This window comes from Aminobacter sp. MDW-2 (assembly GCF_014250155.1).
GTDB lineage: Bacteria > Pseudomonadota > Alphaproteobacteria > Rhizobiales > Rhizobiaceae > Aminobacter > Aminobacter ciceronei.
In genome coordinates this window covers 2,015,452-2,073,122 of sequence record NZ_CP060197.1, presented here as the reverse complement: position 1 = coordinate 2,073,122, position 57,671 = coordinate 2,015,452, and the positions used below count along the sequence as shown (strand labels likewise).

General features: G+C 63.8%; 46 protein-coding genes, 1 tRNA gene, 2 rRNA genes and 1 riboswitch (2 of these 50 only partly in view). Of the genes, 18 read left to right on the top strand and 31 right to left on the bottom strand.

Features of this window, described 5'->3' with window-relative positions; all coding sequences use genetic code 11:
• Positions 1–954 carry the 5' portion of an aldehyde dehydrogenase family protein gene (locus H5P29_RS10155; RefSeq protein WP_154386394.1) on the bottom strand. It extends 495 nt beyond the left edge of the window, so only the first 954 of its 1,449 coding nucleotides appear in the window; it begins with the start codon at positions 952–954; its stop codon lies beyond the left edge, outside the window.
• A gap of 293 nt (positions 955–1,247) precedes the next feature.
• Between H5P29_RS10155 and H5P29_RS10150 the strand changes: the two genes are divergently transcribed.
• On the top strand, positions 1,248–2,492 hold the full coding sequence (locus H5P29_RS10150) for a TCR/Tet family MFS transporter (protein ID WP_067957965.1): 1,245 nt from the start codon (positions 1,248–1,250) through the stop codon (positions 2,490–2,492).
• A gap of 7 nt (positions 2,493–2,499) precedes the next feature.
• Here the strand turns inward: H5P29_RS10150 and H5P29_RS10145 are convergent, their stop codons facing one another.
• From H5P29_RS10145 to H5P29_RS10105, 9 genes are all read right to left on the bottom strand, one after another.
• On the bottom strand, positions 2,500–3,495 hold the full coding sequence (locus H5P29_RS10145) for an LLM class flavin-dependent oxidoreductase (protein WP_154386393.1): 996 nt from the start codon (positions 3,493–3,495) through the stop codon (positions 2,500–2,502).
• On the bottom strand, positions 3,495–4,268 hold the full coding sequence (locus tag H5P29_RS10140) for an ABC transporter ATP-binding protein (protein WP_067957960.1): 774 nt from the start codon (positions 4,266–4,268) through the stop codon (positions 3,495–3,497). Before H5P29_RS10140 ends, H5P29_RS10145 begins: the two co-directional genes overlap by 1 nt.
• Positions 4,265–5,368, bottom strand: coding sequence for an iron ABC transporter permease (locus H5P29_RS10135; protein ID WP_154386392.1), 1,104 nt, complete (start codon positions 5,366–5,368; stop codon positions 4,265–4,267). The genes H5P29_RS10140 and H5P29_RS10135 overlap by 4 nt, the downstream gene beginning before the upstream one ends.
• A 61-nt stretch (positions 5,369–5,429) precedes the next feature.
• Positions 5,430–6,479, bottom strand: coding sequence for an ABC transporter substrate-binding protein (locus H5P29_RS10130; protein ID WP_067957954.1), 1,050 nt, complete (start codon positions 6,477–6,479; stop codon positions 5,430–5,432).
• Positions 6,480–6,745: 266 nt separating this feature from the next.
• Positions 6,746–6,937: riboswitch (cobalamin riboswitch) on the bottom strand.
• 120 nt (positions 6,938–7,057) lie between these two features.
• A complete protein-coding gene (locus H5P29_RS10125; RefSeq protein WP_154386391.1) occupies positions 7,058–8,539 on the bottom strand; it encodes a nucleotidyltransferase family protein in 1,482 nt (493 codons plus the stop codon).
• Positions 8,539–9,213: a glycosyltransferase family A protein gene (locus tag H5P29_RS10120; RefSeq protein ID WP_154386390.1), complete on the bottom strand. Its 675-nt coding sequence runs from the start codon at positions 9,211–9,213 to the stop codon at positions 8,539–8,541. The genes H5P29_RS10125 and H5P29_RS10120 overlap by 1 nt, the downstream gene beginning before the upstream one ends.
• Positions 9,210–9,971 (bottom strand): glycosyltransferase, encoded by a 762-nt coding sequence (locus H5P29_RS10115; protein ID WP_067957945.1) that lies wholly within the window; start codon positions 9,969–9,971, stop codon positions 9,210–9,212. The genes H5P29_RS10120 and H5P29_RS10115 overlap by 4 nt, the downstream gene beginning before the upstream one ends.
• Positions 9,968–11,020, bottom strand: a complete 1,053-nt coding sequence (locus H5P29_RS10110; protein ID WP_154386389.1) for a serine kinase — start codon at positions 11,018–11,020, stop codon at positions 9,968–9,970. The genes H5P29_RS10115 and H5P29_RS10110 overlap by 4 nt, the downstream gene beginning before the upstream one ends.
• 48 nt (positions 11,021–11,068) lie before the next feature.
• Entirely contained in the window at positions 11,069–11,494 is a 426-nt protein-coding gene (locus tag H5P29_RS10105; protein WP_182575229.1) for a PqqD family protein, read from the bottom strand.
• Positions 11,495–11,919: 425 nt separating this feature from the next.
• Between H5P29_RS10105 and H5P29_RS10100 the strand changes: the two genes are divergently transcribed.
• On the top strand, positions 11,920–12,807 hold the full coding sequence (locus tag H5P29_RS10100) for a glycosyltransferase (RefSeq protein WP_154386388.1): 888 nt from the start codon (positions 11,920–11,922) through the stop codon (positions 12,805–12,807).
• 69 nt (positions 12,808–12,876) lie between these two features.
• Here the strand turns inward: H5P29_RS10100 and H5P29_RS10095 are convergent, their stop codons facing one another.
• The 9 genes from H5P29_RS10095 to H5P29_RS10055 form a co-directional block, all read right to left on the bottom strand.
• A complete protein-coding gene (locus H5P29_RS10095; protein WP_154386387.1) occupies positions 12,877–13,605 on the bottom strand; it encodes an alpha/beta hydrolase in 729 nt (242 codons plus the stop codon).
• Positions 13,606–13,660: 55 nt separating this feature from the next.
• On the bottom strand, positions 13,661–13,963 hold the full coding sequence (locus tag H5P29_RS10090) for a hypothetical protein (protein WP_067957933.1): 303 nt from the start codon (positions 13,961–13,963) through the stop codon (positions 13,661–13,663).
• A gap of 97 nt (positions 13,964–14,060) precedes the next feature.
• Positions 14,061–14,948 (bottom strand): DUF1684 domain-containing protein, encoded by an 888-nt coding sequence (locus H5P29_RS10085; RefSeq protein ID WP_246670840.1) that lies wholly within the window; start codon positions 14,946–14,948, stop codon positions 14,061–14,063.
• A 22-nt stretch (positions 14,949–14,970) separates the two neighbouring features.
• A complete protein-coding gene (locus H5P29_RS10080) occupies positions 14,971–16,311 on the bottom strand; it encodes an acyl-CoA thioesterase/BAAT N-terminal domain-containing protein (protein ID WP_154386385.1) in 1,341 nt (446 codons plus the stop codon).
• Positions 16,312–16,348: 37 nt separating this feature from the next.
• Positions 16,349–17,263: an Ldh family oxidoreductase gene (locus H5P29_RS10075; protein ID WP_154386384.1), complete on the bottom strand. Its 915-nt coding sequence runs from the start codon at positions 17,261–17,263 to the stop codon at positions 16,349–16,351.
• A complete protein-coding gene (locus tag H5P29_RS10070; protein ID WP_154386383.1) occupies positions 17,260–17,973 on the bottom strand; it encodes a GntR family transcriptional regulator in 714 nt (237 codons plus the stop codon). The genes H5P29_RS10075 and H5P29_RS10070 overlap by 4 nt, the downstream gene beginning before the upstream one ends.
• Before the next feature lie 21 nt (positions 17,974–17,994).
• Complete coding sequence (locus H5P29_RS10065) at positions 17,995–18,810, bottom strand: ABC transporter permease (RefSeq protein ID WP_067957915.1); 816 nt, start codon at positions 18,808–18,810, stop codon at positions 17,995–17,997.
• A complete protein-coding gene (locus H5P29_RS10060; RefSeq protein WP_067957912.1) occupies positions 18,807–19,577 on the bottom strand; it encodes an ABC transporter ATP-binding protein in 771 nt (256 codons plus the stop codon). The genes H5P29_RS10065 and H5P29_RS10060 overlap by 4 nt, the downstream gene beginning before the upstream one ends.
• Before the next feature lie 32 nt (positions 19,578–19,609).
• The gene (locus H5P29_RS10055; RefSeq protein WP_083948747.1) at positions 19,610–20,626 is read right to left on the bottom strand and encodes an ABC transporter substrate-binding protein; all 1,017 of its coding nucleotides are present in this window, start codon (positions 20,624–20,626) and stop codon (positions 19,610–19,612) included.
• A 385-nt stretch (positions 20,627–21,011) separates the two neighbouring features.
• Between H5P29_RS10055 and H5P29_RS10050 the strand changes: the two genes are divergently transcribed.
• The 12 genes from H5P29_RS10050 (at position 21,012) to H5P29_RS09995 (ending at position 36,640) form a co-directional block, all read left to right on the top strand.
• Positions 21,012–22,043 (top strand): substrate-binding domain-containing protein, encoded by a 1,032-nt coding sequence (locus tag H5P29_RS10050; protein ID WP_067966154.1) that lies wholly within the window; start codon positions 21,012–21,014, stop codon positions 22,041–22,043.
• Positions 22,044–22,131: 88 nt separating this feature from the next.
• Positions 22,132–23,667: a sugar ABC transporter ATP-binding protein gene (locus H5P29_RS10045; RefSeq protein WP_246787035.1), complete on the top strand. Its 1,536-nt coding sequence runs from the start codon at positions 22,132–22,134 to the stop codon at positions 23,665–23,667.
• Between the two features lie 19 nt (positions 23,668–23,686).
• Positions 23,687–24,673, top strand: a complete 987-nt coding sequence (locus H5P29_RS10040) for an ABC transporter permease (protein ID WP_154386425.1) — start codon at positions 23,687–23,689, stop codon at positions 24,671–24,673.
• A 22-nt stretch (positions 24,674–24,695) separates the two neighbouring features.
• Entirely contained in the window at positions 24,696–25,676 is a 981-nt protein-coding gene (locus H5P29_RS10035; RefSeq protein WP_067957907.1) for a sugar-binding transcriptional regulator, read from the top strand.
• Entirely contained in the window at positions 25,673–26,668 is a 996-nt protein-coding gene (locus H5P29_RS10030; protein WP_154386381.1) for an aldo/keto reductase, read from the top strand. Before H5P29_RS10035 ends, H5P29_RS10030 begins: the two co-directional genes overlap by 4 nt.
• Before the next feature lie 19 nt (positions 26,669–26,687).
• Positions 26,688–28,394: a glycerol-3-phosphate dehydrogenase/oxidase gene (locus tag H5P29_RS10025; RefSeq protein WP_154386380.1), complete on the top strand. Its 1,707-nt coding sequence runs from the start codon at positions 26,688–26,690 to the stop codon at positions 28,392–28,394.
• The gene (locus H5P29_RS10020; protein ID WP_154386379.1) at positions 28,385–29,227 is read left to right on the top strand and encodes a class I fructose-bisphosphate aldolase; all 843 of its coding nucleotides are present in this window, start codon (positions 28,385–28,387) and stop codon (positions 29,225–29,227) included. The genes H5P29_RS10025 and H5P29_RS10020 overlap by 10 nt, the downstream gene beginning before the upstream one ends.
• A gap of 23 nt (positions 29,228–29,250) precedes the next feature.
• A complete protein-coding gene (locus tag H5P29_RS10015) occupies positions 29,251–30,774 on the top strand; it encodes an FGGY-family carbohydrate kinase (RefSeq protein ID WP_154386378.1) in 1,524 nt (507 codons plus the stop codon).
• Positions 30,771–32,387 (top strand): GMC family oxidoreductase, encoded by a 1,617-nt coding sequence (locus H5P29_RS10010; RefSeq protein ID WP_182575234.1) that lies wholly within the window; start codon positions 30,771–30,773, stop codon positions 32,385–32,387. Before H5P29_RS10015 ends, H5P29_RS10010 begins: the two co-directional genes overlap by 4 nt.
• Before the next feature lie 437 nt (positions 32,388–32,824).
• Entirely contained in the window at positions 32,825–33,832 is a 1,008-nt protein-coding gene (locus H5P29_RS10005) for an iron ABC transporter substrate-binding protein (protein WP_246787034.1), read from the top strand.
• Positions 33,833–34,031: 199 nt separating this feature from the next.
• A complete protein-coding gene (locus H5P29_RS10000) occupies positions 34,032–35,549 on the top strand; it encodes an iron ABC transporter permease (protein WP_154386424.1) in 1,518 nt (505 codons plus the stop codon).
• Positions 35,546–36,640, top strand: coding sequence for an ABC transporter ATP-binding protein (locus H5P29_RS09995; protein ID WP_154386376.1), 1,095 nt, complete (start codon positions 35,546–35,548; stop codon positions 36,638–36,640). Before H5P29_RS10000 ends, H5P29_RS09995 begins: the two co-directional genes overlap by 4 nt.
• Before the next feature lie 164 nt (positions 36,641–36,804).
• Here H5P29_RS09995 and H5P29_RS09990 read toward each other — a convergent pair whose 3' ends face one another.
• The 3 genes from H5P29_RS09990 to torT form a co-directional block, all read right to left on the bottom strand.
• The gene (locus H5P29_RS09990) at positions 36,805–38,175 is read right to left on the bottom strand and encodes an IS1182 family transposase (RefSeq protein WP_185910322.1); all 1,371 of its coding nucleotides are present in this window, start codon (positions 38,173–38,175) and stop codon (positions 36,805–36,807) included.
• 111 nt (positions 38,176–38,286) lie between these two features.
• Positions 38,287–40,659, bottom strand: coding sequence for a DUF1989 domain-containing protein (locus tag H5P29_RS09985; protein WP_185910321.1), 2,373 nt, complete (start codon positions 40,657–40,659; stop codon positions 38,287–38,289).
• Positions 40,660–40,772: 113 nt separating this feature from the next.
• Positions 40,773–41,849 (bottom strand): TMAO reductase system periplasmic protein TorT, encoded by a 1,077-nt coding sequence (gene torT / locus H5P29_RS09980; protein WP_154387550.1) that lies wholly within the window; start codon positions 41,847–41,849, stop codon positions 40,773–40,775.
• A 111-nt stretch (positions 41,850–41,960) separates the two neighbouring features.
• Here torT and torS point away from each other — a divergent pair, with 111 nt between their 5' ends.
• Complete coding sequence (gene torS / locus H5P29_RS09975; RefSeq protein WP_154387549.1) at positions 41,961–44,885, top strand: TMAO reductase system sensor histidine kinase/response regulator TorS; 2,925 nt, start codon at positions 41,961–41,963, stop codon at positions 44,883–44,885.
• A 9-nt stretch (positions 44,886–44,894) separates the two neighbouring features.
• Here the strand turns inward: torS and torR are convergent, their stop codons facing one another.
• The 4 genes from torR to H5P29_RS09955 all read right to left on the bottom strand — a co-directional run bounded on the left by torR (position 44,895) and on the right by H5P29_RS09955 (position 49,197).
• Positions 44,895–45,629, bottom strand: coding sequence for a two-component system response regulator TorR (torR, locus tag H5P29_RS09970; RefSeq protein WP_067957866.1), 735 nt, complete (start codon positions 45,627–45,629; stop codon positions 44,895–44,897).
• A 128-nt stretch (positions 45,630–45,757) separates the two neighbouring features.
• Positions 45,758–46,825: a hypothetical protein gene (locus H5P29_RS09965; RefSeq protein WP_154387548.1), complete on the bottom strand. Its 1,068-nt coding sequence runs from the start codon at positions 46,823–46,825 to the stop codon at positions 45,758–45,760.
• A gap of 147 nt (positions 46,826–46,972) precedes the next feature.
• The gene (locus H5P29_RS09960; protein ID WP_154387547.1) at positions 46,973–48,475 is read right to left on the bottom strand and encodes a histidine kinase dimerization/phospho-acceptor domain-containing protein; all 1,503 of its coding nucleotides are present in this window, start codon (positions 48,473–48,475) and stop codon (positions 46,973–46,975) included.
• Positions 48,476–48,504: 29 nt separating this feature from the next.
• The gene (locus tag H5P29_RS09955; RefSeq protein ID WP_154387546.1) at positions 48,505–49,197 is read right to left on the bottom strand and encodes a response regulator transcription factor; all 693 of its coding nucleotides are present in this window, start codon (positions 49,195–49,197) and stop codon (positions 48,505–48,507) included.
• A gap of 364 nt (positions 49,198–49,561) precedes the next feature.
• Here H5P29_RS09955 and H5P29_RS09950 point away from each other — a divergent pair, with 364 nt between their 5' ends.
• From H5P29_RS09950 to H5P29_RS09940, 3 genes are all read left to right on the top strand, one after another.
• Positions 49,562–50,515, top strand: coding sequence for an ABC transporter substrate-binding protein (locus tag H5P29_RS09950; RefSeq protein WP_246670943.1), 954 nt, complete (start codon positions 49,562–49,564; stop codon positions 50,513–50,515).
• A gap of 104 nt (positions 50,516–50,619) precedes the next feature.
• Positions 50,620–51,648, top strand: a complete 1,029-nt coding sequence (locus H5P29_RS09945; protein WP_154387545.1) for a glycine betaine/L-proline ABC transporter ATP-binding protein — start codon at positions 50,620–50,622, stop codon at positions 51,646–51,648.
• Positions 51,645–53,636, top strand: a complete 1,992-nt coding sequence (locus H5P29_RS09940; protein ID WP_210252554.1) for a proline/glycine betaine ABC transporter permease — start codon at positions 51,645–51,647, stop codon at positions 53,634–53,636. The genes H5P29_RS09945 and H5P29_RS09940 overlap by 4 nt, the downstream gene beginning before the upstream one ends.
• Before the next feature lie 148 nt (positions 53,637–53,784).
• Here H5P29_RS09940 and H5P29_RS09935 read toward each other — a convergent pair whose 3' ends face one another.
• The 5 genes from H5P29_RS09935 to H5P29_RS09915 all read right to left on the bottom strand — a co-directional run.
• Positions 53,785–54,300, bottom strand: a complete 516-nt coding sequence (locus H5P29_RS09935; RefSeq protein WP_154387544.1) for an outer membrane protein — start codon at positions 54,298–54,300, stop codon at positions 53,785–53,787.
• A 1,089-nt stretch (positions 54,301–55,389) separates the two neighbouring features.
• On the bottom strand, positions 55,390–55,791 hold the full coding sequence (locus H5P29_RS09930; RefSeq protein WP_154387543.1) for a hypothetical protein: 402 nt from the start codon (positions 55,789–55,791) through the stop codon (positions 55,390–55,392).
• A gap of 319 nt (positions 55,792–56,110) precedes the next feature.
• Positions 56,111–56,187: transfer RNA gene (locus H5P29_RS09925), tRNA-Met, on the bottom strand.
• A 171-nt stretch (positions 56,188–56,358) separates the two neighbouring features.
• Positions 56,359–56,473: ribosomal RNA gene (rrf, locus tag H5P29_RS09920) — 5S ribosomal RNA — on the bottom strand.
• A gap of 100 nt (positions 56,474–56,573) precedes the next feature.
• Positions 56,574–57,671 (bottom strand): 23S ribosomal RNA (locus H5P29_RS09915) (it continues 1,714 nt past the right edge of the window).

The following is a 57,671-nucleotide window of genomic DNA, read 5'->3' as shown; positions in this document are numbered from 1 at the left end:
ATCCTCGGCCGGGTTGCCGACCTTGACGGTAGCGGCATATTTCGCCGCGATGTCGACCGCCTTGGCATAGACCGGGCGCTGCACCAGCATACGTGTCGGGGCGTTGCAGGACTGGCCGGTATTCTCGAAGCAATGCGCCAGCCCACGCGTCACCGCGTCGGTGAGGTCAGCGTCGTCGAAGACGATGTTGGGCGACTTGCCGCCCAGTTCCAGCGCCACGCGCTTGACCGTCTCGGCGGAAGCCTTGGTCACGGCCACGCCCGCGCGGGTCGAACCGGTGAAGGACATCATGTCGATGCCGGGATGGCGCGACATCGCCTCGCCGACTGTCGGCCCGTCGCCATTGACCATGTTGAAGACACCGGCCGGGAAGCCTGCTTCCTCCATCATCTCGGCAAACACGATCGACGACATCGGCGCGATCTCAGACGGCTTCAGCACCACCGTGCAGCCGGCTGCCAGCGCCGGCACGACCTTCAACGCCACCTGGTTCATCGGCCAGTTCCACGGCGTGATCAGCCCGCAGACACCGATCGGCTCGCGCACGATGCGCTCCTGCGGGTTCTTGTCGTTGAGCGGCTCCTCGAATTCGAAGCTTTTCAGCACCTCGATGAAGCTCTTGATGTGGCCCGAGCCGCTGGCTGCCTGCTGTTCCAGCGCCAGCTTGATCGGCGCGCCCATCTCCCAGGAAATCGCCTGGGCCATGTCTCGCACTCGCCTGTTGTAGGCGGCGAGCAGCTTTTCCAAGAGCGCGATACGTTGTTCGCGGCTTGTGGCGCTCCACGCCGGGAAGGCGCGCTGCGCTGCGGCAACCGCCTTGTCGACGTCGGCGGCGGATCCCAGCGAGATCACCGCGAAGGGCTGCTCGTCGGCCGGGTTGATGACGTCGAGCTCTTTGGCGACCGTCGGCGCGACCCACTTTCCGTCGATGAAGAAATCCGTCTTGCGCAGCATGGCAGGCTCCTTGGTGCATGGGGATCATGCACGGTTTCACAATGCTACAGCGTCCTTTGCGCACCCAATTCGACGCGCGGCGCAGTAGTGTCGGCAGTCTTGTAGAACGGCGCGCGGCGCGCCCGTGTCTCGAATCCGACCGCATTTGTAGGTCGGCTTTTTCAAGGCGTGAAGACTTGGTTCAGCGCTTCGGTGCTCTTGCCCCAATGTCAGTAGGTTTGGACAATATACGCCGCCACGGCTGGATCGCGCGTCAGGTTGTTTTATAAGGCACGTCCATCGAGGCCACCATCATGTCCATCACAGCGTCGCGGCGCCAGGCGGCAATCGCCTTCATCTTCGTCACCGCCGTTCTCGACATCGTCGCCATGGGCATCATCATTCCGGTGCTGCCTTCGCTGATCGAGGAGTTCGCCGGGTCCAACGCCGATGCTGGCTGGATCAACGGTGTCTTCATCGCGCTGTGGGCTTTCATGCAGTTCGTCTGCTCGCCGATCATCGGCTCGCTGTCCGACCGCTATGGTCGCCGTCCCGTCATCCTCTTGTCGACGGCGGGCCTTGCCGCCGATTACGTGCTGATGGCGCTGGCGCCGAACCTGTGGTGGCTGGCGCTTGGCCGCATCGTCGCCGGCATCACCTCGTCGAGCTTCACAACCGTCTTCGCCTATATGGCCGACATTACCCCGCCCGAGGGCCGCGCCCGCGCCTACGGCCTGATCGGTGCTGCCTTCAGCGCCGGTTTCGTCGCCGGTCCGCTGATGGGCGGCTTCCTCGGCGAGATCTCGCCACGCGCGCCGTTCTGGGTGGCGGCGGCAATGAGTGGGCTCGCGTTCCTCTATGGTGCCTTCGTGCTGCCGGAATCTCTGCCGCGCGAAAAGCGCATGTCGTTTTCCTGGCGCCGCGCCAATCCGTTCGGCGCGATGATGCTGCTGCGTTCGCACCCTGAGCTCACCGGGCTCGCCGCAGTGACCTTCCTGCTGCATTTCGCCCATCACGTCTTTTCGGCGGTGTTCGTGCTCTATGCCGCCTATCGCTACAACTGGCATGCCTGGGAGGTCGGCACGCTGCTGGCAATGGTCGGGGTGCTCGACATGATCGTCCAGGGTCTGATCGTCGGCCCGGCCGTCAAGCGCTTCGGCGATCGCGCTACGATGGTGTTCGGCCTGTTTGCCGGCGCCTTCGGCATCGCCTGCATGGGCCTTGCGCCTACGGGATTCTGGTTCTCGCTGGCGATCATTCCGAACGCGCTCTGGGGCCTCGCCATGCCGACGACGCAGTCGCTGATGACCCAGCGCGTTTCCGAATTCGAGCAGGGCCAGTTGCAAGGCGCCAACATGAGCGTGGCGAGCATCGCCGGCGTCGCCTCGCCGCTGTTCTTCGGCGCGGTCTATGCCTGGACCGTGCGCGACGGCACGCCGCTGCCCTATCCCGGCCTCGCCTTCTACCTCGCGGCGGTCGTGCTTTTCGGCGCGGCCCTGCTGGGCTGGGTGGTGGCGCGCAAGGCAGACCGTGCCGATGCGGCCGACAAGGCCGCCTGAGACGCGCTCAGGCGGGCCGCAAGGCTGGCAGCACCTCGCGTCCGAAAAACTCCATGTCGGCGAGCGCCGCCGCCATGTCGACGATGCCGTTGCCGTTGAAGACCAGGCGCATGGCATCGATACCCGTAACTGCCGCCAGCGCCTTGAGCTGCGCCACACAATCGTCCGGCGAGCCTGCAATCACCTGCCGCGCCATGGCCGTCTGCCGGTCGGGCATCACGATCTGGTCAGTAGACCGCCCTGCGGCCTTTGCCGACGCAACCCGACGTTCGAACAGCCGCGGCACGAGCTCGTCGAGCTTGCCCATCGCCTGCACCTTCGTCGGAGCGATGCAGACATAGCGAGACAGTTGCGACGCCCGCAGACGGCAGGCATGGCCCTCCTCCTCGAGGATTGCCTGGTAGGTGGCAAGCTGCCCGACTTCAGGCGGATCGAGACTGAGCAGCAACGGCAATCCCTCGCGGGCGGCGAAGCCAAGCGTGTCGCGCGAAGTGCCGGCGACATAGACCGGCACCATCTCGCCTGGAAGAAGCGGTCCAACCGAAACCTCCGAAGCCGGCCAGCACGCGCCCTCTTCGATCCTTGCGCCTGATGTCCAGGCATCGCGCATGATCCGGTAGGAGTCCTCGAAACGAGCCCTGGTGCTCTCGGCGGCGATGCCCAGCGCGGCAAGCGTCGCCGGATGTGTGCCACGGCCGATGCCCAGGTCGATGCGGCCGCCGCTCTGCCAGTGCAACTGTGCCACCTCCTCAGCCAAGAGGAATGGATGGTAGAGCGGCGTCACCACGATGGAGGTGCCGACCCGCAGGCGCTGCGTCCGGGCAAGGATGGCGGAGGCGAGGATCAAGGTCGACGGATAAGCCTGCGGCGGGTTCTGGAAATGAAACTCGTTGAACCAGATGCCGTCGAAGCCCATGCGCTCGACGTCTTCGCAGAGCCGCAACACCGAAGCGTGGCTCTGGGCCCTTCCCCCTCGCGCAAAGCCTGAAATGTCGAGCCGCATCAGGTCAGCTCGTGCGGGGCAAAAACGGGAATGTCGCGCAGCAGCCCGATCTCTACATTGACGCCATAGACGTCGCGCACCGTCTGTTCGGTCAACGTGCTCCGCCAGTTGCCATGGCCGACAACGGCGCCCTTGTCGAGCAGGAGCAGGCTGTCGGAAAAGCGGGCGGCGAGCGACAGGTCATGAATGGCGACCAGTGCCGTCACACCTCGTTCGCGCGCGATCTCGGCCACCACGCGCAGGGTGAATAGCTGGTTGCCGATGTCGAGCGCGCTCGTCGGCTCGTCGAGCACCAGCACCTCGGTCTCCTGCGCCAGGGCACGCGCAAGCATCACACGCTGGCGTTCGCCGCCGCTGAGCTCCGACATCGGACGGAAGGCGAAATCCTCGAGTCGCAGCCGCCTGAGCATGTCCTCGACGACGGCGAGATCACCACGGCTCGGGCTCGCCCCCATATGCGGTGTGCGACCGAGCAGGCAGGTCTCGAACACCGTCGCTGGAAAGCTGAGCGGCGAGGATTGCGGCACATAGGCGATCCGGCGGGCGCGGACTTTGGGCGACATTGCGCGGATGTCGTGGCCGTCGAGCAGGATCCGCCCCGACGACGGCGTGGCAAGGCCGAGCACGGTCCGCACCAGGGTCGACTTGCCGGCACCATTGGGGCCGATGAGGCCGAGTATGTCGCCCTTCGTCAGCCCGACCGAGACCTCGCGCAGCACGGGGCGGCTGCCATAACCGAAGCTGACCTTGTCGACGGAAAGATAGTCGCTCATGAAAAATACTCCGAGCGCCTGGACAGGATCAGGTGCAGGAACAGCGGCACGCCGACGAAGGCGACGACGATGCCGACCGGAATGACTGTCGGGCTGAACGCCATGCGCCCGACAGTGTCGGCCAGAAGCAGCAGCATGGCGCCGCAGATCGCCGAAAACGGGATGAGATGGCGATGGTCGCTGCCGATCAACAGCCGGGCGACATGCGGCCCGATCAACCCGACAAAGCCGATCACGCCGGTGAAGCTGATGACCACCGCCGAGACCACCACCGACAGCACGACGGCGATGCCGCGCAGCAGCGCGACATTGATGCCGAGCGAACGCGAAACGTCGTCGCCGGCGCTCGTCAACGCGTTGAATTGCCAGGCCCGCGACTGCGCCAGCGGCAGGGCGACCAGCAGTGCCGCACCAGAGACGGCAACCGCATCCCAGCCGATGCCGTTCAGGCTGCCGAACGTCCAGTGCACGACCCGGGCCAGTTGCTCCTGGGTGGCGACGAACTGCACGGCTGCGGTCATGGCGCTGAACAGGTACATCAGGGCAATGCCGGTCAACACCATCGTCTGTGCCCCCATGCCGCGCAGCCAGGCCATGGAGAACACCAGCACGGCGCAGCCGAGCGCGAACAGAAATGCCGTCAGCGGCACGAAATAGAGCCCGGCGGCGCTGAAGCCTATGCCGAACATGATGGCGATCGAGGCACCGAAGGCCGCCGCCGAGGACACGCCGATCGTGTAGGGGCTAACCAGCGGATTGCGGGTGATCGCCTGCATCAAAACACCGGCGAATGCCAGTGACCCACCGGCTACCATGGCCATGACGACGCGCGGCAGGCGCAGATGAACGAGCACCCGCGCCTGCTGCGGATCGACCTCGGCGACGAAATGACCGAACGAGACCTTTTGCAGGATGACCATGAGCAGCGTCACCAGCCCCGTCTCGGCGATGCCGACGATGGCAACGCCGCCGGCGACGAGCAGCAGCACAAGCAGCGACCACAAGATGACAGCCGCCTTGCGATAGCCGGCTCGGTGGTAGAGGCTGGAAATGCCGTCGGATTGGCCACGCGCCAAACCGGCACTGCTTGCGATGTCCATGGTCTAGGCTCCGGATTGAGAGGGTACGCCGCCGCCTGACGGGCGGCGGCGTGCTGGTCGATCAGTTGGAGGCTGTGCCCTGGTAGGTCATGCCGCCCTGGAACGGCAGCCCCTGGTAGATCTCGATCCATTCCTTCATCGCAGCCTCGGGATCGACGTCGGTGAAGAGGTCGGGATAGAGCCACTTGGCGACCTGCAGCGCGCCGGTGACCTTGGACGAGCCGCCGGCGAGGTAGTAGTTGATCAGGCGGACATCGCCCGCCTGCCCTGCCGGCGTGCCTGATATTTCCTCGCGCGCGACGATCGCCCTCCAGCTCTCGGCGAATTTTGCCTCCGGGATGGTCTGGTAGGAGCCGGGCTGCAGCTTGATCACCAGGTCGGGCTTGCGCGCGATGATCTCCTCGGGATCGACGGTGAAGCTGTTTTCGTTGCCGCGCGACGACGGCTCCTTCTTGATGTCGATGTCGCCGAAGACATTGGTGCCGCCGCCGGCCTCGATCATGTCGTGCCAGCCTGAGCCGGGCGTGACGGTCACGAGATCACGGACCTCTTCAAGATAAACCTTCTTACGCTCGACGCCCTTCAGACGCTCGGCCAGCAGGTCCATGTACTTGGTGTAGTAGGCGTTCAGCGCATCGGCCTTTTCCTTCTCGTCGAACAGCTTGCCGAACAATGTGACGTTTTCGACATGCTGCAGCGTGTCCCAGGCGGTGACGACCAGCACCGGAATGTCGAAGGCTTCGAGCTGCTTGGCTGCCTCCTCATAGACGCCGTTGCGAGGGATGATGACCAAGTCCGGCTTGAGCGCAACGATCGCCTCGTAATTGGGCTGCGTCTGGCCTTGGCCGACAATGTCGGCTTCCTTGAACTGCGGCCAGTAGGTCGGATCCCGCATCGTGCTGGCATCGACGCCAACGACCTTGTCGATGGCGCCAATGGCGCGGGCGAACTCGACCGCGTAGCGGTTGAAGATCACCGCCCGCTTGATCGGCAGTTCCAGCTCGACCGTTCGGCCGGCATCGTCCGTGAAGCTATCCGCGGCCGCCGGCGCAAGGCCAATGGCGGATGCCGCGGCGAGCCCGAGCCAAAGGATCCAATGTCTGATGTTCATGATCTCTCCTTGCTTGAAAGGGGTGCGCAACGCCTGGCGTTGCCATGCCCGGAAGGCGTCCGGGACAATAGGTAGAGGCGCGATGCCACGGCAGCAGGCGACAAATGCGTCTGCCCAAACTTTCGATATTCTGGGGAAACCGTTCTTCCCGACATCGCCGCGCCAACCTCTGACTGCCCTGGCGGGGATGCGGAAATGCAGACCTGGCGAAAGCCGCAAACGGGCTTCCGGACGGGAACCGGCATTCCTGTGGCACACCCCGACCACGGAATCTCACTCTGTCAGGCAGGTCTCCTGGCTCGCGGGTCCTAGCCTTGTCGCCCGTCTTCCCGGCACGAATGCCAGTGACACAGGGGCAATAGGCTCACCGCTTACAGTTGCGGGACAGCTCCGGTTTCGCACCGGATTCCCTCTTAGCTTCCACCTCGCGGCGGAAGACCATGACGGCGCCAACCTATCGACGGCCAAGGTAAAGTCAAGTTGCCATCCGGGACTATACAGGGCGGCATTTGCCTGAGCCGCGACGATGCTGAGACCAGGTTGCGCGGAACTGCAGGCAGCGCAAACTGTTCTCCGGCTCAGCGAGCCGGCGAAACGGTCACCGAGACGATCTGGAACGGCACCGCACCATAGGTGGCGACCGTCTGCTCATGCTCCCACGCGCGGAACTGTCGCGACGGCCGCGCCGACAGCACCAACGCGCCATCCGCCTGGTCTGGCCGGATGGTACCGCGAAACCGCAAGGTCAGCCGGCCGCCTGATTTACCCAGCTTGCGATAGCGCAGCCGCGCGAAATGGCATTCGCCGCCATTCAGCTCCATCTCGATGCGACGGCGCACCGGCGGCACGTCCAGCCGCACGACAATGTCGATCTCGGCAGGCGCACCGCCAACTGCCGCCGGCGGCAACGGCACCTGCTGCGCCAGTGCCGGGGTGACCTGCCCCGCACCATCGCCCGCCTGTGTGCGCCGACCATGCCAGACGACGCCGGGCAGCTCGCGCTCACGGACAGCGCGTTTCTTGCGCATGCGCAACTGCTTGGCGACACCGCGTGACAGCCAGGTCAGACCCTTGAAGTCGGTCCGCGGCTTGGCCTGCAGCAAGGCAGCGATACGGGCGGCGCCGGCGCGATCGGCCATGTCGACCACCTGCTCCAGCACATCGTCGGGAACCGGCACCGACATCTCTGCTTTCAGATAGCTCAGCGCCACCGCCGTCGGCACGGCAAGGTGCCTGCGGGCGACGACGTCGCAAAGCACGGCCCAGTCGACGCCGCCGGCGCGGATCGCCGAGGCTGTGTCGACCAGCCAGTCGCTGTGGGTATGAGCGTCGAGGCCGCCATGGCCGATCGCCAGCGTCACCCGGTCGGCGGTCGAAGGGACCAGCACGTCGAGACTGGTGAAGGAGGCCGGCGTGGCGCGCTGCCAAACCGCAGCGTCGTCCGCCTCATCTGCCTGCGACCAGTCATAAGCGACCTGGTGCAGATCGATGTCGCCATAGCTGCCCTTGAAGAAATTCATCGACCGCACCGCAGCTAACCGCGGCTTGAGATATTGGGGACTGACCCCTGTCGACACCTGCCAGTCGCCATGACGCAGCATGTCGAAGGCGGCCACCATGTGCTCGGGGTGCACAAGGATGTCGATGTCGTGCGCCACCCGGCCGCGCTGTGCCGCCGGCTCCACCGCGATGCGGCTCGCGCCCTTGAGCAGCATGATCGGCACGCCGGCCGCGACGATGGCCCTCAGTGCGGGCTCGGCCTCGCGCATGGCAAGCCGCGACTTGGTCCACAGCATCTTCTGCAGGCCAGCGAGACGCGGATAGGCGGGATGCATCGCCAGCGCCTTGCCGAACCGGTCGGCGATCGCGGCAAGCAGCCTGTGCTCGCGGAACTCGACGGCATCGATGTCGTTGGCATCGAGCCACCGCAAGGCCTGCGTCTGCGCGACCGCATGGTCCGGCAACAGCACCGCCTTGAGCAACTGGTCGAGACCGTTGGTTGGCCATGCCCAGCCATAGTCGGGGAAGCGCCGGCCGATGCGGCGTGACGTGGATGCCATCAGCCCTGTCCGGCGTTCTTGAGCTTGCGCCGCAGCATGGCCATTCTTGCGACCTCGAGATAGCCACGGTCGCGCTCGGGATCGCGGCCGTAGGACATGCTTCCCGGCAGGATCCGGCGCAGGGCCAGGACCTCATCGATCATGCCGAGCTGGTGGCCGTCTTCGCGGGCCCGGCCAAGCCAGTCGACCATTTCACCGCGGTTGCCTGGCGGGTCGATCACCGAGCCGACGGAAAGCGCCACCTCGCTACGGACCAACATCGTCGTGCGCGACCAGCCGGGCGTCACCTTGCCGGTGCCATCGTCTGGTTCGCCATGCCGAAAGGTTCGCCACTGCGTGAACACGGCAGCCAGCTGCGGCGCCTCTTCCAGCCTGCGAAACTGACGCTCGATCTTGTCGCCAAGCCACAGATCGTCGGCGTCGACAGTTGCAATGAAGGGCGCCCTGGCCAGCGCGAAGCCGCGCGTCGTGGCACTGCCCGGTCCGGAGTTGTCCTGCCTGACATATCGGACCGGAACGCCCGATTGCCGCGTCACCGCCTCGGTCTCGTCGGTCGAGCCGTCATCGACGACGATGATCTCGGCAGGCGGCACTGTCTGCGCGGCAACCGAGCGCAGCGTCTCGGCGATCGTGCGGGCCGCGTTCCAGGCGGGAATGACGACGCTGTATCTCATGACCGCAGCGGCGCCCCATCGCCCGACGGATGCGCCACCTGGATGAAACCTCTGAGGTCGCCGAGCGTCGGGTCGGCCTTGCGGCGGCGCATCGATTTCTGCATCGCCTTGAGGAACTCCCGCCGCGACTCGGCGACGTTCCGGGTCAGATTGTGTTCATGGCGGCGGTAGTAGAGCGCGATCGTGTCGGGAAAGACAAATCGCGCCCTCTGCTCGAAGATGCGAAACAGGAAGTCGGTGTCCTCTGCCTGCGCCAGCTCCTCGTCGAAATCGCCGATCCGCGCGATCAGGCTGCGCCGATAGATGCCGGCCGACAGATGCACGCCGCGAAAGATGCGGTCGTCGCATCCTGCAACCGGCTCGAGCGTCTCGTCGTCGATCTGGTCGACCATGCGCATGTAGGAATAGGTGAGTTCGAGCGCCGGATCGGTCTTGAAATAGGCAAGGTCGGCGGCAAAGCGCCCGGCGGGTGAGATGTCGTCGGAATCGATGAAGGAGACGAACTCGGTGTCGTCAGAGAGCCGGCGCAGGCCGGCATTGCGCGCCTTGGTCACGCCTGAATTGGCTTGTGAGAACAGGCGGATCGGCGCGCCGTCGGCGATGAATGACCGCACAGCCGCCACGGTACCGTCGACCGAGCCGTCGTCGATGACGATGATGTCGAGCTGCGCGGCGTCGCTCTGTCGCAAAACCGAGCGCAGCGCCGAGCCGATGTAGCTCTCGCGGTTGTAGACGGGCAGCACGATGCCCAGCTTCATGAATTGCCCCTATCCAGAAACGCGGCGATCGTCTCCGCGATCTCGTTGCCGCGCGTGCCCAGTGTCAAAGTGTAGCACGGCAACCGACGTGTCAGCTCGCCAAAGAAACGAAATCCGCTTTCGCGTTCGCCCGGCATCTGCGCGATGCCGGACGGCGCCAGCGCCATAAGCGCGTCCTTGCGCGAAAGCGGCGTGATGGTGCTTTGCGCGGCGCCCGATATCTGCGGCACAAGCAGCGCCACGATGTCGAGTTCACTGGCGACGCCACGCGGGCAAAGATCCTGGACCCTGAACTGGTACTTGCCTTGCCAGTTGAGGAGGCCTGGATCGGGCAACAGCCGAGCTAGCCCAAGTCGGTCGAAACCCGCCTGGTCCTGCTTCAGCGTCGTGAACAATGGGCGCGCCAGCGAACGGTCACCGTCGAATTCGACCAGCACGTAGTCGTCACCGACGCTGTCGAGCCCGGCAAGCAGGCCCGAGGCGACCGTGCCCGACTTGCCGGCGCCGCCGGCCCCGGCCAGCAGCACGCCCCTGCCGCCCTTGCCGAGCGTTCCGGCATGCGTGAGGCGCATGCCGCGCGCCGCATATTCCCAATGCAGGAAGCAGCGCAGCGGGGCACCGAACTCCCATGGCGGGCAGCCGTCGGCGGACCGCATGAGCTGCACGCCCAGCCGCTTTTCGACATCGTAGAACTGCCAGTAGCTGAGGTCGTGGAAGTAATGGCCGCGCAGGCCGTTGGCTTCGAGCCGCTCGGAAAACATGTTCGGATGAAACAGCGCCTCGCCCCACAACGCCGGCTGCGGAATCGAGCCAATGCCAGGGTGGGCGAGAAAAATCCGCCCCGGCGTCGCCGGTCGTCCGGCAGCTATCTCTGCAACCATGCCATGGCCAAGCGCCCTCGCCAGTTCGCCGTGATCGGAAAACACGTCGATCGCCAGGCCGGGCAGCTCGACCCGGCTTTTCCCGGGAAAGGCATCGGCATTCGCCTCGCAGGCGGCGAGGAGCTCGCGCGCATAGTCGGCAAGATCGTCAAGGGTTACACGTCGCATCGGAACCTGAAGGCAGCAAGTGGTATCGAAATGCGCCGGAAACCGGCGCTACTGCTTCACCGCCGGCCAGCCGGCAGGCTCGTCGACGTCGTGGATCGGGTCGACCATCACCAGGTCGGCGAGCTCGTCGTGCATGTCGATCTTGAGCGCCTCGCGGGCCGCCGCCAGGCGCTGCGCGAGCTCGGGCGACAATGCGGCCGATGCCATGCCGGTCGCAGGCGAAAGCAGTCCATACTCGTTCAGCCTGGCAATGAAAGCATCCAGGTCGGCGGCGGAAAGCTGTCCGCTGCCGCAGGTGCGGCCGACCAGACTTGCCGGCGGAACCTGTGCGATCAGCGCTTCCCATACACAGCTGCCGCTGTCGGAGAAGCCGAAATACCTGCCGCTGGCGAGGTCGAGAACGACCGCGTCACCATCGAACGTCTCATAGACGATGTCGTTGCCCGAGACCGCGTAAATTGTCGAATACCCCACGCCTGCCCTACCCCTAGGTTTTTTCCCGGCAAACTGCTTATCAAGCAAATGCACATATAAGCAACAGCTGCGGGCCGGGATATCTATAGGGTTGCATTGCAAAACGCAATACTCGCGTCCAGATTGTTTTTGGTGGCAATTTTCGGCACCTCTCCGTGGCCCTTCTCTGTCGGGTGGTTCCCATGCGATAGGTGAGCCTTGGATGGGCACGGCTTGTGGGCAACATGCGACTGAAGAACAAGCTGAGGCTAGCTTACCGAACCCGAATCCACGCCGGACCCGGCTTTGCACCTGATGCAGCGACAAGGGCTGGAGCAGAACTCAGGATGGCAGCGGGGCGGCTCGACGACGGCTCGTGCCCCGTATTTACCTCCTCGATGCTCAATCACGCGCCACTCGGCGTTGCGAACTATCTTGGATCTCGCTTGGCCGCCCGCCCTGCCCTGTTTCTCGTCTGGTTCACTTGGGCGATGCGCAAGGAGCGGCAGGTCCTGCGGACGCTGACCGCTGAGCGGCTCTATCGCCGCCGCTTTCCCGAGCATCGCTTCGTCTTCATGTGCAACGAACTCGAGGAAGTCGCGCTATTTCGCGAGAATGGACTGAACGCGCTGTTCTGCAGCCACAATGCCCTGGCCGACGAACAGACGTTCAAGCCCGTATCTGGTGTCGAGAACACCTACGATGCCTTCTACAACGCCATGATCAGTCCCTGGAAACGCCGTCACCTGGCCCGGTTGGTGCCAAGCGCCGCGCACGTCTTCTACGAATCGCGCCTCACCGGACGACAGAAGACCGCCGATCTGCTCGACGAGCTCAAGCGCATGATGCCAGCGCATCACTTTCTCAACCCGCACGATGGCCACCGCATCGAGAAGCTCGATTGGCAGGCGATCAACGCCGTCATGGCGGCGAGCGCCACCGGCCTGTGCCTGTCGGCGGAAGAAGGCGCGATGTATGCCAGCATCGAATACCTGCTTGCCGGCCTGCCCGTCGTCTCGACGCCCTCGATCGGCGGCCGCCATATCTTCGGCGACCCCGAGACATGGCTGACAGTGGAACCCACTGAAGAAGCGGTTCGCGACGGCGTCGCTCAGATGAAAGCGCGGAACGTGCCGCGCGAGCGCGTCCGCGCCGTCACGCTTGCCAAGGTCCACGAACATCGCAAGCGGCTGCGCGCCTGCGTCCTGGTGGAGACCGATGGCCGGGTCGACCTGCCTGACGACTATGGCCACGCCGTCTATCGCCGTCTCAACAACTGGCAGCGCGGGCTCGATTTCGAGCGCATGCTCATCGACGACTACCACAGCGAGTGACGCCGATGCGGCACTTCCTGCCAGCTGTTCAGGACTTTTGCAGCAACCAGCCCGCCGGGCCTTCCCCGCTCAGTTGCCCAGCCCGCGCCGCAGCAGTTCGCCCAATGTCAGCTGGTGGTCGAACCGTCCGTCGCGCAGGAAGTTGATCGTCTGGGCGATGACCAGCGGATTGTTCATCATGAAGGTGTGGGTGGTCGGCAGCACGATGTGGTCGACCATGCCGGCGAGCCTGGTGCTTTCCACCGACACCTTGCCGTCATTGGGCCCGTCGAACATCGTCGACAGGATCGGGTTCACGCTGCGGTCACCGGCGATGATGCCGACCTCGAAATCCGCAGCATCGAGCTGGTTCGGAACGCTGTCCGGCCCCGTGCCGAGCTGCATGCCGGCGGGGCCATTGAGCATCTCGAACAATTTGAGGCCGCCGAGCGTGTCGACGACCTCGGAGCCGTGGTTGGGCGGCGCAAGCATCACCACCCGGCCGAGATTTGGCGGCCGGTTGTCCTTCAGCCAGGCCCGGAGCAGGATACCGCCCATCGAATGGGTGACGAAGTTGACCCTGGCTGCCGGACCGCACTTTGCCGCCGACGCACCGACATGGGCGATCAACTGCCCGATTGGCGCCTCGACCGAAGGATAGGTGTCGCTGACGACGGCGTAGTCGAGTTTGGTGAATGTCTCTTCCATCAGCAGGAAGGACACGTCGGAGCGCGCGAGGCCATGCAGCAGCACGACGCAGTCTTGCGCAAAGGCGGCCGACGACATCAGCGACAACAACAGGGCAGACAACAGTCGCATGCGCGAAGCTAGACCGGATTGCCCGATAGCCTCAAGGACGAGATCATGAGCCGCCTCAGGGAACGTCGTCGCTGGCGGCAGGCCCGCCCTCGCCCTCGAGCATCGACAGTCTTTTGGTCACCGACCGGCTGAACTTCAGGCGCACGCCCGCGCCATTGCCGCCCTCCTCGGGGATGAAGACGGCGCCGTAATGTTCCAATGCCGCCTGAAGCGCGCCAATGGCGGCATCGTCCGGGATGCCGGTCTTGCGTTCGAAGGCCTCGATATCGGCCTCGTCGACGCTGGAGGCCACAGCCAGTCTTTGCCGGCTGATTTCCACCAGCGCACGCGCCGCCCTGCACATCGCTCCCGTCATCATCGCCCGCGCCTCCTGTCGAAACAGAAGTGATTGCAAATGGCGAGGTGTCTGTCACCCCACCACATCGGGAACCGCACGCGCGAGCGGCAAATGCCTGTCAGGCGGCGTCTGTGCCAGCCTGATAGGTCATCGTCCTGACCACGTCCCGCGCCGGGCGCTTTTCACCGGCGAGAACCTCGAAATCGAGCTGGTTCTCGCGCGGGACCAGCGGACAGGTGACGAAGTTGGTGAAGGCGCATGGCAGCGCCACCGCATAGTTGAAATCGATCCAGTCGATGCGGCTGTTGGTGCCGTCGGTGAACTGCAGTTCGATGACGCGGCCGGCACCGTAGGTGACGGGGCCACTGGTCTTGTCGCGGACATGGGCCACCGGCTGCACGCCCGTTGCCGTGTCCTTGCCGATCAGCTCGATGGAATAGCTCTTGCCATTGTGCTCGAAGGTGAAGGTGCCGATCCGCGGCGTCGATTCACGCACACCGGCTTCGACGGTTTCCGCCTCGTATTCGGTGATATCAGTCGGCGTGTAGACGCCGGGAATACGCCATGCTGGATCGTAGTCGAATGCGGAAACGCCCGCCTCCTCCACCGTCGTCGCCACGCGCGGATCGCGCACGCGCACACCATAAAGCGACTTGCCGTCATTCCTGCTGCGCAGGATAGCTTCGACCTCGTTGACACCGAAATAGACGGGCTCGCTTTTGCCGTGGCCATAGGTCTGGTTGCGGCCCGGAATGATCTCGATCGGCTCGGTCGGATAGGTGCCATTGACGGAGAGGTTCGGCCCCGAAGCGGGCGGGGTGAACATGACCTTGCTGTCCTCGACCGACCAGGTTCCGGGGAGCAGGTCGAAGCTGACGTCCTTGTCGCCGGCTTCCAGCCAGTACTGGGCGACCAGCGAGGTCCAGCCATAAGGCCGGAACATCTTGGCGACATGAGCGTAGCGCCATTCGCGCCACTGGCCTTCCAAATGTTCTCTTGTGGGCATGTTCGTCTCCCTTTCGAAGAATTCAGCTTTTTGCGTGGGCATTCTGGTGGGTGGCGGCCCCGGTGATCTCGTCCAGGAAGGCGAGCATGCCGCGCCAAGAGCCGGTGTCGGCCCTCGAATTGCCGGAGGGCGTGCCGCCATTGGTGTAAGGGACCTTCGACACCGGATGCAGGCGACTGATCTGGGTCGACGGCACGATCGGCAGGTTGATGGCGTGACCGGCATCGTCGAAATCGAGATGCCTGACCAGATGACGATGGTCGTGCTTCCGCAAGGCCGAAGCGACCATGCGGGAATAGAGGCTGGACGGCCAGGCGCGGTCGTCACGGCCCGAGATCAGCAGCACCGGACCCGCAATGTTCTCGACTGGAATGCGCGCGCGGGCCGCAAGCTTGGTGTCCTTCAAGCCTTCGAAGAAGACCGAGTGATGCCGGCTGGGCGGAGCCTCGCCGGCCCAGGGATGCCAGTGCACGGCGGCATTGTCCTGCCACAGATGGGGCAGCGGAACGCCGCCCCTTGTCCAGGTCGTGCCTTGCCAGCCGCCACGTGCCGGATCGCCCGCGCCCTGGGCGCCATGGACCACAGCACCTGGCACGAAAGCAATCACGGCGGAGACCAGTTCAGGGAACGTGGCGCCGAGCAGCAGCGCGAGTTCGCCGCCGCGCGACTGGCCGCTGACAGCAACGAAGCCGTCTTTCGGCTGGAGCTCTCGACGCGCCCAGCGCAGGCCGGCCTCGAGATATTCGAGCGGTGTTTCGGTGATGAAGGGCGACAACCCCGGCGCCTTGAAGTAGCCGAGCGCAAAGGCCTGGTAACCACGGGACGCAAGCAGTGCTGCGCGCGGTTCGTTAATGCCGCCGCCCGAGCCGTTGAGCACCATGACGACCGGATGCGGTCCCGGCCCGGCGGGCGTGAACAGCGTGCCGACCAATCCGTCGTCGCGGATCTCGCATCGCTCCACTCCAGGCGCGGCGAAAGCCTGAAAAAGCCTGGCCTCGGCCCGCACGCCACCGGCGGTTTCGGCTGTCAGCGTCGTCGCCATGGGCTGCATGATATCGTCGGCGAAGAGCTCGGCGCTGGTGCTGTCGACCGGCTGCTGGCTCCAGATCAGGCCCATGGCTGCAACTTCGGCATAGTCTCCGCCGACCGGCGCGTCGCGGGCCAGGTCGACCACGCCGTCGGCGTCCGCCAAGAAGGTCGCCTGGCTCATCCAGGTCACGCCATGCGCCCGCTCGGTGCGGGCAGAGACGGCGACGAGTTCGTCAGGGACGAGGCCGGAGACGACGATCTGCCGCGGCTCGTCGATCAGGCCGTCCAAGACATCGATGGAAAAGACAGGTGCTGAAACGGGCTTTGTGGTCATCTGGCTTACAAACTCTGCATCTGGTTGACCGGCGTGGTCATCGGCCTGGCTGGATCGTCATGCGGGCGAGAGAGGTGTCGAGACGCTGGACGAAATCGTCGTCCAGCACGGCCTCGGGTGCCGCGCGGCCGCCACGCGGCCAGTGACCGCCGCCCTCGATCCAGTCGCCCTTCAGCCCGGCCAGCCTGGCTTGCCAGTCGATGCCTTCACCCGCGCGTGACGGATCGAAGGCAAGCAGGAACACGCCCCGGCCTTTCGGATCTCCCCTGCCGCCACCCGCGACGCCGGCCATGAGCTCGACCACCAATCCGAGCAGCGAGCCGATCTGGCCGCCACGCGGCAGCAATGCCGCAACCTCGGCGGCGATTCTGGTCGGCCGTCCTTCGCCATCCAGGGCGATCCCCTCAGGCAAGGGCGCGCCCGAAGCACGGGCGTTGCGGATATCGGCCATGGTTGCCGTGCTGGTGGCGACATCGATGACGACGCGTTCGGAACCCTGCCCTATGGCAAGCGCCAGCGGATTGGTGCCGATCACCGGACGGGTACCGCCATGTGGCGCGACGAAAGGCGGGCCTTCCGCACCGGCGATGCCGAGCAGGCCGCCATCTGCGAGATGGCGAACAAAGGGTGCGAGCCGGCCAAAGCCCCTGACACCGCGCAGGAACACCGCGGCGACGCCGAACTGCCTGGCGGCCTCGGCAAGGTCGAGCGTGGCGCTGGCGACCGCCAGCGGTGCAAAGCATGAGGCACAGTCGAGCCAGCCTATGGCCTGCGAGCTCTCGCGTGCCGGCACCGGCGCTGCATCGACAGTCCATTCGTCGAGCATGGCGATGCCGAAACGCGGCAGGCCGAGAGCATCGGCCTCGACCAGCGCCGAAGCCGCGAGCTGCGCTGCCGGGCCGCCGCCAAGTGCTGCCGCCAACCGGCCGGCCGCATCAGGGATCGCGATCATTCGGCCGGGCTCCGCGCTGCGCCGCCAAGCTGGATCTCGCTTGCCGAGAGGTAGCCCAGCGTCATCAGACGCTCGATCAGGAACTCCCTGGAGTGCTTGATATGGGCGAACTCTATCGCCGCGGCCCGCTCGCCGTCGCCGGCCGCAATCGCATCGACCAGTGCCGTGTGCTCGTCGGAATGCTCGCCTGCCTTGACGGTGAAATCGATGGCAAAGCGCAGCAGGCGTTCGAGCTCGTCGAACAGGGTCTCCGAAAGCGCGACGACACGCTTGTTGCGGCTGCAGCGGGCAATGGCGAGGTGAAAGCGCCGAGCCACCTGCTGCATGGTGCCGATATCCATCGGCTGGGCATATTCCCTCACGATCTGGCGCAGCAGCGCGATTTCCGCCGGCGTGGCGTAACGTGCCGCCTGCCGCGCCGCATGCGGTCCGATCGCGGCGCGCATGTCGAGGATGTCGTGCACCGCCTGGAAGGTGATGGGAGCGACGCGATAGCCGCTGCGCGGCAGGATCGTAACCAGTCCATCGGCGGCAAGCTTCTGCATGGCATCGCGCACTGGCGTCTTCGACACCTCGTACTTGCCGGCGATTGAGGCAGCATCAAGCGTCGTCCCCGGCACGATCTCGCAACGCATGATCTCCTGGCGGAGCGCCAGATAGATGCGCTCGGAAACGGGTGCATTCACGGTGGGGTCGGCGTCGACGATCATGAGCTTGTGCTCCTCAGCCCCTCAGTGTTTTGCCCAGGGCACGAAACGCCGTTCCAGCGCCTCGAGCGCGAGAATGGTGAGATAACCCAGGGCCGAGATCACCACGATGCCGACGAACATGCGCGACACCGCAAAGGTCTGCCACGACGCCCAGATGAAGAAGCCGACGCCGCTGCGCGCGCCAAGGAATTCCGCCGCCGCGATGATGATGTAGGACGACCCCGCGGCCAGCCGGAGCCCGGTGAAGATGTTGGGCAGAGCCGACGGCAGTGCAATGCGGAAAAATGTCTGGAAGCGCGTAGCGCCGGCGTTCTTGGCAACGTCGAGATAGATCTGCGGCGTCTGCATCACCCCGCCCATCGTGTTGTAGAGCAAGAGGAAGAACACGCCGATGGCGATGACGACGAATTTCGAGGCGTCTCCGACGCCGAAGATCAACAGGATCAGCGGCAAAATGGCGATCTTCGGCACCGGATAGAGTGCGGCGAAGATCGGCCCGAGCACCCGCCGCGCCGGCTGCGACAGGCCGAGGATCAGGCCGAGCAGAATGCCCGGTACGGCACCCATGACATAGCCGACCGAGACGCGGCGCAGCGTGGCACCGATATGGTCGAAAATTTCGAAGCTGGCGATCATCTGCCAGGCGGTGCCGGCAATGGCACTCGGCGGGGGGAAGAAGCGCCGGTCGATGACATTGAGCTGCGAGGCGATCTCCCATAGCAACAACAACAGGATCGGGCTGAAATAGGAGATGGTGCGGAACAGCCGCTCACGCTGGGCCGGAGCCTTGAGCTGGCGGATCTGTTCTTCGGTCAGCTTTGCGGTGATGAGGCTCATGCGTGGCGCTCCGGCGAAGTTGAGGCCAACAGCCGCCAGACCTCATAGGTGAGGTCCCAGAAACGCTTGTCGCGGCGCATCTCTACGACGTCGCGCGGCCGGTCGAAGGGGACAGTGAGATCGGCGATAATGGTGCCGGGGCGCGGCGACATCACCAACACCCGGTCGGCCAGTGTCAGCGCTTCGTCGACGCTGTGGGTGATGAACACGACGGTCTTGCCCGTCGTCTCCCAGATGCGCAGCAATTCCTGCTGCAGCACCAGCCGCGTCTGTTCGTCGAGTGCGCCGAACGGCTCGTCCATCAACAGGATCTCGCGGTCGTCGACAAGCGCGCGCGCCACCGAGACGCGCTGCTTCATGCCGCCGGACAGCCGGTGCGGCAGCGCATCGGCAAAGTCGGTCAGCCCGGTCAGTTCGAGCAGTTCGTCGACGCGCATCCGCCGCTTTTCGGCAGAAACGCCCTTCAGGCTGAGCGGAAAGCCGACATTCTCGCGCACGGTGAGCCAGGGCAGCACCGACGCCTCCTGGAACACCATCGCTGGCGGGTTTTCGCTCCGCATGTCGATGCTGCCGCCGAGCTTGCTTTCAAGCCCGGCGAGGATGCGCAGCACCGTCGTCTTGCCGCAGCCGCTGGGACCGACGATGCAGACGAATTCGCCGCGCTTGACCTCGAACTCGACCTCGTAGGCAGCGACGGTCGTGCGGTCGCTGTCGGCGTCGTAGAAGGCCTTGGTGAGGTTGCGCACCTCGATCGCCGTTTCGCTCATCGTACCCGCCCCTTGCGGCAACGCGGCCTGGGTCACTTCTTGCCCACCAGTTCGTTGGCGCGCTTCAGCAGGTCGCTGCGATAGACCGAGGAGATGTCGACGTCGCCCTTGTATTCGAGGTCGCCGCGCTTGCGGAAGAATGCCTCCTGCTCACGCACGGAGTTCAAGTCGATCGACCCGTCTTCCGAACGAATGGTGTAGGCTATGCCCTGCAGCAGCGATTTTTCCGTGCCGGTGTAGCGGGCGACGATGTCGAGCACCTTCTCGTCCTTCCAACCGCCATTGTCGAGCTGGCGCGCAGCCTTGAGATAGGCAGCGAGGAAATTGACGACGGCATCCTCGTGGCCCTCCACGAACTCCTTGTTGAACGCGATGAAGCCAAGTTCGGTGCCGAAGGTATGGTCCTCGACGAGGCGACGACCCAAGCCTTCGCGCTCGAGCTGCAGGGCGAAGGGTTCGATGCTCCAGCCGGCCTCGAGGCCGCCATTGGCGAAGGCGGCGGCAGTCGCAGGCGGCGGCAGGTAGATCGCCTCGACGTCGTCGACGGTCAGACCACCCTTTTCCAGCGCCTTGGCGACCGAATACATGCCAAAGCCGCCAGGCCCTGGAATACCGACACGCTTGCCCTTGAGGTCGGCGACCGTCTTGATGCCTTCGTCCCAGGCCTTCTGCGAGACCATGAAGGGCGACGGCGACGGCACGGTGTCGGGCATCTTGGCCGAGGTCGCGACGATGGCGACCGTGGCGCCCGCATTGATCGAATTGAACAGCCCGGCACCCCAGGTCGCAGCGCCCGCCTGGACGTTGCCTGAGGCCAGCATCTGGATCGTCTCGGCAGTGCCGCTCTTCGGCGACAGGGTCACGTCGACGCCGTATTCGTCGAAATAGCCGAGGTCCTCGGCGAGGAAGAACGGCGCATAGTCGGCAAAGGGCGAATAGAGGAATTCGATCTTCGGCTTGTCCTCAGCCAGCGCGCCGCTGGCGGCTCCGGCCAGAAGGCCCGCGGCGAGAGCCGAGACAATAAACCCGCGACGATTGACGGCAACCATGAGAACCCTCTCCATTGAGCGATCAGCCAGACTTTGATGTCCTGGATTTTGCAACTGATGCATCACATTGCGAATGTGATATTTTCTAATTGGATTGGCAAGTGGAAAAATCTCATCCGCGAAGGTTGGCCATGGCAGCACGCTGGCACAAAGGTCTAGCTTTGTAGCGACCACAGAGACCCGACCAGCCCCGGCGCAAATTCAGAATCGCGAGGCTTGATCTGAAATATATTTCAGTATATGAATTTTATTGACATATGCTGGGTGAGCTGTAATCTCCAGACCGTCGGCTTTCGGGAGGAAGTCCGGCGGCAATCAATCCACATAGCGGCGCCTGGGGCGCCCGCGACGGTCATTGAGGATGGCTTCGGCCAAGGGAGGAAACTTGCGCAAATTTCTGAGCACGCTCGCAATCGCGGCGGCTGCGTCGACCTGTTTGGCTTCGACCCAGGCGCTTGCCGAAACCGCCAACCCGTTCAAATGCGAGCCGGGTGAGAAATACGTCATGAACGTCATGGTCTCGGGCGTCGAATACTGGTTCCCGGTCTATGAGATGTTCAAGCAGGCCGGCCAGCAGTTCGGTTGCGAGACGGAATACACCGGCACGCCCGAATACGACGTCAACAAGCAGATCGCCACCTTCGACCAGGCGCTCGCCCAGAAGCCGGCCGGCATCCTGGTCCACCCGATGAACTCCGACCCGTTCATCGAGCCGATCAACCGCGCCATCGAGCAGGGCACCGCCGTCGTCACCTTCGCGGCCGACTCACCCAACTCCAAGCGCACCTCCTTCATCACTTCGGACAATCTGGCCGAAGGCACCTATGCCGCCGATGCCGTCGCCAAGGCGATGGACGGCAAGGGCGAGTATGCCGTGCTGGAAAATCCCGGCCAGGACAACCACGACAAGCGCATCTCGGCCTTCATCGCCCGCATGGAAGCCAAATGGCCCGACATGAAGCTGGTCGGCCGCGCTGCCTCGAACCAGGACCCGACCAAGGCCTATCAGGCCGTTCTCAGCCTCGCCCAGGCGCATCCTGACCTCGGTGCGGTGTTCATGCCGGAAGCCAACTCGGCCATCGGCGCTGCCCAGGCGGCCAAGGAAGGCGGCGGCAAGATCAAGGTCATGCTCGCCGACGTCAACGCCAAGATCCTCGACATGATCAAGGCCGGCGAGATCTACGGTTCGGTCAACCCCAACCAGGGCATGCAGGGCTATATGGGCTTCATGCTGCTGTGGCTGGCCGCGCATCCCAACCTGATCGACCCGATGAACGACACGAAGCGGTCAGGCGCCAACGGCATGAGCGTGCCCTTCGTCGACAACGGCTTCTCCATCGTGACAGCCGAAAATGCCGACGACTTCTATTGGGACAAGTATCTCAAGCGTCGCGGCACCAAGGGCATCGAGGAATAAGGTCGCATCCCTTGCCGCTCGCGGCAGAAAACCCGGAAGGGGACCCCGGTCCCCTTCCCCTTTGTGGCGCCCATCGCAGGAGCATGGCGTGACCGAGACGCCCATTCTTGAAATACGCGGCCTGTCCAAGGCGTTCGGGCCGGTAAAGGCGCTCAGCGACGTGCAGTTCGAGCTCAAGCGCGGGGAGATCCATGCGCTGTGTGGCGAAAACGGCGCCGGCAAATCGACGCTGATGAACATGATCGCCGGCGTGCTGCAGCCCGACCGGGGCGAGATCCTGATCGACGGCACAAGCGTTTCGATCCCCTCGCCGGCGGCAGCCCAGCGTCTCGGCGTAGCACTCGTCCACCAGGAGATTGCGCTCTGCCAGGACGCGACGGTCGCCGAAAATATCTACATGGCCGCGATCAATGCCCGTCGCGCGCCGCTGATGAATTTCCAGAAACTCTATGCCGACGCGCAGAAGGTGATGGACCTGCTCGCGCCCATTCCGGTGCGCACCAAGGTCGCCGACCTCTCCATTTCCAGCCAGCAGCTCGTCGAGATCGCCAAGGCGCTGACGCTGGACTGCAAGGTGCTGATGCTCGACGAGCCGACCGCGGCGCTGACCGAAAACGAAGCGCAAAGGCTGTTTGCCATCGTCCGCGGCCTCAGGGATCGCGGCATTTCGGTGGTCTATATCAGCCATCGCATGGCCGAGATTTTCTCGCTCTGCGACCGTGTCACCGTCTTCCGCGACGGCCACTATGTCGCCACCGACCCCATTGCCAAAAGTTCGCCCGACGACGTCGTGCGCAAGATGGTCGGCCGCGAGATCACCCAGCTCTATCCCGACAAGCTGGCTCAGGAGCCGGGCCACAAGCTGCTTTCGGTCGAAGGCCTATCGGATGGCGACCGCTTCAGCGGCGTCAATCTTGAGCTCCGGGCCGGAGAAATCCTCGGTATCGGCGGCCTGATCGGCGCTGGCCGCAGTGAAATTGCCCAGAGCATCTGTGGCCTCAGGCCCGTGATGTCGGGCACCGTCGCGCTTGACCGCCAGAGCTTGCGCATCTCGAGCTACAGCGATGCCGTCAAGGCTGGCCTCGTCTATCTCTCCGAAGACCGCAAGGGCTCGGGCGTGTTCCTCGACATGTCGATCGCGGCCAATGTCTCCGCACTCGACCTGGGCAAGCTGACCGGTTCGCTCGGCCTGCTCGACCGCAAGGCCGAGGACAATCAAGCGACGGACCTGACCAGGCGCCTCGGCGTGCGTATGGCCGGCATCGATGCCAAAGTGTCGACGCTGAGCGGCGGCAACCAGCAGAAGGTGGCGATCGCCAAGCAATTGTCGATCGATCCCAAGGTCATCATCATGGACGAACCGACGCGCGGCATCGACGTCGGCGCCAAGGTCGAGATCCACCGCCTGCTGCGCCAGCTTGCAGCCAAGGGCACCGGCATCGTCGTCATCTCCTCGGAACTGCCGGAATTGATCGGCCTGTGCGACCGCGTGATCGTGGTGCGCGAGGGCCGCATCGCCGGCGAACTCGGCGCCGACGCACTCGGCGAGGAAGCCATCATCATGCTCGCCTCGGGCGTCCAGAACTCTTCAAATCAAGAAAAGCAGGCTCAAAATGTCGCCTAGGGAAGCCGGAGAAACCGTGATGCACGCCGAGATCAAGGCACCCGACACCGCCGGGCGCATCAACTTCGCCCGCCTCGCCTCGATGCGCGAAGCCGGCCTGATCGTCATCATTCTGGCGCTGTGCATCGCCATGAGCTTTGCCTCGCCACACTTCCTGACATGGGGCAATTTCCGCGCCATGCTGATGAGCTTCTCGATCGAGGGCATCGTCGTGGTCGGTATGACCATCCTGCTGATCGTCGGCGGCATCGACCTGTCGGTCGGCTCGGTGGTCTGCTTCTCGATGGTGGTGTCGGGCGCACTGTTCCTTGCCGGACTGGACCCGTGGACGGCGAGCCTGATCGGCATCGGCACAAGCGCCTTGATCGGCGCTGCCATGGGTTTTTTCGTCACCGTGGTCGGGCTCAACCACTTCATCACTTCGCTTGCGGCGATGGTCATCGTCCGCGGCCTGTGCCTGGTCATCACCAAGGGCACGCCGCTGTCGCTGTTTTCGCTGCCACCGGAATTCAAGGCCATCGGCCAGGGCAGCCTCCACGGCCTGCCCTATGTCATCATCATCTTCGTCGTCGTCGTTGCGATCTTCGACTTCCTGCTGCGCCGCGCCACTGCCTTCCGCAAGGTGTTCTACACCGGCTCCAACGAGAAGGCGGCGCAGTTCTCCGGCATCAAGACCAAGCAGGTGAAGTTCTGGGTGACGGTGCTGTGCTCGACCCTCGCCGGGCTGGCGGGTGTCATCTACATGGCCCGCTTTGGTGCTGCGACGCCCACCTTCGGCGCCGGCATGGAGCTCAACATCATCGCGGCGGCGGTGATCGGCGGCGCATCTCTCAATGGCGGCTCGGGCACCATCTTCGGCGCCATTCTCGGTATGGCACTGCTCTCGGTGGTCACCAGCTCGCTGATCCTGCTCGACGTCTCCGTCTACTGGCAGGACATGATCAAGGGCTGCATCCTTCTAGCGGCCGTCTCCATCGACCACTTCCTGCACCGCAAGAAGTCCTGAGCATCAAGCACGAGACACCATCATGGCTCCCCCCAACACCCGCGACGACATATCGACCGTCCGCCAGATGCACCAGGCACTCGTGCTCCACTATGTCGAGGGCAAGACCCAGGCCGAGATCGCCAAAGAACTCGGCATCTCGCACGCCACCGTCAACCGGCTGATCAAGCGCGGCCACCAGCTCGGCCTCGTCGAGATCAAGATCAAGTCGCCGATCGACCATCTCGTCGACATCGAGACGCGTCTTGTCGCGCTCGGCGGCATCGAACGCGCCGTCGTCGTACCCTCGGTATCCGACAATCCGCAGACCGCGCTGCAGCGGGTCGGCGAGGCCGCCGCCCGTCTGCTGCTCGACACCATCAAGGATGGCGACACCATCTCGATCACCGGCGGCAAGGGCGTCAGCGCACTTGTTGCCGGGCTGAAGCCCGGTCGCAGCTATGATGTCGAGGTCATCCCGGCCACCGGTCTCGTCCAGGGCAAGCACTACACCGACGTCAACCACGTCGCATCGCTGATGGCCGACAAGCTCGGCGGCCGCGCCTACCAGGTGCATGCGCCCTTGTTTGCCGACACGCCGGAACAGCGCGAAATGCTGATGGGCGTGCGTTCCGTTGCCGATGTCTTCCGCAAGGCGCGCGAGGCAGATGTGGCGGTTGTCGGCATCGGCTCGATCTTGACCGACGACTCCAGCTATTACGACCTGCACCCATCATCGAGCGCCGACCGGCAGGCCATCCAGCAGTCGGGCGCATCGGGCGAGTTGCTCGCCCACCTGATCGACAGTCGCGGCAAGCTTTGCGGCTACGCCCTCAACCGGTCGCTGGTGTCGCTGACCTTGGATGAATTCGCCACCATACCGCGCTCGATCGGCATCGCCAGCGGGCCGAGCAAGGCCGCGCCCATCCTCAGCGCCATGCGCGGCAACCATCTCGACACCATCGTCACCGACGAGGCGACAAGCCTCCAGATTCTCGACCTTGCCGAACAGGAGGCAGCATGAGCTCCCGACAGATCCAACGCCCCATTGGCCGCTCCGGCGTCTCTGCTTCGGCCGTCGGCCTCGGCACCTGGGCGATCGGCGGCTGGATGTGGGGCGGCACCGACGAGCAGGCCTCGATCCGCGCCATCGAAGCCTCGATTGAATCAGGCATCAGCCTGATCGACACCGCGCCTGCCTATGGCCTCGGCCGCAGCGAGGAGATTGTCGGCAAGGCGATCAAGGGCAAGCGCGACAAGGTGGTCATCGCCACCAAATGCGGTCTCAACTGGCATTCCGGCAAGGGCAACCACTTCTTCGACCAGGATGGCAAGCCGGTGCACCGCTATCTCGGCGCCGACGGCATCGCCCACGAGATCGAGCAGAGCCTCAACCGCCTCGGCACCGACTACATCGACCTCTACATCACCCACTGGCAGGATCCGACGACGCCGATTGCTGAAACGATGGCGACGCTGGAAAAGCTCAAGGCAGCGGGCAAGATCCGCGCCATCGGTGCTTCCAACGTCAGCGCCGAGGACCTCGAGCTTTATGTCTCCGCTGGCCAGATCGACGCGATCCAGGAACGCTATTCGATGATCGATCGTGAGATCGAGACCAGCCTGCTGCCGATCACCCAGCGCAACGACATCGCCACGCTCAGCTACTCCTCGCTGGCGCTCGGCCTGTTGACCGGGATGATCGATCCTTCGCGTGAATTCACCGGCGATGACCAGCGCAAGGGCAATCCACGTTTTTCCGCCGCCAACAGGCAGAAGGTGGCAAAGCTCAAGCAGGCCATCGCGCCGGTCGCTGAACAGCACAAGGCGTCGATGGCCCAGATCGTCATCGCATGGACACTCGCCCAGCCCGGTATCACTTTCGGCTTGTGCGGCGCGCGCACAGCCGAACAGGCGCTCGACAATGCACGGGCCGGCGAGATCACGCTTGGCACGAACGAATTGGCAATCATCGACACGGCAATCGCCGCGCATCTCACCGCCATGGATGCCTGAGCGAAAAGGCACAGCCCACATGAACCGCAACGACACACTCGCCGCTCTGCGAGAGCGGCCCGATATTGCCGTGCTGGTGATAGGCGGCGGCATCAACGGCATCTCGGTGTTCCGCGAACTCGCGCTGCAAGGCGTCGACGTCGTGCTCGCCGACAAGGGCGACTATTGCTCAGGCGCCAGTGCTGCACTGTCGCGCATGGTGCATGGCGGGCTTCGCTATCTCGAAAACGGCGAGTTCAAGTTGGTGCGTGAATCGCTGGTCGAGCGCGACCGGCTGCTCAAGAACGCCCCGCACTATGTCGCGCCGCTGCCGACGACGGTGCCGATCTTCGACACCTTCTCCGGCATCGCCAACGGCGCGGTCCGCTTCCTCGGCCTGACGCGCAATCCCAGCCGCCGCGGCGCGCTGGTGATCAAGGCCGGACTGACCATGTACGACCTGTTCACGGCAGCACGGCGATTGATGCCGAAGCACCGCTTCCGCGGCCGTGCCGAAACCCTCAAGACATGGCCCGCGATCAATTCCGATATCCGCAGCTCCGCCACCTATTACGACGCCTGGGTCAGCCGTCCCGAGCGCCTCGGCCTGGAGATGTTGTTCGACGCATTGGCATCGAGCCCCACCGCGCACGCCCTGAACTATGCCGCGGTCGCCGCATCCAACGACGGCCTCGCCCTTACCGACAGCTTGACCGGCGAGGTCCTGCAGCTCCGCCCCAAGCTGATCATCAACGCCACCGGTGGTTGGATCGACCTCACCAACAAGGCCATTGGCGCGGCCGCCCCGCGCATGATGGGCGGTACCAAGGGCTCGCACCTGATCGTCGACAATGCCGAGCTGCATGACGCGCTTGGCGGCCACATGGTCTATTACGAGAACGAGGATGGCCGCATCTGCATCCTGTTTCCTTATCTCGGCAAGGTGCTGATCGGTTCGACCGACATCCGCGTCGATGATCCCGACCAGGTCCGCTGTGAGGACGACGAACGCAGCTACATCCTGCAGTCGCTCGCTTTTGTTTTCCCCACGATCGTGATCGCCGAAGAAGACATCGTCTTCCGCTTTGCCGGCGTGCGCCCCTTGCCTGCCAGCGACGACAGCTTCACCGGGCGCATTCCGCGCGACCATTTCTGCGAGTTCGTGGAACCAAGCGGCGGCCTGCCGGCGACCTTGTGCATGATCGGTGGCAAGTGGACGACCTTCCGCTCCTTCGGCGAGATGGCGGCCGACATGGCGCTCGAGCGCCTCGGCCTGACGCGCCATACCGGCACCCAGGACCTCGCCATCGGTGGCGGACGAGAATTTCCCGCCGCCTCGGATGCATGGTGCGCAAAGCTGGCGGAACAGCACGGTCTCAATATCGAACGCGCGCATGCCCTGCTTGAGCGTTACGGCACCTCGGCGGTCGATTTCGCGGCTGCCTCCGACCCGATGCTGGTGGGCTCCGACTATTCGACCGGCGAAATCCGCATGATCGTCGAGCGCGAGCAGGTCGAATGCCTCGCCGACATATTCCTGCGCCGCACAACCATCGCCATTTCGGGCGGGCTCAACCTCCAGCTCATCGAGGCCGTGCTCGCCATCCTGGCCAACCACAAAGGCTGGAGCGCCGCCGAGGCCGCCGCCGAGCGCAGCGCCTTTCTCGCCTTGCTCGCCCATCAGCACGGCATCGCACTTTCCGATCTCTCCCAGACGAACGACAAAAGGAGCGCCCTATGCGCCTGAACCACAAAGTCCGCATGAACAGGCTGTTCGGCGGTGGCCGCTGCCTCGACGTCGCCATCGATCACGGCGTCTGCAACGAACCGAGTTTCCTCAATGGGCTTGAGGACATGGCAAGCGTCGTCGGTCAGCTGGTCAAGGCTCGTCCCGACGCCATCCAGATGAACTACGGCCAGGCCGACCTGCTGCAGACCGTTCCGGGCAAGGACAAGCCCGCACTCGTGATGCGCATCGACATGGGCAATCCCTACAACAAGATCCGCCATCGGGCGATGTGGGCGGTGCTTCAGAACGAGGCCGAGCCTTTGCTCTGTGCGATCGAGATGGATGCGGCCTGCGTCGTGGTCAATCTGTTCATGCTGCCGGATGAGCCCGACCTGTTCCGGCAATGCGTCCAGAACATCGCACGCGTCCGCGCCGACTGCGAGAAATACGGTCTGCCGCTGATGATCGAGCCGCTGGCGATGCTGCCCGTCGACCAGAGCGGCGGCTACATGGTCGACGGCGATGCCGAAAAGATCGTCACGCTGACCCGCCTCGCCCGCGAGATGGGCGCCGACATCATCAAGGCCGACCCGACCACCGATCCCAACGACTTCCACCGCGTGGTCGAGGCGGCACGCTGCCCGGTCCTGGTGCGTGGCGGCGGCAAGGAGGATCTGCGCACAGTCTTCGACAAGTCGGCGGCGCTGATGTCGCAAGGCGCGATGGGGATGGTCTATGGTCGCAATATCTACCAGCATGCCCATCCGAGCGCGGTCGTTCGCGGACTGATGGCGATCATCCACGACGGCGCGGATGGTGCCACAGCCTTCGACCTGTACAAGCAGGCTTGAAGCAGCGGCATCGGGAGGAGCCAATGGGCACGTACATTCTTGGCCTAGATGCGGGCAACACCGTCATCAAGGCGATCATCTTCGACACGTCAGGGCGCGAACTTGCGCTCGCCGCCCGCGACGGCCGCTCCTGCATGCCGAAGCCAGGCCATGTCGAACGCGACCTCGACGAGCTCTGGCGCAACGCCATTGCCGTCATCGGCCAGTGCATCGACCAGGCCGGCATCGACGCCGGTGACATCGTTGCCATCGGCTGTGCCGGACATGGCAACGGGCTCTATGCGCTCGACCGCGACGGCGCTCCGCTGATCGGCATCCAGTCGCTCGACACGCGCGCCATAGGCATCGTCGACGAATGGGGCGAACAGAATGTCGGTGACCGCACCTACGCCCATTGCCTGCAAAAGCCGTGGGCGGCACAGACGCCCACCCTGCTCGCCTGGATCAAGCGCCATGCGCCCGAGCTTTTCAGCCGCATCGGCACGGTGTTTCTGTGCAAGGATTTTGTCGTCAACCGGCTGACCGGCGCACGCTCCACCGATACGTCTGATATGTCTGGCTGCGGCCTGCTTGAAATGCCCAGCCGCCGCTACGCTCAAGACCTGCTTGCCGCTTACGGGCTTGGCGACTGCATGGAGCTTCTGCCGCCTGTGCTGGAATCGGCCGAGATCGCCGGCCACGTCACGCCAGAGGTCGCGGCCCAGACCGGCCTGCGAGCCGGCACGCCAGTGGTGGCAGGCCTGTTCGATGTCGTTGCCAGCGCTGTCGGCTCGGGCGTCACCCGCACGGGCGCAGCCTCGATCATCGCCGGCACCTGGAGCATCAACCAGGTCATTACGGACGAGCCGATCCGCGACCCTTCGATTTTCATGCTGTCGACCTTCGACCCCAGGCGCTATCTGGCGATCGAATCGAGTGCCACCTCGGCCGCCAATCTCGAATGGATCGTCCGCGAGTTCTTCGAGCATGGCCATGACGGCGACGCTTCGCCGTTCGAATTGTGCAGCGAACTCGTCGCGTCTGTCGACCCCGATGGCGACATTCCGATCTACCACCCCTTCCTCTATGGCTCGCAGCAGAACGGCCACGCCCGCGCCGGATTCTACGGCGTCGCCGGCTGGCACACGCGCGGCCATATGTTGCGCGCCTTGTTCGAGGGCGTTGCCTTCGAGCACAAGCGCCACGTCGAGACCTTGTGCAAGGCGGGTGCCATCTTCGACGAGGTCACATTGTCGGGCGGCGGCTCGCGCAGCGCCGTCTGGCCGCAGATCTTCGCCGACGTGCTCGGCGTTCCGGTCACCGTGGCTCGCAGCCGCGAGACCGGCGCGCTGGGCGCCGCCATTGCCGCCGCGACCGGCTTTGGCCTCTTCGCCGACTATGCTGAAGGTGCGACGGCGATGACCTCGGCCGCCCGCCACTATACGCCCAATGGCGCGATTGCCCCTGTTTATGCCAGGCGCTATCGATTGTATGGCGAGATCAACCAGGCGATGGCCCCGATTTGGCAGCGCATCGCCATTGAGCAGTCCAAGCAGGCACCGCAGTGACCGAAGCATCCTCCTCATTTGGCGACTATGACTACGTCATCGTCGGCGCAGGCTCCGCCGGTTGCGTGCTTGCCAATCGGCTGTCCGCCGATCCCCGCAATCGCGTGCTTTTGCTCGAAGCCGGTGGTTCCGACCGCTATCACTGGGTCAACATCCCGATCGGCTACCTCTACTGCATGGGCAATCCGCGCACCGACTGGCTGATGAAGACCGAACCAGACGCCGGCCTCAATGGCCGCAGCCTGAACTACCCCCGGGGCAAGGTGCTGGGCGGCTGCTCGTCGATCAACGGCATGATCTACATGCGTGGCCAGGCCGCCGACTATGATGGCTGGCGCCAGTCCGGCAATGTCGGTTGGGGTTGGGATGATGTGCTGCCTTACTTCCTGAAGTCGGAAGACCATCATGCCGGCAAGAGCGCCATGCACGGGTCGGGCGGCGAATGGCGCATCGAAAAACAACGCCTGTCCTGGCCGATCCTCGACGCCTTCCGCGACGCCGCCGAGGAACTCGGCATCCCGCGCACCGACGACTTCAATACCGGCACCAACGAAGGTTCCGGCTATTTCGAGGTCAACCAGCGGGGCGGCGTGCGCTGGAACACCTCCAAGGCCTTCCTGCGCGGCATAACCGACCGCAGCAACCTGCGTGTCGTCACCGGCGCCGAGACCGAGCAGCTCGAATTCGACGGCAGGCGCGTTACAGGCCTCGTCTTCCGCAAGGACGGCCAGTTGCATCGCGTCAAGGCAAGCCAGACAATCCTCGCCGCCGGCGCCATCAACTCGCCAAAGATTCTCGAGCTCTCCGGCGTCGGCCGGCCCGAGCTGCTTTCAGGCCTCGGCATCGAAATCCGTCACGCGCTGGCCGGCGTCGGCGAAAACCTGCAGGACCATCTGCAGATCCGGACCGTGTTCAAGGTAACGGGGGCGGCGACGCTCAACCAGCGCTACCACAATCTATTCAGCCGCGCCGCCATGGGGCTCGAATATGCGGTGAAGCGCAGCGGCCCGCTGTCGATGGCGCCGAGCCAGCTCGGCATTTTCGCCAAGAGCGATCCGCGTCTCGAAACGCCCGATCTCGAATATCACGTTCAGCCGCTCAGCACTGATCGGCTGGGCGAACCGTTGCACCGCTTTCCAGCCGTCACGGTGTCGGTCTGCAATCTGCGTCCCGAAAGCCGCGGCAGCGTGCACATGGCTTCATCAGACGCGCGCGAGGCAGCGAAGATCAGGCCGAACTATCTCTCCACCGACGGCGACCGCAGCACCGCCATTGCCTCGCTGCGCCATGTCCGCCGCCTGATGAAGGCCAGGGCCGTCGCGCGCTTCGCGCCTGAGGAAGTGCTTCCAGGGACCCAGTACGACAGCGACGCCGATCTCATCCGCAAGGCCGGCGACATCGGCACGACGATCTTCCACCCGGTCGGCACCTGCAAGATGGGGTCTGACACAATGTCCGTGGTCGACGACCGCCTGCGCGTCCACGGCCTCGACGGATTGCGTGTCGTCGACGCCTCGATCATGCCGACGATCGTTTCCGGCAACACCAATTCGCCTGTCATCATGATCGCCGAGAAGGCAGCCGAAATGATCCTCGGGGACCGCCGCGCCTAGCCGCAGATCGTCTGGGCCAAAAGAAAATCGCCTGGGGTAATGCAATCGTGACGCACTGGAACGGGGTCACGATTTGCAGCCGATTGTCTTGACCGCCCCGCCACGCGGTGCGGCGTCGGCACAAATTTCCAAGAAACGCCGGCTAACGGCGGATCTGGCGGTCGGGGTCCAACGCTTTCTCCACTTGCGATCAACATAGCACCAGTCCGACAGGCCTGGCTTGTTCGAGTAACGTCTGACTTCGCGACAGCGAATGACTTCGCTCAAGTTTCCAGCAGCCTTCTCGATACGGCCCAGCTCCCAGCATCGTTCACCGAATGCGCCTCGGCAACGCCTTCCCTGGCGTCGACATGTCCATCCATGTTGACTACGCTACTCATGTATTGCTGCCGCCTGTCCGGCCCAGCATACACCTTCAGCTTCCAAGGAGTGCCCCCGTGAAGTCCACCCATTTCGCTTTGACCAGCGCCGCCCTGCTGTTGGCCCTCTACGCCTCGTCCGCTCTGGCGCAGGATGCCAAAGGCATCGTCATCTATAACGCCCAGCACGAAAGCCTGACCAACGAGTGGGCCGAAGCCTTCACCAAGGAAACCGGCATCAAGGTGACGATCCGCAAGGGCAGCGACACCGAGTTCGGCAACCAGATCGTCGCCGAAGGCAAGCTGTCGCCGGCCGACGTCTTCCTGACCGAGAACTCGCCGGCCATGGCGCTGGTCGACAATGCCGGGCTGTTCGCGCCTGTCGATGCCGACACGCTGGCGCAGGTGCCCGAGGAATTCCGTCCCGCCAACGGCCACTGGACCGGCATTGCCGCGCGCAGCACCGTCTTTGCCTATGACAAGACCAAGCTCACCGCCGACAAGCTGCCGAAATCGCTGCTCGATCTGGCCGATCCGAGCTGGAAGGGTCGCTGGGCGGCCTCGCCGTCGGGCGCCGATTTCCAGGCCATTGTCGGCGCGCTGCTCGAACTGAAGGGCGAGGCAGCCACCGTCGAATGGCTGAAGGGCATGAAGGCCAATTTCACCGCCTATCGCGGCAACAGCACCGCCATGAAGGCGGTCAATGCCGGCGAGGTCGATGGCGCCGTGATCTACCACTATTACTACTATGGCGATCAGGCCAAGACGGGCGAGAACAGCAAGAATGTCTCGCTGCATCTGTTCAAGAACCAGGATCCTGGCGCCTTCGTCAGCATCTCTGGAGGTGGGGTCCTCGCGTCCAGCAAACACCCCAAGGAAGCCCAGGCGTTCCTCAAGTGGATCACTGGCAAGACCGGCCAGGGCATCCTCAGGACCGGCACCTCGTTCGAGTATGCCGTCGGCACCGGCGACGAGTCCAACCCGGAGCTCACCCCACTCAAGGACCTGCAGGCGCCGAAGGTCGAGGCCTCGAAGCTCGACAGCAAGAAGGTGTCCGAGCTGATGACGGCGGCCGGGCTGCTCTGAATGCCACTGCGCCAATCAAGCTCCCGCAACACGGTCGCGGGAGCTTTCGCACCTGAAGGGCTTGCCAAGACGGCGGAATTCCTTCACCGGATGGTCACCCATTCCTCGCCGCGAGGCGAACCGGGAGCCTGGAGTGACGCCTTCGTCGGCTGAATATCATCCTTCGCGGCCATCGACCCCAGCCGCAGCCTGGTCCCGCCTGCTGCCGACATCCTGGATCGCGGTCGCGGCGGTGCTGGTGTCGCTGTTTGCCCTTTTGCCGCTCGGCTTCATCATCTGGGTTGCGATCCAGACCGGCTGGACCTCAGTTGCCCAGTTGGTGTTCCGGCCACGCGTCGGCGAACTCTTGGTCAACACGCTTTCGCTCGTCATCCTCGTCGTGCCGATCACCGCGCTTTTGTCGGTGGCCCTGGCCTGGCTGACCGAACGCAGCGACTTGCCCGGCGCACGTTTCTGGTCGGGGCTGTCGGTAGCGCCGCTCGCCGTTCCCGCCTTCGTCCATTCTTATGCCTGGATCACCCTGTTTCCATCCATGCACGGCCTTTTCGCCGGCGTGCTGATTTCGGTCATTGCCTATTTTCCCTTCATCTATCTGCCGGTGGCAGCGACGCTGCGCCGGCTCGATCCGGCGCTGGAAGACGCTGCCGCCTCGCTCGGCAACACCCCTTGGCGCGTTTTCCTTCGGGTCGTCCTGCCCCAGCTCAAGCTCGCCGTGCTGGGCGGCGCGCTGCTCGTTGGCCTGCACCTGCTTGCCGAATACGGCCTCTATGTCTTCATCCGCTTCGACACCTTCACCACCGCAATCGTCGACCAGTTCCAGTCGACCTTCAACGGACCGGCGGCCAACATGTTGGCCGGCGTGCTGGTCGTCTGCTGCCTCGTGCTCCTGGCGCTCGAAGCCATGCTGCGCGGCGGCGAGCGCTACGCCCGCGTCGGCTCGGGTGCTGCGCGCACCGCTGTGCGCACAAGCCTCGGCCGCGCCACCGTGCCTTGCCTCGCCTTGCCACTGATCACAGCATCGCTGGCGCTCGGCGTGCCATTCCTGACCGTCGGCCGCTGGCTCGTCGCCGGTGGCGCCGGCGTCTGGAACCTCGATGTCATTAGCCTCGCGCTGTGGCAGACGCTCGTGCTGGCGCTCGGCGGCGCGCTGCTCACCGTCGCCATCGCCATTCCAATGGCGTGGCTGTCGATCCGCCGCCCAGGCCCACTGCCGCGCCTGCTCGAAGGCTGCAACTACATCGTCGGCTCCTTGCCCGGCGTGGTCATCGCGCTCGCTCTGGTCACGGTCACTGTGCGTGTCGCGATGCCGCTCTACCAGACCGTCGCCACCATCCTTGCCGCCTATGCGCTGATGTTCCTGCCCCGGGCGCTGGTGTCGCTGCGCGCCAGCATCGCCCAGGCTCCGGTCGAGCTCGAACAGGCGGCCGGCAGCCTCGGCCGCAGCCCGCTGCGCGCGCTGTGGTCGACGACGGTGCGCCTCTCCGCGCCGGGCGCCGCCGCCGGCATTGCCCTGGTTGGGCTTGGCATCACCAATGAACTCACCGCCACCCAGATGCTCGCGCCCAACGGCACCCGCACGCTCGCCATGGCCTTCTGGGCGATGAGCAACGAACTCGACTATGCCGCAGCCGCACCCTACGCACTGATCATGGTGGTGATGTCGCTGCCCTTGACCTGGCTCCTTTATGTACAGTCGCGACGGATGGCCGGCCGATGAGCTTTCTTCACCTGCATGGCCTGCGCAAAGCCTATGGCAATGTCACCGCCGTCGACGGCATCGAGCTTGCGGTCGCAGTCGGGAGCCGCACCGCCATCGTCGGCCCCTCGGGCTGCGGCAAGACCACACTGTTGCGTCTCATCGCCGGTTTTGAGGCCCCCGATGCCGGCAGCATCGTGCTTGATGGGACCGAACTCGCGGGCAATGGCGATGTCGTGCCGGCGCATCGCCGCGGCATCGGCGTGGTGGCGCAGGACGGCGCGCTGTTTCCCCATCTCAGCATCGCCGACAATATCGGCTTCGGCATGAAACGCGACGAGGATGCGCGCGACGAACGCATCGCCGACCTCGCTTATGTCGTCGGCCTCGACAGGGGCATCCTCAAGCGCCGCCCGCACCAGCTCTCCGGCGGCCAGCAGCAACGCGTGGCACTCGCCCGTGCCAAGGCGCGCAAGCCGCGCCTGATGCTGCTCGACGAACCGTTCTCGGCTCTCGACACGGGCTTGCGCGCCTCGATGCGCAAGGCCGTCGCCGAATTGCTCGAACAGGCCGGCATCGCCACGATCCTGGTCACCCACGACCAGGCCGAGGCCCTGTCTTTCGCCGACCAGGTCGCTGTCATGCGCGACGGCGCCTTCTCGCAGGTCGGCGCGCCACGCGACCTCTATCTGCGCCCGAAGGACCGGATGATCGCCGAGTTCCTCGGCGACAGCATCATCCTTCCGGCGCGTATCTCAAGCGGCATCGCCGAATGCGCCATCGGCCACATCGGCGCTGACAGCACGAGCCCGCGCGACGTCGCCCGTATCATGCTGCGCCCGGAGCAGGTCTTCCTTGAGCCGGCGTCGCGGGCAGACGTCGCCAATCCGCCACCCAACGTGGTCTTCGGCGAGATCATCGAGGCAGAGTTCGCCGGCTCGGTAAGCACTGTCGCGTTGCGTGTACTCAACAGTCTCGACCCGCCCGACGCCGCCGTTATCGGCAACCACCCGCTCATCCTGCGCCGGTCCTTCGTCGACGCGCCAACGGTGGGCGCGATCGTACGGATCAGCGTCCACGGCAAGGCTCACGTCTTCGATGGCACCGCCTGATCAGGCTGATCCCGCCGCTACCAACAGAAAGCCCCGCTGTTGCGGGGCTCAGACTGCTGACAAACCCCGTCGAATTTCGGCGGGGTTTTGTTTTGTGGGTTGATTGAGCTTTTGGATTGATGTCGGGGGGCAGATGCCAGTGCCGTTGCGAGCCGGCTTTGGCCTCATGCGAGGCTTGGTTCTGGCTTTGGCCAGAGGCTGATTGCGATCTTTTTCATGTTCTGGGCGGCGGCTGCGATCAGGCACTGGCAGGCGACGCGTGTTCGCCCTCGGAAGCGGGCATAACGATGGCCGAAGAGCTGCTTGGCATCGGCGAAGGATCGCTCGACCGTCTCCTTGCGGCGTCGATAGATCGCCTTGCCCCATGCGGTTAAGCGGTTGGCATCGACCCGCTCGCGGACATCCTGCCAGACATGGCGCGTGATGGTGCGCTCGGCCTTGGCGTTTGATGTGCAAGACGCCAGCAGCGGACAGTTGCGGCAGATCGTCGGGTCGCTCCTGTAGTGGCGATAACCGCCGCGATCGGTGGTGGCGTAAGTGAGCAACTGGCCCTGCGGGCAACGATAGCCGTCAAGGTCCGGCTCATGGACGAAAGCGCCCTTCCTCATCTTGCCAGGCTTTGGCCGGGTCGGGTTGCGATAGCCGACGACACCGTGGATGTTCCTGTCCTCCAGGCCCTTGGCGATGCCTGGCGTGGCATAGCCGGCATCCAGCCCCGCCGCCGTGACGTCGAAGCCGAAACGCTCCACCTGGCGGTCGAGCCGGTCGAGATAGACGATCGAGTCATGCACGTTGGCCGGCGTGGCAAACGTGTCGGTGATGATGCCGAAGCCGCCATCCACCGTGCGGTGATCGAGATAAAAGAAGCCCTTCGGCTTGCCCTCGCGCACCATATAGCCTGCCTCAGGATCGGTGCGCGAGACCTTCGTCTCTTTCACCGCAGGCTGCCGCTCCTGCTCCTTCAGCGCCTTCTGGCCGTGCAACGCCCGTTCGGCATCGATCGCCCGGTCGAGCTCGCCCCAGTAGTCGGCACGCGACTTGGCGACCATGGCAAGGTCGTACTTGCCCTTGTTGGCATTGGCCTTCAGGTGCGTGCTGTCGGTGTAGAGCACCGTGCCGTCGACCAAGCCTGCCCCGATCGCCTGCTCGACAATGCGGTCGAAGATCGCCTGCGCGATCGTCTCGTCCTGGTAACGCCGGCGTCGGTTCTGCGACAATGTCGAGGCGTCGAACACCTTGTCCGTCAGCTTCAGCCGCAGGAACCACCGGTAGGCGACATTGACCTCGATCTCTCGCACCAATTGCCGCTCCGAGCGCACCCCGAACAGGTAGCCGATGAACAGCGCCTTGAACATCAAGGTCGGATCGAGTGGCGGGCGACCATTGTCGGCGCAGTAAAGCGGCGCTGTCAGATCGTGGATGAACGAGAAATCGATAACACCATCGATCTTGCGCAGAAGGTGATCAACTGGAACCAGTTGATCGAGCGTGACGATCTCAAGTGCGGTTTGTTCAGGGCCGGCTCGCTTCAACATCACCCACTGAATCACAAACCCCCAACTCTCGCCAGGGGTTTGTCAGCAGTCTGAGCCCCGCTGTTGCGGGGCTTTTGCGTTGTCGAAAGTGATGTGTGGTGCCGGTTGCGCCTACGAGCGTGGGCGTTCCTTCTTGGGATCGTAGTGGGCGAACGGCACGATCCTGGCCGGCAGGCGCTTTTGCTGGCCGTCGAGCTTGCCGACTTCGACCTCGGTGCCGATCTCGGCATGCGCTGCCTCGATGCGAGCGAGTGCGATGTTCTTGCCGAGGATCGGCGAGCGCATCGACGAGGTGACGATGCCGATCTGTGCGCGGCCGATATGGACGCAGTCGCCATGGCCGACAGCGACATTGGCGTCGATGTCGAGGCCGACAAGCTTGTGGATCGGGTTGTCCTTGCGCCGGATCAGCGCCTCGCGGCCGATGAAGTCGTCGGTCTTGGTCTTCAAGGGCACGGTGAAGCCGATGCCTGCCTCGAACGGGTCGGTCTGGTCGGAGAACTCGTAATTGGCAAAGATCAGCCCGGCCTCGATGCGCACCATGTCGAGTGCTGCAAAGCCCATCGGCTTCAGCCCATGCGGCTGGCCCGCTGCCCACACCGCGTCGAAGACGATCTCGGCATCGCGCGGATGGCACCAGACCTCGTAACCGAGCTCGCCGGTGTAGCCCGTGCGCGACACCACCACAGGGACACCCTGTGCATCGCCGATGCGGCCGATGGTGAAGCGGAACCATTCGAGCTCACTGAGCGCCGGCTGGTGCGGCGGCGTCCAGACGATCTCCTTCAGGATGTCGCGGCTGTTCGGGCCCTGGACGGCGATGTTGTGCATCTGGTCGGTCGAGGAGCGGACCAGCACCTTGAGGCCGAGTTTCTCCGCCTGCTCGCGCAGCCAGACGCCGGAATAGTCGTCGCCGCAGATCCAGCGGAAATTGTCCTTGCCCAGACGCAGCAAGGTGCCGTCGTCGACCATGCCGCCATGCTCGTAGCACATGGCGGTGTAGACGACCTGACCGACACCGAGCTTCTTGACGTCGCGGGTCAGCGTGTACTGCATCAAGGCTTCGGCATCAGGGCCCGTGACCTCGAACTTGCGCAGGGCAGAGAGATCCATCACCACCGCCTTCTCACGGCAGGCCCAGTATTCGGCGATGGCGCCCTCCTTGGCGAATTCCTGCGGCAGCCAGAAGCCCTTGTATTCGATGAAGTTGCGGGTGTGCTTGGCAAAGCTTGCGTGGAAGCCGGTCTCGCGGGTCATCTTGGGTTCTGCCTCCGGGGTCGTGCGTCGGGCGATCGCGCGCTGGAATGTGTTGGAGCCGGAATAGGTCCGGACGTGGATGTCGGTGAGGTTCCAGCCATTGGCCGGCGTGGTGTCGTCGGGACAGGCAGAGGAGACGCAGACGATGTCGGTCAGCGCTCTCAGCAGCACATAGTCGCCCGGCCGCGACCACGGCTCGTCCGAGAACATCACGCCATGGGCGTCGATGCCGGTGTTGAAGAAGAAGTTGACCGCCATCCAGCCGGCGCGGGCATTGACGCCATGCGGGACAAGCGCGCCGTTGAAGTTCTCCGAGCAGTTGATGTGGCCGGGATAACCGATGTCGTCGTAATATTTGGCGTAGCAGGCGAGCGCAAAAGCGTCATGCCGGCCGCAGGTGTCCTGCACGACCTCGACAAGCGGCTCGAAATCCTGGTCGAAATATTTGGCATGCAGGCCGGGCATCGGATAGGCGTGGCCCATCAGCGAGCGGGTGGCGGTGACGTCGAGGGCGAGGTCCCTGCCCTTGTCGAGCTTGCGGGCGGAAAAGCACTGGAAGTCGGTGCACTGGCGGCCGTCGACGTCGATGATCTGGATGTAGTCGCCAGCCTTGACGAAATAGCTCTCCGCCGTCTTCGACTTGACCCTGACATCGAGCACCGGATCGGCGAGCGGATCGGGCAGCTCGAAGCCGCCTGACACGGCACGGACCTTGGCCCGCTTGACCATCACCACCAGAGGCGTCGTCGTGTCCTGGCTGTCGACCGACATCGGCGCCCCGGGTGCGGCAATCACCAGCGAGCCCGGCCGCGAGACGACAAAACGCTCCTCGACCCCGGCAGCGGTCGCACCATCGAAGAAGCGCACCGCCTCGACCCGGCCAAGCTCGAGCTTGCGGCGGGCGAGGCCAAGCCGAAACTTCTGCAGGCTCTCGTCGCCATCGACGAGCAGCGCCTTCAGCCCCGACGCATCGCTGTTCGAGCGTGTCGACAGGATACCCGGATCGGCGCGGCCGGCAGCATCAAACGCCACCAGCTCGCACGCCTGCCCGCCTTCGAGATTGCGCACCGTCACATGATCGCCGGCTTCGATGTCGATCAGCACCGCACCGCCACCAGGCACGTGATAGCGCTCCATGCCGGGCAGCAACAGGCCAGGCTGCACAACCAGGCTCGGACGCGGAGGGCCGGCCACAATTTCGGGGTAGACCACATTTGTCGCAACCATCACCGCCCTCCTCGCAGCACGCCGCAGCCACCTGCCAGATTAGCATCCGACTGTGAACCGGTCCGCCGCGGCATGTGAAAATCAGCACAGCAAATGTGAAAAATTGTTATCGGCTACTGCACGTCGAACGTCGGCTTGAACCAGGCAGGGGCCAGGCTGCGTTCCAGGTCGAGCGCCTGGATATTGTTCCTGTCGATCACCTCGACCGGCGGGCCGACATGGCGGTAGTGCAGCGTGCCCTCGATCGCCCGGATCGCCTGGTCGATGGCGATCCGACCCTGCAGCGGCGGTGAGTCGGTCGGCGCCGCCACCACCTTGCCCCGGTTGATTTCGCGGAAGGTACCATGGGTGAAATAGTCGGCCAGAACCTGGACGTGGTTGGCCCTGCCCTGCGCCCTGAGGATGCTGACCGCAGCATCCGCCGTGGGCGCGCTGCCGACGATGTAGTCGATATCGGGCTGGGCTTCGAGCATCTCCTCGATCAGCAGGAGCTGGATCTCGACGCCGGTGTCGCCCCATTTGACCGCAGCAATCTCGGCCGAACTCTGCTTCAGCGCGCGCTGGAAGCCGGCTTCGACGAATTTCACCCAGCCTGCACCCTTTGGCCCGGGAAACCAGGCGACGCTGACCGGCATGGTGCCGGCCGGATGCAGCCGCGCCAGATAGGCACCGATGGACTGCCCCATCTCCTCCCAGGAGACCCCCGATTTCGCCGAGATGCCGGCGTCGTCGATGTCGTTGACCGCAGCGATGACAGGGATGCGCCTGGCGATATCCTTGATCGTCGGTGTCAGCCCCTCATAGGACACAGTGCCGACGATGAGCGCGTCGGCGGTGGCGCTGCAGGTGCGGATCTGCTCGATCTGGCGCTCGAGATTGGGATAGCCGCCGGCCTCGACGACGGTCAGTTTGACGCCTGCCGAACGCGCCTGCTCGACCATGCCGTAATTGACGCTGACCCAGTAGGAATCCTTGAGATGCGGATAGGACGCACAGATGCGCCACGGCTTCGCCGCTTTGACGACCGGCTGGTAATCGATCGTCGCCGGCTGCCTGGAATAGTCGAATGGCGGCTCCCAGGCGTTCAGCTTCCACGTCGTTTCAGCGGCCCCGGCGGACTGGGCGATACTGCAGGCGACAAAAGCCGTGGCGATCAGGTTCAGGCAATGGCTTGGGGCGGGGGCACGCATCGTCTTACGCTAGTGCATGACCCGGAAAATCGAAATCGATTTTCGAAAAGGATCATGCCCACTCAAAAGCTGCAGCTTCCGCTGGCAGCGCAAACCATGGTTATATGAGCTATGCTTCATAGGTTCGGCATCGGCGGGAGGCTGTTTCTCGCCTTCCTGTGCATCACCGCACTGTCCCTGACATCCGGCATCGTCAGCTGGCTGATCCTGCGCAACATTGCCGATGCCCAGGCCGTGGTGAACGCCCAGGCCTTGCCCGCAGTGGCGGCGACCCAGCGCACCGCCGAGCTCAGCGCCAAGCTGATCGCCACCGCTCCTGCCCTTGCCGCCGTCACCTCGCGCGACGAACTGCTCGCCGAACAGGCCAAGCTCGCAACGCTGTCGCAGGAGATCGTCAAGTCGCTCGCCGAGGTCCGGCGTCTATCGATCGACCCCGAGCTCGTCGAGGCTTTTGCCGGCTCGGTCGAGAAGATGCTGGCCAACCTCAAACAGAACAACGAGCTGGTGCGCCAGCGTCTCGACGAGGACAAGGCCTATCGCGACAGCGCCGAGGCGGCGACCTCGGCGGCGCAGTCGGTGCTGCTGCTTTCGGAAACTTTGATCTCCAACGCCTCGGCCGGCGCTTCGGCGGTGACCGCCGGCCTCTATGGCCTGATCGGCGATCCCGGGCGCCGGGAAGATGCCTACATCGCGCTCGACCGGCTGATCGAGCACGACATCTACCTGATGGAGCGCATGTACGAGCTGCGCCACCGCAGCGCCCAGATCAGCCTGCTGATCAACCGGCTGAGCCGCGCGGAGACAAAGGCCGAGATCAGCGAGATCAGCGGCATCTTCCAGGACCATGTGAAGGTCATCAGGCGCCGCATCCTTAGCATCGACGATCCCGTTCGGCGCAAGCAGGGCATCGAGTTCTTTGGCGCCATCGAGGCCGCCGCCGGCGACGTGCCCGTGTCGGGCTCGATCTTCGGCCGCCGCCAGCGGGTCATCGACCTAGCCGGCAGCCTGAACGCCATGGCCGAAGCCAACCGCGATCTCGCCGTGACGCAGAACCAGATCGCCCGCAACATTCTCGACCGCTCCGACGAGTTCGCCCGCACGACAGCCGAGCGCGCCGACAATGCTGTGCGCATCGGCGTCATCGTGCTTGTCGTCACCCTGCTCGGCGCCATCATCGCCTCGGGCGCCATCGTCTGGTTCTATGTCGAGCGCAACCTCGTCCGCCGCTTGAGCGGCCTGTCGCGTGCGATGCAGCGGCTGACGACGGGTGATCTCGACGTCACCGTCACCGACAGCGGCGACGACGAGCTGCGCACCATGGCGGTGGCCGTCAATCAGTTCCGCGACGAGTCGCGACGCCGGCTCGAGTTGGAGCAGGAACGCGCCCGCATCACCGACGAGCTCCGACGCCACCGCGAGGAGCTGCAGCAGCTTGTCGAGGAACAGACCGAGCAGATCAGGCTGGTCAACACGCGCCTGCGCCAGGAGGCGATCGACCATGACGAGGCGCGCGCCCGGGCCGAGCAGGCGAGCAGCGCCAAGTCGGCCTTTCTGGCGACGATGAGCCACGAGATCCGCACGCCGATGACCGGTATGCTGGGCATGATGCGCCTGCTCGCCGACAGCAAGCTGGGGCCGAAGCAGCGCGAGCATCTGTCGATCGCGGCCAGCTCCGGTGAAGCCCTGCTCGGCATCCTCAACGCCATCCTCGACTACTCCAAGGTCGAAACGGGCAATGTCGACGTCGACAAGGTCGATTTCGACCTCGGCAAGCTGGTCAGCGGTGTTGCCGCCTTCATGCGCCCGATGGCCGCCGAAAAGGGGCTCGACCTCACGCTGGTGCTCGACAACAAGCTTTCGCCCGCCTTCAGCAGCGACGCCGGCAAGATTCGCCAGATCCTGTTCAACCTGGTCAGCAACGCCATCAAGTTCACTGAGCACGGCCAGGTCACCGTCGACGTCAAGGTCGTCGCCAACCGCAAGGACATGCAGACGTTGCGTCTTGCCGTAGCGGATACGGGCATCGGCATCGCGCCCGAGCGGCAGCAGGACGTTTTCCAACCCTTCACCCAGATGGACGCCTCGATCACCCGCCGCTTCGGCGGCACCGGGCTCGGCCTTGCCATCAGCCGCGAGTTCGCCAGCCTGATCGGCGCTGAACTCAGCGTTGCCTCGGAGCCCGGAAAGGGCAGCACCTTCATGCTCGACATGACGCTGCGCAAGGCCAAGGCAGCAGCGCTTTCGGCCCAGAAACGCCAACGCGGCCGCAAGACCAAGCCCGCGGCCTGCAACATCCTGGTGGTCGAGGACGACGACGCCACGCGGTTGGTCTCGACCACGGTGCTGGCCAATGCCGGTCACCGGATCACGGCGGTCAGCTCCGGCTATCTCGCGCTCGAGGCAATCGGCGAGTTCAGACCCGACCTCGTCGTCATGGACGTCAGTCTTCCCGGCATCGACGGCATCGAGACGATGAAGCGCTTACGCGAGAAGCTTGGGACGCCCGACCTGCCTGTCGTGGCGATGTCGGCGCATGTGTTCAAGGCCGATGTCGAGCGCTATCTCGACGCCGGTGTAGATGCCTTCGTTGCCAAGCCGATCGTCCACGAGCAATTGCTCGACGCCGTCGCCTCGCTCGGCGGCCAGTCCGTGCCGCAACAGCCACAGGACGTGGTCGCGCTCGATATCGCTGCCTTCAAAGCCGACGTCGACGCATTGGGTTCCGAGACGGTGCGGCGGCTGCATCGCATCGCCCATGACAGCCTGCCCCGGCGCTTCAAAGCGATGCGCGACGCGGTCAAGGCGGATGACCGCGAAGCATTGCGCGACCTTGCCCACGCCACCCGAAGCACGGCCGGCTCGCTCGGTTTTCCACGTCTCTTGCAGGCGGCTGAAGCTCTTGAGACGGCTGCGGCGCAAAGGCCGGCAGCTGAGCTCAGGCAGATCGTCGGCTCTTGCGAAACGGCCTTCGCCGACGGATCGCGGCAATGGGAACAGATGCTCGAAGGCAGCGCCGACCCCGCCCTGCCGGCCTAGAGCTATCGCCTAAAGAGCCGCAGCGACACGCCCGGGCTGGACGGCGTCCGGCGCGAAGAAGTAACCTTCGCCATGAGCGGTGACGATGATGCGCGGCGTGCGCGGATTGTCGTTCAGCTTCTGCCTGAGACGCCTGACCAGCACGTCGACGGTGCGATCGCTGGCATCCCATTCGCGCCTTGATATCTCGTGCAGCAGCCGCTCCCGCGACAGCACCTGGCCGGGATTGGCTGTCAGCACCGACAGCAGCTTGAACTCGGCTCCGGTCAACTCGACGAAGGTGCCGTCGGCTGCCTGCAGCGTGCGGCGAGCAACCTCCAGCGTCCAGCCATAGAAATGCCGCGTGGCCGTAGCCGGTTGCGGTATCCGGCCCTTGCCGACGCGGCGCAGCAAGCCCTTGACCCGGGCGAGCAGCTCGCGATGCTCGACCGGCTTGGTGACATAGTCGTCGGCGCCGATCTCGAGCCCGACGATGCGGTCGACAGTGTCGGTGCGCCCGGTGACCAGGATGATGCCGACGTCGGACCGCTCGCGTTGCTCACGCGTCAGCTTGAGCCCATCCTCACCCGGCAGATTGATGTCGATCATCAAGAGATCGGCCGGATGCCTGGACATGATGGCACGCATCTGATCGCCGTCGCCGGCCTCGCTGACCTTGTAACCTTCGGCCAGGAAATAGCCCGCAAGCTTCGCCCGTGTGACCGGGTCATCCTCGACGATCACTATGTGATGCTGAGCCCGCATGCCATTCTATCCTCCCGACTTTTGTTGACATCATTTCACAAGTCGGGCGGCCCGGGCAACGACGGAAGGAGCCGGCGCACTTGTCATGGCGTCGCCGGCCCCTGCATTATTGCCTGGGATCTGTCACGTCAGCCTTTCCTAGCCGAGAAGCAAGGCAGGACATCTTCCTTGAAATACGGCTCCTGGTTGACCCAGAACATGTAGCTAACCTTCAGGAAATCCTGCGCAAAGGCATGAAGGCTCGGCACCAGGTTCGTGCGCTTCGTCACGATGTTCGTCGAGCCTGTCTCGCCGACATAGTTGCCGTCCTGGACCGCAATGCCGAGCGGAACGCTGAACTTGCCTTCGTGCATCATGGCCAGGGCATGGTTGAGCTGGCCCTTTTTCTTGTACATGAGATCGGGAGCCCCCATGCCGACGCCGATCTTGTCGCCAAACTCATAGATTCCGCGCAGATATCCCTTGTCCTCCCAAGGCAGCCATTCGCCGGGCATGAAGTTCGCGTAGAGCATGGTGGTTGACTTGGGGAATGCGGCCTTCATGGCTTGCATGTTGGTCTTGAGCACCGCCACATATTTGTCCGGGGTAAAGGACGCATCCGTCTCCTTGGAAACACCGATGGCCGTTTCCTGCAGGTTGACGCCCTCGACAACGCCGTCGAACTGCTTGCCGAGTGCCGCAAGCAATGCCGCGAAGCGCGCCTGGACTTTGGCGTTCCAGCGCTTGGCAACCCAACCTTCGACAACTCCGTCGTCGGTATGTTGGGCGGTGACGCCGCCGTCATAGTCACCTTTCAGCAGATAGTCGGGCACCGGCTTGTATTCGGGTGAGAAGGATGCATCCTGCAACTGGATGAAAAGCCGCTTGCCATGCTTGGCCAGGTAGTCGATGTCGGACTGGATCGATGAGAAGTCGTAGTGTCCTTCAGTCGGCTCAAGCTGGCGCCACACATACATGATCTGCGCGCCTGCGAAACGCTCGCTGGTCAGGAAGGCATGGTCGCGGATCGCGTCGCGATCCCGGCTGAAATAGACGAAATGCTCGATCTTGTCCGCCGGCAGCGGACATGTTGCATCAGTGTATTGCTTGTAGGCGTTGGCGTATCGATTGGCGGGATTGTCCCATGCCATCGAGGATGTGGCGGCGATCGCGGCACAAAGCGTTACGACGGCGCCAAGAAGACGTTTCAACTTCATAGGTCTACCCTTGAGTGGATCGGGGCCAGCAGGCCCGTGACCCTTAGACGTCTAGTTTGCGGATGACCCGCATTCGCCGTCGAAGTGGTGCAACTCGTGTGCAGATTCCGTGCAGGCCAGCTCGAACGCAATGCGCTCCGATGGAAGCTAGCCGAACTCGATCTCGAAAACCGCACCGTCCGAAGCGGCAATCGGCGTCAGCCGCGCACCATAAAGCTCGAGAATGGCCACCACGATGGCCAGTCCAAGCCCCGTTCCGCCCTCCTCGCGACGCGTGGTGAAAAACGGTTCGACCATGCGGCCGAGGTCGATGTCGGCAAATCCCTCACCATTGTCTGAAAGCCGGAGCGTCCGTCCATCCCAATCGAGGTCGAGCCTGGTCGCCCCATGATGGCGGGCATTCCCCGCCATGTGCGCCAGTACCGTTTGTCCATGCGCAACGGAGAGGGGCAGGATGGCATCCGGAGGAGCCAGGCTGATATCAAGCCCGGAAATCTCGGGCAGCATATCTCGCAACTGGCCAGGTTCACCGCGCATAGCTTCGCGTGACCTTGTCATGTCGCGAAGCTGGTGGAGCAGCAAATCCATCCGCTCTCCCTGGGCCCTGATGGTGCCTATGAGACTTTGCTGCGCAGCATCGGACAGGTCGCCATCCTCGAGAAGCTCGGCAGCTCCCATGATCGAGGTAACCGGCGATTTGAGCTCGTGGGTGACGTGGTTGGTGTAGATGCCGATTTCCTTGCTGCGCTGCGACAGCGTGCCGGCCATGGTGATGACCGCCTCACCCAAGTCTGCGATCTCCCGCATGCCATAGTGGCCGAGCGGGGCTAGCTCGGAATGGCTGCCATTGGCGACCATTCTCGACTGGTCGCGCAGGGCGCGGATCGGCCGTAGCATCGTCCGCACAAGCAACGTTCCCACGACTGCGGCGCTCAACAGCGTCACGACGGCCAGGACGATGACGGCGCTGCGCTCGCCGGCAAGATATTCCGTCAGCCCGGGAGCGGTCCTGGACATATAGACCGCGCCGATAACCCGGTTGTGGCTGATGACGGGATAGGCAACCAGCACCCTGAACCCTGTCCCGCCGCCAAGCACTGCGAGGCGCAACCGCGTACCCGCGTCACCCCGCCAGCGCAGTGCGGCCCCGACATCGCCTTGCAGCGCCTGCTGGACCTCTGGCACGGCGGCAAAACTCGCTGACTCGCCAGCGAGCATGTCTATGCCCTGATGATCCAGGAAAACGACAGTCGAAAGTGTCGTGCGGCTGGCATTGTCGGCCAAGGCACCCAGCCCCGGCGCAATCCTGAGATAACGCGGATCGAGTCGCTCCGCGGTCGGCACCGGATCGGGGCGGACGGGCTCGACCACATCCTGGCGCAGGTTCAGGAGCGGTCGAAAGGTTCGTGACGCAGCACTCCAGAAAATGCGCTTGGGCGGCGGCAGATAGTAGCCAGGTATAGCCCCGCCGGCTTCGGGCGGCTCGGCCTCGAACGCGACGGCATAGGCGCCGGCATAGATCGCCGCTTGCTTGATCAGCGAGGCCTCCGTCTCGTTGACCAGCCGGTTTGTTCCGATCTGCAACGCCAGCGTCGTCACGACCGGCACCGCCAGCAGGCTAACGCAGACGATCGCCACAACCAGCGGCATGGATGGCCGCCATTTCCGGACGATCCGGCTCACGCGGCGCCAGGCCCGGCGACACAATTGCCAAGCCGTAGGCCCACCCCTCGCACCGTTTCGATTATGTCGGAGTAACCAAGTACCGCCGCCTTGGCGCGGATGTTGCGGACATGGCTGTCCACCGTGCGTCCGGACAAGGTGTTGTTCCCGCCATAGGCCTTGTCGATCATCGCCCCCCGACCGACGACGATCCCGGGCCGGACCGACAGGATCTCCAGCACCGAAAATTCCGTTGCCGTCAGCGGCAGATCTTTTCCGGCAAGCGAGCAGATGTGGCGTTCGCTGTCGAGACTGAGGTCGCCGTGCCGCGTGATACTGCCTGCCTGCTTGCCGCGTGCCAGTATGGCCTTGATCCGCAGCAGCAGTTCGCGCGGCGAGAACGGCTTGCTGACATAATCGTCCGCCCCCAGCTCGAACCCTACGATCCGGTCGACTTCGTCGTCATGCGCCGTCAGGAAGACGATCGGGACATGCGAGCTGGCACGGATCGCCTTGCAGCATTCGATGCCGTCCATGACAGGCATGCCGATGTCGAGCACCACCAGGTCGGCATGGTGTCGCCGCAACTGCTCCAGCGCCAGGCGTCCGTTGGCCGCCTGCTGGACATGCATTCCCGCCCTTTCCAGCGCAATGCCGATCACGTTGCGGATGTCCGGGTCGTCATCGACAACGAGAATGCTGGGGTTCATAGCGCGATCACCAAGGAGACATGCCGGCTGATGGCCGACACCAGCTTCTTCTATCGAAGCGGGCGATTGCAAGCCAAGCACTGTCCGGCAATCTCGACGACAAAAGCGCGAAGATGATGGCGCGCCTGCCGCCTCGCCGACCTGATGGCCTGTCCTCGGGAAACAACGCGCGACTTTCACCGCGCGACAGGTTGCCTATTAACATCATTTCACAAGTCGACTCACGACTTTTACACCCCGGCCGACACCGGTTCACTTCTCGTCGCTATCTTTGCGGGGATGGCGCGGAAATCCAACAGGCACACAGAGGCCGGCATCCCGCCTTCCATGGGAACAATCGCAACACACAGGAACGGGAGGTTCAATGACCCATTTTACCAAATCCGCAACCATGGCCACGATCATGGCTTTTGCGGCCGGCACGGCGTTCGCCCAGGATTCCACCGACCCTATCAAGATCCCAACCCACAACTGGTCGAGCCAGATCGTCGGTGCCCACATCGTCGGCAAGCTGCTCGAGAAGGGCGGCGCCAAGGTCGAATACGTCTCCGCCGACAGCCAGGTCGTCTACACCGCTCTTTGCGAAGGTGACGTCAGCCTCGTGCATGAGGTCTGGGAAGGCGCCTTCGGCGTTGCCTTCCAGAAGGTGGTCAAGGAAGGCTGCGTCGTCGATGCCGCCACCCACGACGCCAAGACACGCGAGGAGTGGTGGTATCCGACCTATGTCGAGGAGGTCTGCCCCGGCCTGCCCGCCTGGGAAGCGCTGAACGCCTGCGCCGACAAGTTTGCCACCGCCGAAACCGCGCCGAAGGGCCGCTTCCTCGGCGGTCCTGTCGACTGGCTCAAGCATGACTCAGAACGCGTCGAGGCCCTCGGTATGAACTTCGAGGTCGTCAATGCCGGCTCGTCCGCCGCCCTGTGGGCCGAACTCGAATCCGCCGTCAAGCGCAAGGAGCCGATCGTGCTCTTCAACTGGACGCCCAACTTCGTCGAGGCGCTTTATGACGGCAAGTTCGTCGAGTTCCCGGCTTTTGATCCCAAATGCAAGGACGACCCGGCCTGGGGCTCCAACAAGGAGCTCAGCTACGACTGCGGCAACCCGAAGGACGGTTATCTGAAGATCGCTGCCTGGAAGGAATTCCCGACCAAGTGGCCCAAGGCCTACGCCATCCTGCAGAAGATCAACTTCTCCAACATGGACATCGCCGTGCAGGCGAAGCTCGCCGACATCGACAACATGGAGCCCGAGGCGGCCGCCGACAAATGGCTGGCCGACAATGAGGCGCGCTGGAAGACCTGGATGGGTTCCGCCAGCTAACCCTCCGCATCCATCCGTCCCGTCATGGCGTCGTGACGCCCGCGTAAATGCGGGCGCCACCTCGCCGCGCATACCCCATCGGCCCCCTTTGGCGAGAGGCAGACATGTCCGAAGCAAAAATCGCATGCCGCAACCTTTGGAAGCTCTACGGCTCCGATCCCGCCGGCTTCCTGCGCCGCAACCACAACAATCCTTCCATCGAGACCATCAGGGCCGAAGGCTACGTCCCCGCCGTCCGCAACGTCTCCTTCGATGTGATGCCGGGCGAAATCCTCGTCGTCATGGGCCTCTCCGGCTCGGGCAAGTCGACCTTGCTGCGTTGCCTGGCGCGGCTGATCGAGCCGACCTCGGGCGAGGTCATGTTCGAGGGCCGCGACATTCTGGCCGCCACGGAGCGCAAGCTGATCGATCTCAGGCGCCACAAGATGGGCATGGTGTTCCAGCACTTTGCCCTGCTGCCCCACCGCACCGTGCTCGACAACGTTGCCTTCCCGCTCCAGGTTCGCGGCACCGATCGCCAGAAGCGTGAGAGACGCGCCCGCGAGGTGATCGAACTCGTCGGGCTGAAGGGCCGCGAGGGCTATTATCCGCGTGAGCTCTCCGGCGGCCAGCAGCAGCGCGTCGGCATCGCCCGCTCGCTCGCCGTCGGCCCCGACGTCTGGTTTCTCGACGAGCCGTTCTCGGCACTCGATCCGCTCATCCGCCGCGAGATGCAGGACGAATTCCTGCGCCTGCAGAAGGTGCTCAACAAGACAATCGTCTTCATCACCCACGATTTCGACGAGGCGATCCGCGTCGCCGACCGCATCGCCATCATGAAGGACGGCGTGGTCGAGCAGCTCGGCACCGCCGAGGAGCTGGTGACCTGCCCGGCCACCCCTTACGTCGCCGAGTTCACCCGCAACGTCTCGCATGATCGCCTGCTGTCGGTTCGCGCCGTCATGGCGCCCGCATCCTCTCGAAAGCCGGACGCCGCTGCGGTCCAGGCACAGGCCCTGATCGCCAGCGTCGCCCGCCAGGTGCTGACCTCGGAGCGTCCCGTCGACGTCATCGACGACGCTGGCGCGCTCGTCGGTACGCTGACCCGCGACGGTCTGATCGATGCTCTCTACGGCAAGGAGCAGTGTGCATGAGTGCCGCGACACTGACCCGCCAGGAGGCGATGGAACCGCAGAAGCCGCTGGCCGCAATGACCAGGCCGCTGCTTGTCGTTCTGCCTTTCCTCGTCCTGCTGCTTGCCGCCTCGCTTTTGCCCGACTGGGCGGTGCAGGTGCCCAAGGGCTGGACTATTCCGTTCGTCGACTGGGCGAACATGGTCTTCGACCATTTGCGCGACGACGCGATCTTCGGGCTGTTCTCGTTCCGCGACCTGACGCGCGGTGCTGCCGAGCTGATCACCTGGCCGCTGGCCTTCGTCGAGGGACTGTTGGTCTCCGGCTTCCCCGATATCGGCATCGCCGCCATGCCCTGGGTCATGACCGCCGGCCTGTCAGGCGTGCTCGGCTGGTATCTCCGTGACTGGCGCCTTGGCGCGCTGGCGGCAGGCTGCGTCGCCTACATGGCGATCTTCGGCAAATGGGAATTGTCGATGATCACCTTGTCGGTGGTCCTCGTCGCCGCACCCATTGCCGGTCTCATCGGTTTCGGCATCGGCATTCTCGCAGTGAAGAAGCAGTGGTTCGAAGCGCTCGTCGTGCCGCTGCTCAACGTGCTGCAGTCGTTGCCGCATTTTTCCTACCTGATCCCGATCGCCATCTTCATCGGCGTCGGCCACAAGGCCGGCGCGATCGCCACCGTCATCTTCGCCATTCCGCCGATGGCCCGTCTTACCATCCTCGGCCTGAAGGGCGTTGCCGAAGAGGTGCGCGAGGCCGGCAAGATGGCCGGCTGCACCCGCTTCCAGACCCTGTGGATGGTCGAGATTCCGTCGGCGCGCCAGCCGCTGCTCGTCGGCGTCAATCAGGTCATCATGCAGTGCCTGGCGATGGTGGTCATCGCCTCCTTCGTCGGCGCCCGCGGCCTTGGCCATGACCTGTTGTTCCGGCTCCAGGCGCTGAAGATCGGCCAGGCGCTGGAAAGCGGCGTCGCGATCGTCCTGATGGCGATCACGCTCGACCAGTTGAGCCGCGCTGCTGCCCACAAGGAGCCCTCGCATCTCGCGCCCGACGCCAGCCCGCTGCAGCGCTTTCCGTTCCTCGCCGCATCGCTGGCCGTCATTGCCGCGTCGCTGTTGCTCGCCGCGATCACACCTTACGCCCAGGCCTGGCCTTCGGAGCTCGCCCTCAGCACCGCCCCCTTCTGGGATGCCCTCGTCGACTGGATCACCGTCACGCTCTACGACCCGTTGCAATACCTCCGCAACGCCATGCTGCTCTACGTGCTGATCCCGATCCGCGACCTGTTCCAGTCGATCCCCTGGACGGCGATGGTGGCTCTTGTCGCCGCGGCGGGCTGGTCACTCGGCGGCTTCAGGCTCGCTGCGATCGTCTCCGGCTTCGTGCTGTTCATCGCCTTCGCCGGCTATTGGGAGCGCTCGCTGATCACCGCCTATATGGTGACTGTCGCGGTGCTGCTGTGCGTCATGATCGGCCTGCCGATCGGCATCTGGGCTTCGCGCAGCGAACGCCGCACCGGCATCGCCAAGCTCCTGTGCGACACCTTCCAGACCTTTCCGTCCTTCATCTATCTGATCCCCGTGATCATGCTGTTCAAGGTCGGCGACGTTGCCGCGATCTCGGCGATCATCATCTATGCGATGATCCCGATCGTCCGTTACACCATCTTCGGCCTGCGCAACGTGCCACAAGAAATCGTAGAGGCGGGCATCACATCGGGCTGCACGCAAAGGCAGCTTCTGTGGAACATCCGCATGCCGCTGGCCTTCCCCGAGATCATGCTCGGCATCAACCAGACGATCATGTTCGCCCTGTTCATGGTCATCATCGCCGCCTTCATCGGCACCAAGGACATCGGCCAGGAAATCTTCCGGGCGCTGACCTTCAACGATGCCGGCAAAGGCCTCGTCCTGGGCCTCTGCGTCGCCTTCATGGGCCTGACCGCCGACCAGCTGATCACGGCATGGGCAACGCGGCGGAAACAGAAGCTGGGGCTGGCAGGCTGACCACCGGCCTTCGGCCCGTCGCACCGCCTGGACGATCGACAGCCGACTGGCCCGTAGCCCATCGCCATGCAGGAGGAACTGGCGTGGCGGCCCGCAGCGCCGGCGGAAGTGTGCTTCTCGCCGGCGCAGCCAATCCCGTCAGGACAGATCAGAACTTGTAGTTCAAGCCGACCTTGCCGCTTGAAAGGCTGAGGTCGTAGGTATCCCCATCGAACTCCTGCTCGCCAAGCCCGTAATAGGCGTACTCACCGAAAACCGACCAATTGGCATTGAGTTTCAAAGCGACGCCGGCGCCAGCCGTGTACCCGGTGTATGTGGGGTCGGCGGATCCTCCCGGGTACTTTATTGCAGTATCCGCCACGGCCAGACCGGCCAGGCCGTAGAGCAACACGCTGTCGAAGGCGACACCGCCACGGGCGGTCAGGCTGGCCAGCCAGTTGACCTCCATGGAGATGTTGGGAAATGGCCCGAAGCCGAAGTCGTAGTTACCGCTCAGGCCACCCCCGGAGACATCGCCCTGCACACCGAGCACAAAGTTACCGAACTGCGCCAGAGCGCCGACCTGGCCGCCGGCGAGCAAGCCGTCAAGCTCGAAGCCTGCCTCAAAACCAGGAACCCATTGTTCCCCTTGCGTCGCGGCGCCATCGGCGAAACCGACATGCAGGCCGGCGTAGATCCCGCTCCAGTCCGTCGCGTCAGCATCGCCGTGCCGGCTGGGGCGGTCTCGGTAGTCACGTTTTCCGCCCGCGCCGTCCCCACGCTCATCGCAATCAACGCAGAGGTCATCAAAAGGCCAGCATGTATCTTCACAGCCTAATATCCTTCAATATATGTCGCTTCAGTTTCAATATAGATCGCTTCAGCAGCGTCGCCTGACAGGCGCAGCCGCCATCGCAAAAAGTGTAGACAGTGTGCTGGGCAGTCAGACCTTATTGTTCCGGCATGTCAACCAAGCAAAGCGATATTTCCCAGTTGATCGAAACTATGGCCGCGCTCTGCAATCCCGTGGACGGTAGTGCGCGGGATCTGGAGCAGGACGTCTCAGCCATCCGGCACTACACGATCGAGGAGGCCTGCGAAATTCGTTCCGACGGCCGTCCACTTCATTCTGGCACCTGGCATAAAGCGGGCGAGATAGAGCTGCGCGGCGGTATGGGGAACTGGGCACACGATCCTGAACTGGACCGAGCGACAGGCTGTTGGCCCTGCAACCCAAAACACTCCCGGAGCAAGGCTCACGGGAGTGTCGTTATCAATGGTTCTGGGGCCAGGCTTTGGCTTTTATCGCGCTTTGCTTGTGGGTAAGCGTCCGGTCGAGGGCTTGGAGGAAACCGCGACGAAGATCGTTCCGATCTCAAGCAGTGGTCTCTGGACCCTCGAGATGAGTTTGGTTCGCCGTTCCTGTCGTTCCTGTCACGTCGCCTTCAATACAATTGTGCCAGCGATCCGGTCGTGAAGTGCGACACGGCTCGCGAGAACAGACGCACACAAAATGCCCAGCCAAACCATGGGCACGATCGCCCCAGCGCCGAGACGGCTGCTTGTCCAGATAGCCGGAGCCCCGTCGCCTGGTTCGAGAGTAAGTCCGAATGAAAATGACGAGTATAGTAACAATGCCAAAGCTGGCGCCAGAACAGCCGTCCGAATGACTGCACGAGCTACCGGAAGGCGTCGTTGTTTGGTGTCATTGACGCTCGTTACGCGCAGCCAGCCAGCCGTTTGCCGAAAGTCGCGCCGCCCCTCGCTTCGGCGATCAACCGGTAGACGAGGAGAAGCGCGAATGCGAGCCAGTCAAGGACAATGATCTTCCCTTCGACCAGCCCCCCTGTCTGTTGAGGTAGTAATATTCCGGAGCCCGCGTTTCGTCGTTGTTTCGCGCCCCCAATAGCCGTGCCGTTGGCAGGCCAAGAACAGTTTCGCTGCAGTCATCAATGAAGAAGGCGCCAGCCTCCAATGGTGGCAATACGCCCGCATTCGCTGGCCCACATAGATTGACGAAGAACCAGGTTTGGCCCTGCACCTGACCGTTGGTTGAAAGATACAATGACGCGAGGATCAGTTGAGTGACGAAAAGGATGCCGAGTGCATCGATTGCGATGGCTGCAACGCGACGAAGGATACTCGCATTCTGCGTCTGTCGACTGGCCACTGCCATTTCTCCCCACCCAGCAGGAAGATATGCACAGCCTCGACTCGATGTTTCAAGTGATCTGGATAGTCAGATAGTCGGCTTTGGCTGTTGCGTGCCCCTGATGCGCTTCAAGCTCGGGCTGTCACGTGGTTCGAGACAGCAAAAAGCCCGCCGTGGTTTTCACCTTGGCGGGCTTTTATTGTTGGTTTCGGGGACAGGATTTGGCTTTTTGTCCCGCTTTGTCGGCTTTGGCTCCTAGCGGGCCCCTGATGCAGGTTGAACTCGACCGTCACCTGCGTCCAAATACCAAAACAGCCCAGACAAGCTGGGCTGTTTTGGTATTTGGTTGCGGGGACAGGATTTGAACCTGTGACCTTCAGGTTATGAGCCTGACGAGCTACCGGGCTGCTCCACCCCGCGCCACCGGACATTTTGCGACAGGCAAAACGTCCTTTTTCAACGCTTTCCGACTTTTGCCACGGGCAAAATGTCTTTTTGTCTGGCTTTTGCCAAAGGAAAGGGCCGCTTACGCGGCCCGTCTACCCGTTGGCGGGCCTTTTGTATCGAGAAGATTTAACATGCGCTTGGCAGACCTGGCAGCGACTTACTCTCCCGCGTCTTGAGACGAAGTACCATCAGCGCTGGAGCGTTTCACGGCCGAGTTCGGAATGGGATCGGGTGCAGCCGCTCCGCCATAACCACCAGGTCGGCAAAGCGCATGTTAATCGAGAAGCTGTTTTTGTGCTTTTGTCGTTTTTCGTGACGATCCCTTTGGGATCGCACTGCGATGAACATAAGGAATGAGAACGATCAAGCCTATCGAACTATTAGTACCGGTAAGCTTCATGCGTTGCCGCACTTCCACACCCGGCCTATCAACGTGGTCGTCTTCCACGGTTCTCAGGGAATACTCGTTTTAAGGTGGGTTTCCCGCTTAGATGCCTTCAGCGGTTATCCCGTCCGGATATAGCTACCCTGCTATGCGGCTGGCGCCACAACAGGTCCACCAGAGATCCGTCCATCCCGGTCCTCTCGTACTAGGGACAGATCCTTTCAATATTCCTACACCCACGGCAGATAGGGACCGAACTGTCTCACGACGTTCTGAACCCAACTCACGTACCGCTTTAAATGGCGAACAGCCATACCCTTGGGACCTGCTCCAGCCCCAGGATGCGATGAGTCGACATCGAGGTGCCAAACAACCCCGTCGATATGGACTCTTGGGGGTCATCAGCCTGTTATCCCCGGCGTACCTTTTATCCGTTGAGCGATGGCCCTTCCACACGGGACCACCGGATCACTATGACCGACTTTCGTCTCTGCTCGACTTGTCAGTCTCGCAGTCAGGCGGGCTTATGCCATTGCACTCGACGACCGATTTCCGACCGGTCTGAGCCCACCATCGCGCGCCTCCGTTACTCTTTAGGAGGCGACCGCCCCAGTCAAACTACCCACCATACATTGTCCCGGACCCGGATAACGGGCCGCGGTTAGACATCCATAGAGATAAGGGTGGTATTTCAAGGGTGGCTCCACCAAGGCTGGCGCCCTGGCTTCAAAGCCTACCACCTATCCTACACATGCCACTACGAATGCCAATGTAAAGCTATAGTAAAGGTGCACGGGGTCTTTCCGTCTAACCGCAGGAACCCCGCATCTTCACGGGGAATTCAATTTCACTGAGTCTATGCTGGAGACAGCGGGGAAGTCGTTACGCCATTCGTGCAGGTCGGAACTTACCCGACAAGGAATTTCGCTACCTTAGGACCGTTATAGTTACGGCCGCCGTTTACTGGGGCTTCGATTCAAAGCTTGCACCTCTCCTCTTAACCTTCCAGCACCGGGCAGGCGTCAGACCCTATACGTCGTCTTGCGACTTCGCAGAGCCCTGTGTTTTTGAT

Coding starts and splice junctions, on each gene's coding strand:
- H5P29_RS10150 (WP_067957965.1), top strand. CDS start 1,248: ATGTCCATCACAGCGTCGCGGCGCCAGGCGGCAATCGCCTTCATCTTC.
- H5P29_RS10145 (WP_154386393.1), bottom strand. CDS start 3,495: ATGCGGCTCGACATTTCAGGCTTTGCGCGAGGGGGAAGGGCCCAGAGC.
- H5P29_RS10140 (WP_067957960.1), bottom strand. CDS start 4,268: ATGAGCGACTATCTTTCCGTCGACAAGGTCAGCTTCGGTTATGGCAGC.
- H5P29_RS10135 (WP_154386392.1), bottom strand. CDS start 5,368: ATGGACATCGCAAGCAGTGCCGGTTTGGCGCGTGGCCAATCCGACGGC.
- H5P29_RS10130 (WP_067957954.1), bottom strand. CDS start 6,479: ATGAACATCAGACATTGGATCCTTTGGCTCGGGCTCGCCGCGGCATCC.
- H5P29_RS10125 (WP_154386391.1), bottom strand. CDS start 8,539: ATGGCATCCACGTCACGCCGCATCGGCCGGCGCTTCCCCGACTATGGC.
- H5P29_RS10120 (WP_154386390.1), bottom strand. CDS start 9,213: ATGAGATACAGCGTCGTCATTCCCGCCTGGAACGCGGCCCGCACGATC.
- H5P29_RS10115 (WP_067957945.1), bottom strand. CDS start 9,971: ATGAAGCTGGGCATCGTGCTGCCCGTCTACAACCGCGAGAGCTACATC.
- H5P29_RS10110 (WP_154386389.1), bottom strand. CDS start 11,020: ATGCGACGTGTAACCCTTGACGATCTTGCCGACTATGCGCGCGAGCTC.
- H5P29_RS10095 (WP_154386387.1), bottom strand. CDS start 13,605: ATGCGACTGTTGTCTGCCCTGTTGTTGTCGCTGATGTCGTCGGCCGCC.
- H5P29_RS10090 (WP_067957933.1), bottom strand. CDS start 13,963: ATGATGACGGGAGCGATGTGCAGGGCGGCGCGTGCGCTGGTGGAAATC.
- H5P29_RS10085 (WP_246670840.1), bottom strand. CDS start 14,948: ATGCCCACAAGAGAACATTTGGAAGGCCAGTGGCGCGAATGGCGCTAC.
- H5P29_RS10080 (WP_154386385.1), bottom strand. CDS start 16,311: ATGACCACAAAGCCCGTTTCAGCACCTGTCTTTTCCATCGATGTCTTG.
- H5P29_RS10075 (WP_154386384.1), bottom strand. CDS start 17,263: ATGATCGCGATCCCTGATGCGGCCGGCCGGTTGGCGGCAGCACTTGGC.
- H5P29_RS10070 (WP_154386383.1), bottom strand. CDS start 17,973: ATGATCGTCGACGCCGACCCCACCGTGAATGCACCCGTTTCCGAGCGC.
- H5P29_RS10065 (WP_067957915.1), bottom strand. CDS start 18,810: ATGAGCCTCATCACCGCAAAGCTGACCGAAGAACAGATCCGCCAGCTC.
- H5P29_RS10060 (WP_067957912.1), bottom strand. CDS start 19,577: ATGAGCGAAACGGCGATCGAGGTGCGCAACCTCACCAAGGCCTTCTAC.
- H5P29_RS10055 (WP_083948747.1), bottom strand. CDS start 20,626: ATGGTTGCCGTCAATCGTCGCGGGTTTATTGTCTCGGCTCTCGCCGCG.
- H5P29_RS10040 (WP_154386425.1), top strand. CDS start 23,687: ATGCACGCCGAGATCAAGGCACCCGACACCGCCGGGCGCATCAACTTC.
- H5P29_RS10035 (WP_067957907.1), top strand. CDS start 24,696: ATGGCTCCCCCCAACACCCGCGACGACATATCGACCGTCCGCCAGATG.
- H5P29_RS10030 (WP_154386381.1), top strand. CDS start 25,673: ATGAGCTCCCGACAGATCCAACGCCCCATTGGCCGCTCCGGCGTCTCT.
- H5P29_RS10025 (WP_154386380.1), top strand. CDS start 26,688: ATGAACCGCAACGACACACTCGCCGCTCTGCGAGAGCGGCCCGATATT.
- H5P29_RS10020 (WP_154386379.1), top strand. CDS start 28,385: ATGCGCCTGAACCACAAAGTCCGCATGAACAGGCTGTTCGGCGGTGGC.
- H5P29_RS10015 (WP_154386378.1), top strand. CDS start 29,251: ATGGGCACGTACATTCTTGGCCTAGATGCGGGCAACACCGTCATCAAG.
- H5P29_RS09995 (WP_154386376.1), top strand. CDS start 35,546: ATGAGCTTTCTTCACCTGCATGGCCTGCGCAAAGCCTATGGCAATGTC.
- H5P29_RS09990 (WP_185910322.1), bottom strand. CDS start 38,175: ATGTTGAAGCGAGCCGGCCCTGAACAAACCGCACTTGAGATCGTCACG.
- H5P29_RS09985 (WP_185910321.1), bottom strand. CDS start 40,659: ATGGTTGCGACAAATGTGGTCTACCCCGAAATTGTGGCCGGCCCTCCG.
- torT (WP_154387550.1), bottom strand. CDS start 41,849: ATGCGTGCCCCCGCCCCAAGCCATTGCCTGAACCTGATCGCCACGGCT.
- torS (WP_154387549.1), top strand. CDS start 41,961: ATGCTTCATAGGTTCGGCATCGGCGGGAGGCTGTTTCTCGCCTTCCTG.
- torR (WP_067957866.1), bottom strand. CDS start 45,629: ATGCGGGCTCAGCATCACATAGTGATCGTCGAGGATGACCCGGTCACA.
- H5P29_RS09965 (WP_154387548.1), bottom strand. CDS start 46,825: ATGAAGTTGAAACGTCTTCTTGGCGCCGTCGTAACGCTTTGTGCCGCG.
- H5P29_RS09960 (WP_154387547.1), bottom strand. CDS start 48,475: ATGCCGCTGGTTGTGGCGATCGTCTGCGTTAGCCTGCTGGCGGTGCCG.
- H5P29_RS09955 (WP_154387546.1), bottom strand. CDS start 49,197: ATGAACCCCAGCATTCTCGTTGTCGATGACGACCCGGACATCCGCAAC.
- H5P29_RS09950 (WP_246670943.1), top strand. CDS start 49,562: ATGACCCATTTTACCAAATCCGCAACCATGGCCACGATCATGGCTTTT.
- H5P29_RS09945 (WP_154387545.1), top strand. CDS start 50,620: ATGTCCGAAGCAAAAATCGCATGCCGCAACCTTTGGAAGCTCTACGGC.
- H5P29_RS09940 (WP_210252554.1), top strand. CDS start 51,645: ATGAGTGCCGCGACACTGACCCGCCAGGAGGCGATGGAACCGCAGAAG.
- H5P29_RS09930 (WP_154387543.1), bottom strand. CDS start 55,791: ATGGCAGTGGCCAGTCGACAGACGCAGAATGCGAGTATCCTTCGTCGC.